Raw genomic sequence first — 55,707 nt, 5'->3', positions numbered from 1 at the left:
ATCGGTGGTCAGCGTCGCTGCCAGCGGCACCAGCGCGAACCAGAACGGCAGCGCCACATGGCGTGCGGTGAGCTGCCGCCGCCAGCGCCAGAGCGTCCACACGGCCAGCGGCCAGGCCGGCCAGGTGAACCAGAGCAGCAGCTTGGCCTGGCTGCGCAAATCCTTGATCACCGACACGTTGACGGCGCTGCCCGGCAGCACGATGTGCCAGCGCAGCAGCCCGAGCGAAATCGCGAGCACTGCGGTCAGCACCGTGATGGCGAGCATCGCGGCCAGCGCGTGCCGCGGATAGGCCGGGCCTTCGGCGTCGTCTTCCCCAGGGTCGATCGACCGGCGCCGGTGCCGCTCCCAGCCCAGGAACAGCACGCAGCCGCTGCTGAGAATCAGTGCCAGCGTGGGCGCGCCGCTGAGCGCCATGCCGAACGCGCCGAGCACCAGTGCGAACCACCCGCTGCCATGCCGGTGCGGCAGGGCGGCAATGCCGTAGAACAGGTTCGCGGCGAAGTACAGCTGCGCGAGCGCCGGCGTGGTTTCATGCCCGAGCTGTGCGAGCCCGAGGCAGGCCAGCAATGCCAGCAATGCCCCGTCGGCCATCGCGCGGGCGTAGTCGGTTGGCCTTGCCTCGCCGCCGAAGGCAAACGCCAGCGGCTGGGCGCGCGGCGTGCGCGCAAGGTGGTACACCGCGTACCACGTCGCCGTGAAGCTGCCCCAAAGCAACAGGGCAAATGCGATGCGCACGGCCAGGTCGGGGTTCACCCACGCCGGCGCGATCTTGATGGCCCAGGCACCGATCCAGTAGGGCAGCAGTGCCGGCGTCTCGGGCCGCAGGCCGAACAGCAGCGGATCGAACCAGCGGGCGATGCCTTCGGTGCTGCGCGCCAGCTCGGCCATGTAGCCGAAGGCCGTGATGTCGGCGCTCTTCCAGGGGCCGCGGCCGAGCAGGCCGGGCATCAGGTAGGCCGCGCACAGCAACAACAGGGCGACGCGCGGCAAGCGGCGCACGGCGGCTTGGGCAACGATGGCAGGCGTCGGCTGGCTCAACGGAGGACGGAAGAAGGGGCGTTGGGAATGAAAAAGGGCAGCGCGGTAAACCGGGCTGCCCTCGACCTGGAAGCGGCGAGCTTACTTGGAAGCGGCGCCGGTGGTCTTGCCGAAGCGGTTGCGGAACTTTTCCACACGGCCGCCCATGTTGTCGACCGACTTTTGCGTGCCGGTGTAGAACGGGTGCGATTCGCTCGTGGTGTCGAGCTTGAAGAGGGGCAGCTCGCGACCGTCGTCGGTCTTGCCCATTTCCTTGGTGTTCGCGCACGAACGGGTCACGAACTTGAAACCGTTCGACATGTCGACGAACAGGATTTCGCGGTAATTGGGGTGGATGCCTTCTTTTGCCATGGTTTTTCCTTTTTGCGCCCTGGAATCTGTGCGCGATCGATGCGAGAGCCACGTGCCCGGCGATCCTGCCCGGCCGCACTTTTCGCGGAGCCCATGATTATCGCATACTGCCCCGTTTCCGAGCAAACATCGCCATCCCATGACCTCCACAACGTTGCACGCCGGCCTCGTCGGCTACGGTTTTGCCGGCCAGACCTTTCATGCGCCGGTGTTATCTGCCGTGAACGGGCTCGAACTGGGCGCGATCATGACCTCGCAGGCCGACAAGGCGCAGGCCGACTGGCCGGGCGCGGCAGTCGTGCCCGACTTGGCCGCACTGCTGGCACGGCCCGACATCGACCTGGTCGTGGTCGCGGCGCCGAACGACGCTCACTTTCCGGTGGCCAAGGCCGCGCTCGAGGCCGGCAAGCACGTGGTGGTCGACAAGCCGTTCACGCTCGACGCGGCGCAGGCACGCGAACTCGCTGCCTTGGCGCTGCGCCAAGGGCGGCTGCTGTCGGTCTACCAGAACCGGCGTTTCGACGCGGATTTCCTCACGCTGCGCGATGTGCTTGCGAGCGGGCGGATCGGCCGGCCGGTGTACTTCGAATCGCATTTCGACCGTTTCCGTCCCCAGGTGCGCGAGCGCTGGCGCGAGCAGGCGGTGCCCGGCGCCGGCCTGTGGGTCGACCTCGGCGCGCACTTGGTCGACCAGGCGGTGCAGTTGTTCGGCCGGCCCGACACGCTGCAGCTCGACACGGCTGCGCTGCGCGACGGCGCACGGGTCGAAGACCATTTCCACGCGTTGCTGCGCTATGAGAGTGGCCCGCACGCGCCGCTGCGCGTGGTGCTGCACGCCAGCACGCTCGCGGCCCATGCGGCGCCGCGCTACATCCTGCACGGCACCAAGGGCAGCTACGTGAAGCACGGCACCGATCCGCAGGAAGACGCGCTGCGCGCGGGCGGGAAACCTGGCAGCGAAGGGTGGGGCGTCGACCCGCTGCCGGGTGAGTTGAAGGTGGCGGCAGTCGATGACTGGGTGCAAAGCAGCACATGGCCCAATCGTGCCGGCAACTATGTCGACTACTACGCCGCGGTGCGTGATGCGATCCTCGGCAGCGGCCCCAATCCGGTGCCGCCCGAGCAGGCCGTGGCGCTCATGGAACTGCTCGACCTCGGCGCCCGCAGCGCCCGCGAAGGCCGGGCGCTCCCCACTTAAAAAAAAGCCCGTCAAAGACGGGCTTTTGTTCGTGAACACCGCGGAACCGGCTTTGCCGGGCCGCTGGTGTTGCCCCCTGAAAGGGGGTTGGCGAAGCGACACGAAGTGCGCGAAGACTGGGGGTCAGCCACCTCTGCGCATCATGTCGAAGAACTCGACATTGGTCTTGGTCGCCTTCATGTTCTTGAGCATGAGCTCCATCGACTCGATCTCGTCCATGTTGTACATGAGCTGACGCAGGATGCGGGTCTTTTGCAGAATCTCGGGGGCGAGCAGCAGCTCTTCGCGGCGCGTGCCGCTGCGGTTCAGCTGAATCGACGGGAACACGCGCTTTTCGTACAGGCGGCGGTCCAGGTGGATTTCGGAGTTGCCGGTGCCTTTGAACTCTTCGAAGATCACTTCGTCCATGCGGCTGCCGGTGTCGATCAGCGCGGTGCCGATGATGGTCAGCGAGCCGCCTTCTTCCACGTTGCGCGCGGCACCGAGGAAGCGCTTGGGCCGCTGCAGCGCGTTGGAGTCGACACCGCCAGTGAGCACCTTGCCCGACGAGGGCACGACATTGTTGTAGGCGCGGGCGAGGCGGGTGATCGAGTCGAGCAGGATCACCACGTCCTTCTTGAGTTCGACCAGGCGCTTGGCGCGTTCGATCACCATTTCGGCGACGTGCACGTGGCGCGCAGCGGGCTCATCGAAGGTCGAAGCGATGACTTCGCCCTTCACGGTGCGCTGCATTTCGGTCACTTCTTCAGGGCGCTCGTCAACGAGCAGCACCATCATGTGGACGTCGGGGTAGTTGGCGCTGATCGCGTGGGCGATGTGCTGCATCATCACCGTCTTGCCGCTCTTGGGCGGCGCCACCAGCAGGGCGCGCTGGCCTTTGCCGATCGGCGCGATGATGTCGATGATCCGGCCGGTGATGTTCTCGTCGCTCTTGACGCCGTCGCGCTCCAGCTTCATCTGTTCCTTGGGGAACAGCGGCGTCAGGTTCTCGAACATCACCTTGTGCTTGTTGTTCTCGGGCAGGCCGTCGTTGACCTTGTCGAGCTTGGTCAGCGCGAAGTAGCGTTCGCCGTCCTTCGGCGTGCGCACTTCGCCTTCGACCATGTCGCCGGTGTGCAGGTTGAAGCGCCGCACCTGGCTCGGGCTGATGTAGATGTCGTCGGTGCTGGCCGTGAAGCTGGTATCGGGGCTGCGCAGAAAGCCGAAGCCGTCGGGCAGGATCTCGAGCACACCGTCGGCAAACACCTGTTCGCCCGCTTTCGCGCGCTTCTTGATGATGGCGAACATCAGCTCCTGCTTGCGCATGCGGCCGGTGTTTTCGATCTCAAGGGCTTCGGCCTGCTTGAGGACTTCAGACACGTGGAGTGCCTTGAGTTCGTTTAAGTGCATGGAATGACCCCTGGTGGGGTTTTTCGACTGGAAACTGGGGGGAGGTTTGATGTGAGGCGAGAGGTGCCTCACAAACCGGGGAACTCGAACCGGGGCGCTTGTGGCGAGCCGGTGATCTGCTGCGGATTATGCAGCAAATCTGGCGGGTGGCGCGTTGCGCGCCGCCCGCCGGGTGGAATCAGGCTGCAGGAGCGAGATGCTTGTCGATGAAAGCGGCGAGTTCGGTCTTGCGCTTGGCGCCGACTTCGGTGGCCACCAACTGCCCGTTGTTGAACAGCATGAGCGTCGGCATCGCACGGATGTTGAACATGCCGGGGATCTCGCGGTTCTCGTCGACGTCCATCTTCACGATCTGCACTTTGCCTTCGTAGGTGGCAGCGACTTCGTCGAGGGCGGGCGCCATCTGCACGCACGGGCCGCACCATTTGGCCCAGTAGTCCACAAGCACCGGCACGCTCGATTTGAGTACGTCGGCTTCGAAAGAGGAATCGGTCGTATGTTTGATGAGTTCGCTGGCCATGTTGGAATCCTTGAGCGCTGAGTGAAACCCGGGGTCGGGTGCAGCTAAAGTTCGGGTCATTGTGACAGAGATCAAGGTATCGCGTGCCATGGGCACAGGCTATCGGCGTCATAGTCAAAAGCCCCCTGCAGCCTCTCTGAAATGGCCTCGTTTTCCCTGATGAACCCCGTCGACGCCCACGCCCCCCACGCGCTCTGGTGCGACCCTGCCACCGGCGTGGTCGCGCGCATCGTCGCTGCCCTGCGCCAGCGCGACGCGCACCCGGCGCGTGCGGTGGTCCTGGTGCCGTATGCGCAACTCATGAACGTGGCGCGTGCGATGTGGGGGCGCTGCGGCCACGCCGGCTTCGTGCCGCGCTTTGAAACCACGCGCAACTGGGCCCGCAGCGCGGGCGGATTCCTGCCTGCCGGCTACGACATTGCCTTCGACATGGCGCGCGATCTGCTCACGGCCCAGTCGCTGCTGTCGCAGGCCGGCTTCGGTGCCGAGCGCCAGGCCTGGGCCGGGCGCGTGGTCGAGCTGGCCATGCAACTGGCGCCGCTGGCTGCGGCCGAGTTGCCTGACGCCCGCAGTGCCTGGGCGCAGCGGGCGACGCGCGCGGCCGAAGCCGGCAACGAGTCGCAGTGGTTCGACATCGAGCGCGCGCTGGTGCGCATCGCCGTGTTGTGGGCCGCGACCTCGGCCTATGCCACCGACGTGCTGTTGACCGACACCACGCGCGGCCAGGTCGACGCGTTGATCGTGCTCGACGGCTTCCAGACCGATCCGCTGACGCAGAAGCTGGCCGCGTTGTGGGGCGAGCGTGCGATGCATCTGCCACTGGTGGCCGCGGACGGGCCGGCAGGCGACGCCACCCTGCATGGCGCCACCGACCCCGAAGACGAAGCCGACCTCGCTGCCGCGTGCGTGCTGCGCCACCTGGCCGAAGGCCGCGCGCCGGTTGCGCTGGTCGCTACCGATCGCGCGTTGACGCGCCGGATCAGCGCGCAGCTTGTGGCGCAAGGCGTGGCGCCGCACGACGAAACCGGCTGGAAACTGTCGACCACGCGCGCCGCCGCCACGCTGATGGGTGCATTGCGTGCCTGTGCCCACGACGCGAGCAGCGACCAGGTGCTCGACTGGCTGAAAGGCACGAGCGCGCAGGCCTCGCTGGTGCTGTCGCTCGAAGCGCGCCTGCGCCGCGACGGCCAGCGCGACTGGCTGGCCTGGTGCTCGCACATCGCACGCAGCGAGCGGCCGCAAGACGCGGCGCTGCTGTTGTTCACCGAAGGCATCGAGGCGCGCCGTGCGCAGTTGATGCACGCACGGCCGCTGGCCGACTGGCTGCCCGCGCTGCGCGCGCTGCTGCAGGCCGACGGTTCGTGGGATGCCTTGGCCGCCGACCTGGCCGGCGCCAACGTGCTGGCCGCGCTCTGGCTCGACGCCGAAGGCGGCGAAATCACCGGAGGCCGCCACACCCTGGCGGAGTTCACCGCCTGGGCGCGCGATGTGCTCGAGGCGGCGAGCTTCGTGCCGCCGACCGGCGGACAGGCGCCGCAGGTGGTGGTGCTGCCGCTGCACCAGTTGCTGGGCCGCGCGTTCGGTGCCGTGGTGATTCCCGGCTGCGACGATCGCCGCTTGCCGGCCTCGCCGGAGCCCCCCGGCAACTGGAGCGCGGCGCAACGCCTCGAGCTCGGCCTGCCTGCGCGCGAACTGCTTGAATCGGCGCAGCGCGCCGCCTGGGCCACCGCGTTGCGCAACCCCTTCTGCGATCTGCTGTGGCGGCAGTCGGACGCCAGCGGCGAGCCGGTCCAACCCAGCCCGCTGGTGCAGGCACTGCAGTTCGACCATGCGCTGCACCCCGGCACCGAGCCGCGCAGCCTGCGCGAAGTGCCGCTGCAGCCCACGCTGCGGCCGCTGCCGAGCGGCGCGCTGCTGCCGCTGCAGAACGTTTCGGCCACGGTGTACGAAGACCTGCGACGCTGCCCGTACCGCTTCTTCGCGCTGCGCCAGTTGGCCCTGCGCAGCGCCGACGAGCTCGACGCCGAAGTCGACAAGCGCGATTTCGGCAACTGGCTGCATGCCGTGCTGGGGCACTTTCACGAGGCATTGCAAGAGGCGCCGACGCCCGATCTGCGGGCGCGGCTGGCGATGATTTCGACGGCAGAGCAGCGGGCCACGCGCGAGTTCGGATTGTCCGAAGCCGAGTTCCTGCCGTTCGCCGCCGCATGGCCTGCCGTGCGCGACGGCTACCTGGCGTGGCTCACCGACCACGAAGCCGACGGCACCACTTTCGTGGAAGCCGAGCCCTGGAAGGAGCAGCCGCTCGGTGCGCTCAAGCTGGTCGGTCGGCTCGACCGCATCGACCGCACGCCCGACGGCCGCGCCTTCGTGATCGACTACAAGACCGAATCCGCCGCGACCACGAAAGAGCGCATCAAGGAACCCACCGAAGACACGCAGCTCGCTTTCTATGCCGCGCTGGTGGCCGACGACACCTTGCGCGCTGCCTACGTCAATGTCGGCGAGAAGTCCTCGGGCACGCAGACCTTCGAGCAGGCCGAGGTGGTCGATGCGCGCGACGCGCTGGTGGCCGGGCTGATCGACGACTTCACGCGCATCGGCGAAGGCGCTGCGCTGCCGGCACTCGGCGAGGGCATGGTCTGCGAGCACTGCGCCGCGCGCGGCCTGTGCCGCAAGGACTTCTGGGAGCTGTCCGAATGAACGGCGCAGCCTACGAACACAACGGCGCCCACGTTGCGCGCGAAGCCTTCTACACGATCGCCTGCGACCCGCGGCGCTCTGTCGCGGTCGAGGCCTGCGCCGGCGCGGGCAAGACCTGGATGCTGGTGTCGCGCATCGTGCGGGCCTTGCTGGAGCAGGGCGACAACGCCTGCGAGCCGCACGAGATCCTGGCCATCACCTTCACCCGGAAGGCAGCCGGCGAGATGCGCGAGCGGCTCGACCAGTGGCTCGAGAACTTCGCAACGCGCGCGCCTGCAGACCTGGTGGGCGAGCTCACGATGCGCGGCCTTTCGCCGCAGGCCGCCAGCGAGGCCGCGCCGCGCCTGCAGGGCCTTTACCGGCGCCTGCTCGAGGGCGGGCGCCCGGTGCAGTTCCGCACCTTCCATGCCTGGTTTGCCGGCCTGCTGCGCAATGCGCCGCTGGCGGTGCTGCAGCAGCTCGGCCTGCCCGCCAACTACGAACTGCTCGAAGACGACGCCGAGGCGCGCGCGCGCACCTGGCGCCCGTTTTTCGAGGCATTGGCCGAGGACAAGGAGGCGCTGGCCGACTATTACGCCGTGGTCGCGACGCATGGCCGCTCGCAGACCACCAAGGCGCTCGGCGAGGCGCTCACGCGGCGTGTCGAGTTCTCGCTGGCAACGCCGGAGACGGCGGTGCAGCCGTTCGGCGTGCTCTACCCGGCGCTGGCCGGTCTGGACGAGCCGACGCACGGCCTGCGCGGCGAAAACGTACGGCAGCGCTGGCTGGCCCACGCGGCCGCGCTCGGTCGCGAGTCCAACAAGACGCCGCAGAAGGCGGCCGAAGCGGTCATCGATGTGTTCGGCACCGGCTCGCCCGATGACGATGCCTTGCCCGCAGCGCTCGCGCGCCTGCGCAAAGCCTTCTTCGTGGCCACCGAAGACCGCCTGAACAAGAACCTGCAGAAGTTTCCCGCCGCGCAGGAGGCCGAGGCCGAGCTGCAGATGCTTTGCGCCGCGCAGGCCCAGCACGGCGCATGGTGCTACCAGCAGCGCATGACGCGCCTCACGCGCCTGCTGCTCACTGCCTTTGCGCAGGTCAAGCGCGTGCACGGCTGGGTCGACATGAACGATGTCGAGCAGGCCGCGCAACTGCTGCTGGGCGAGTCCGCGCTGTCGGGCTGGGTGCAGGAGCGGCTCGATGCGCGCATTGCGCACCTGCTGATCGACGAGTTCCAGGACACCAATCCGCTGCAGTGGCAGGCGCTCTACGGCTGGCTCAGCGGCTACACGGGTGCCGGCGGCCGCGCGCCGCGCGTGTTCATCGTCGGCGACCCGAAGCAGAGCATCTACCGGTTTCGGCGTGCCGAGCCGCAGGTTTTCATCGCGGCCAAGGCCTTCGTGCGCGATGGGCTGGGCGGCGACGAGCTCAACTGCGACCACACCCACCGCAACGCGAAGGGCGTGATCGCCCTGGTCAACCAGGCCATGGGTGCCGCGCAGCAGGCCGGCGAATTCGAGGGCTACCGCGCCCACACCACCGAGCGCAAGGACGATGGCGAGGTGCTCAAGCTGCCGCCGATCTCCCGTGACGCAGTGGTGGGCGCGGGCGTGTCGGCCCCGGCGGACGACGGCATGCTGCACTGGCGCGACAGCCTCACGACGCCGCGCGTGCTGCCCGAGGAGCAACTGCTGCAAAAGGAATGCGAGCAGGCCGCGCGCTGGATCGCGCAGCGCATCGCCGACGGCACGCCGCCGTCGCAGATCATGGTGCTGGCACGCCGCCGCAGCCGCCTGGCCGCCATGCAGGACGCATTGCGCCAGCGCCACATCCCGACGCAGCAGCCCGAGAAGAACGACCTGCACGATGCGCCGGAGGTGCAGGACGTGGTCGCGCTGGTCGATGCGCTGGTGTCGCCCGCGCACGATCTCTCGCTGGCGCGGGCCCTCAAGTCGCCGCTGTTTGGCGTCGACGATGCCGCGCTGGTGCAGATCGCGCTGCGCCAGCGTGCGCAGCCCGGCGCAAGCTGGTTCGCGCTGCTGCAGGCAGACGACCTGCCCGAGTCCATCGCCTCGATTGGCGCGGTGTTGCGGCGCTGGCAGGGCTGGCTCGCCGCGCTGCCGCCGCACGATGCGCTCGACGCGATCTTTCACGACGGCGACGTGCTCGCGAAGTTCGGCGCGGCCGCGCCGGTCGCACTGCGCCAGAGCATGCTGGCCAACCTGCGCGGCCTGCTGGCGGCATCGCTCGAGATCGAGGGCGCGCGCTTTGCCACCCCCTACGGCCTGGTGCGCGCGCTGCGCGCCGGCGGCGTGCGGGCGCCGACGGTGACCGCGCCCGACGCAGTCCGCCTGCTGACCGTGCACGGGGCCAAGGGCCTGGAAGCCGACAACGTGCTGCTGTTGGATTGCGACGCGGCCGCACCGCGCTCGCAGACCATGGGCGTGCTGGTCGAATGGAAAGGCAGCGACCGCGCGCCGACGCGCTTCGTCTTCATGGCGAGCGAAAAGACGCCGCCTGCCTGCGCCGCCACGCTGCTCGAAGAAGAGCAGCGTGCGCGCCATCGCGAAGAGCTCAACGGTCTCTACGTCGCGACCACGCGGGCGCGCGAGCGGCTGGTGTTGTCGTCGGTGCAACCGGCCCGCGCCAACGAAGGCAGCTGGTGGGCGCGGCTCGAAGCCGCATGCGAGGCGACCGAGGCCGACCAACCGTTGGCGCCTGCTGCAGTACCCGGCACGGTCGCCAGTTTTCACATGAAAAAGCTGCCCGCAGCGCCCGTCCAACCGGCGCTGGAAGCGATCAAGACCCCGGCAGACACAACCCTCGATGCGCGCACCGCCGCGTTCGGCCAGGCAATGCACCGGCTGCTCGAATGGGCAGTGCCGGGCGAAGCGCTGCCGGCCGCGCACGTGCGCGCCGCAGCGCGCGAGTTCATGCTCGATGCCCGCCAGGCGCGGGGTGCCGCGCTGCTCGCCGAGCGCATCCGCGCGGGTGCGGGTGCCTGGGTGTGGGATGCGCGCATGATCGACTGGCACGGCAACGAGGTGACGCTGCTGCACGAAGGCGAGACGCTGCGCATCGACCGCCTGGTGCGCCATCGCGACAGCGGTGCCTGGTGGGTGCTCGACTACAAATCCGCGGCGCGGCCCGAACGCGACGCCGCGCTCATCGCACAGCTGCAGCGCTATCGCGCGGCCGTGCAAACCGCCCATCCCGGTGCCACGGTGCGCGCCGCGTTCCTGACCGGGCAGGGCGAACTGATTGACCTTGAATGACTGACAAGAAATCCGTCGCCGTGATCGGCGCCGGCCCGGCCGGCCTGATGGCCGCCGAAGTGCTCGGCAACGCCGGCGTGCAGGTGCACCTGTACGACGCCATGCCCTCCGTGGGCCGCAAGTTCCTGCTGGCCGGCCGCGGCGGCCTGAACCTCACGCACTCGGAACCGTTCGATGTCTTTGCCAGCCGCTTCGGCGAGCGCCGTGCGCAGATCGAGCCGATGCTTCGGCAGTTCGGGCCGCAGCAACTGCAGGAATGGGCGCACGGCCTCGGCATCGAAACCTTCGTCGGCACCTCGGGCCGGGTGTTTCCGAAAGACATGAAGGCCGCACCACTGCTGCGCGCATGGCTGCACCGGTTGCGGGCCGCGGGCGTCCAGTTCCACATGCGGCATCGCTGGCTCGGCTGGACCGACGATGGCGCCCTGCGTTTTGCCACGCCCGCAGGCGACGCTGTCGTGCAGGCCGATTCGGTGCTGCTCGCACTCGGCGGCGCGAGTTGGTCGCGCCTTGGTTCCGACGGTGCCTGGGTGCCCTGGCTGCAGGCGCGAAGTGTGGAGGTCGCGCCGCTGCTGCCAGCCAACTGCGGCTTCGACCTCGGCTGGAGCGCGCATTTTGCGGGTCGCTTTGCCGGCCAGCCGTTCAAGTCGGTCGCCATCTCGTTCACGGATTCAGCCGGCCGCAGCTTTGCGCGCAAGGGCGAGTTCGTTGCGACGGAAACGGGCATCGAAGGCAGCCTGGTCTACGCGGCTTCGGCCCTGCTGCGCGACGAGATCGCGGGGCAGGGCAGCGCGACACTGCTGCTGGATCTGCTGCCGGATCGCAGTGCCGAACAGGTGCTGGCAGCCGTGCGGCATCCACGCGGCGCCCGTTCGCTCAGCAGCCACCTGAAGAGCCGGTTGGGCATCGACGGCATCAAGGCGGGCGTGCTGCACGAGGTGCTGTCGCGCGAGCAGATGCAGACGCCAGAACTGCTCGCCGCCACGCTCAAGGCCGTGCCGCTGCGCCTGACCGCAACCCGGCCAGTCGACGAAGCCATCAGCACAGCGGGCGGCGTTCGCTTCGACGCATTGGATGACGGCCTCATGGCCACCGCACAGCCCGGCGTGTTCTGCGCCGGCGAAATGCTCGATTGGGAAGCGCCGACCGGTGGCTACCTTCTCACCGCGAGCATGGCCTCGGGCCTGGTGGCCGCGCAGGGTGTGCTGCGCAGGCTGGCGGCAGCGCGCTGAAACTCTGCGTCGCGCGAAATGCAGCCAAAAATAGAGATCAGGAAGATCCGCGAACGTTATTTCAACTATGGCGTGAGCTTTGCGCATGGAGACGAGTTGTATGCCCGTCAGGGGCTGCGCTCGATGGCAGAGTGCCTGCACGATGCGGCCACCGCGCGGGGCCGCAATTTCCTGCCGGCCGGGTAGATGATCCGCGCCAATCGGATCTAGAAGAGCAACTCGGTCGAAGCTACCCCGTAGCGCCGAAGCAGCGGAGTCAAGTAAAGTCGCTGCAAAACCCCTTCGAAGTAATCAATGTTTGTTCAAAGCGTTAAGATCGAAAACATAAACGGAGTCAAGTCTTTGCACTTGCCGCTCCAGCGGCATATGAATCTGATTTGCGGACCTAACGGTATTGGCAAGAGCACCGTATTAGATTCGATTGCTGCAACCTTTTCACATGGGGCCAAAGCTGAAATCAAGCGCTTTCTTGATTCCGGCCAAGGAAAGATCACCGTTGAAGCTGGGGGCAAGGAAGGAGGAAAATACCACCTTGATGTGAAAAACTTTCACCCGACGCAGGAGGTCTTGACGGGCACCCACGGCCTGAGCACTTACATATTTTCCTTAAAAACAAATCGAACATTTACTTATGAAGCCCTAGATTCAATTAGCAAAGATCCTACTGGAAATCCTAGTAGATTTTATCAAGCGGCTCAGGTGGGGATTTCTTTGAGGGATACCAAAAATTGGTTTGTGAATCGATTTTTATACTCTGCGCATCACGGCTCTCTCAATGAAGCGCAACTTGGAAATCTTGAACTTGCCAAGCGTTGTTTTTCGCTTCTAAACCCGGCTTTTACATTTGCAACTGTTCAGGCTAGTTCAAATGAGATCATGGTGGATACGCCGACAGGTCAGATTTACTATGAGTATCTGTCTTCCGGCTTTAAGTCGTGTCTATCGATCATGTTTGGCTTGATGAAAGAGATTGAGTACCGCTTTCCAAATGCCAAGGCTGAAGATTTTGAAGGCGTTGTCCTTGTTGACGAAATTGAACTGCATCTTCACCCGGAGTGGCAAGCTAAGATCGCCGGTGTTTTGCATCAGATTTTTCGTTCAATGCAATTTATCGCATCTACACATAGCCCTCATGTCATTCAGAATGCAGAACCTGACACCGTAATCGCACTTGAGTCTGTTGATGGCAATGTATCCAGGCGTGACTTGAGCCTGTATACCGGCACGTTTAAAGGGTGGACGGTTGAGGAAGTGCTTGAGGAAGTGATGGGAATGCCGGATACCAGGACGGCTCTATTTAATGAGTTGGCCTCGGAGTTTGGTGAGGCAATTGATAGAGAGGACGTGGAAAGCGCGTTACCCCTTTATGGCCGCCTAGATTCTCTACTGCATCCGCGAAATGCCTTTAGAAAAATCGCGCGCTTGCAATTAGCCTCGATTGGGGTGAAGCTTGATTAAGTTGGAGCGTTCCAATCCGCCAGCAGAATTGACTCCTGCTGTTGCTCAAAAATTGACCGCAACCTTCAAAGCCACGGGCGAATCAGTCTGGCAGATTGATTACATAAAAAGAGCATTGGCAGAGCAAAGTCACAACAAATGCTCATTTTGCGAATGCGAACTCGGCATCGAAAGTAAGTATCTTGAAGTAGAGCATTTTGCGTACAAAGGTAGCTACCCGGAAGAGGTTGTCGCTTGGGATAACTTGATCGCTGCATGCAGGCGGTGCAATGGAAAAAAGGGAGTTCATGACGTTCGTGTAGAGCCAATTGTGAACCCTTACGCGAACAATCCTCGTGACCACATCCGGATGCAGGCTTACAGGTTGCAGTCCCTTACTCCTGTTGGCGACCTCACGATTTCTGTGCTCGGCCTCAACGATATCCAACGTGCAATGACAGCGCGCTTTAAAATTGGGGCTCAGATTGGTGAGACCCTAGAACAACTGAAGGAAAAGATTGAATTTTATAAGGAAAAGCAATCGGCATTGAGAAGAGCAAAAGTCGCCAACTGTCTGGATGCTCTGCTGAACGAATGTCTCAAGCGCTCACCATATGCCGCGACTGCAGCCACCGTATTGCATAGGGAAAGCATTTATCCGGAGTTAAAGGAGCAGCTGATTGTTCTTCAGATTTGGACCGTTGAATTTCAGGAACTCCACGACAGTTCGTTGGCTCTTGTTCTGCAAAAACCGGCGCCTTGATAAGAACACCAACTGAGACAAAATAGGTGCAGCCCGAAGGCCACACTCCTCAGTATCGCCATGGTGACAGCCTTCCAAGCCTTCGCAAATTGGTCCGCATTCCCCACTGAGTAGGCAATATCGGTCATCACAGCTTGTTGGTTGGGCGTCATCTTGTTCCAGAGCCCGTCTGCTCTGCTTCAGCCCCCTACGGGCGGTCTCTTCGTACTTCGGCATTGCCCCCAGCAGGAGGCCGCGGGCCTGATCCTGCGCGAGTTGTGCTTTGCCTGCGATGACATCCTGCACGCGCTCCTCCGGGACACCAGCACGCACGAGGTCAGCCGGAGCATTCTTCGCATTGGCCTTCAGGTTGTAGCCCATGCCGATGTTGTTCCCTGCATCCTTCGCTGGGTCCGGGGGGGCTGCAGAACGGTGCCCCGCCCATCGTGATGAGCGAGCCCGCTAGAGAACTGCCCGCGCTTCCCACAGAGCCAACAGCCTGCGTCATGAAGCCGGATGCAGTCTGAGTCGTGAGCTTGTTATCGACCTTTGCACCACGCTGCGAGATGAACTGAAGTTGGCTGCTGTCCGCGGAGCCTAGAGCCATGATGGGGATGGCCTTTACTCGGGCCATCATTTCCGTGACCTTCATCTCGTTGAGTTTCGCTAGCTGGCTAGGAAGGAAGACCTTGACGCGCGTACCCAAGGCGATTCACCCGTAGAGTTCGAGCGACGTCATTTCCAACGGCTCAAAAGTGTCTAGGGAAGCCGGGGCGATTCAGTTGATGTACCAGCGCGAGCCTCTTTGATTCAAACCCGTGAGGGTGCCTGCCATGTCCTTCTCCAAGGTCAATGGCTGTGCGAGGTTTCACCGTCAAAGGCTCGCAATTCCTTGTCAGCCCGCAAGTTATTGAGAACTCAAGGCTTTTCGATGTGAGGTTGACGAGCCTTACCCCCGGCACTGGCTACGCAGTTAGGGCTGCTTGGTTCCCCACCTGACCCGGTTGGCCACTTCACCATGCGGGGAGGCCCGTCAACCGTCATTCTAAACCCCCGCGCCGGGCGCACTTCGTGTCGCTTTTGTTTCCCCTTCGCGCTGCCGGGGTGCAGTGGCCGGCCTTTTAGAATGGGGCGATGTCCTATCTCGTGCTCGCCCGCAAATACCGTCCCCGGAACTTCGAGGAAATGGTGGGCCAGGAGCACGTGGTGCAGGCTTTGTCGAACGCGCTCACCACCCAGCGGCTGCACCATGCGTATCTGTTCACCGGCACGCGGGGTGTCGGCAAGACGACCGTTTCGCGCATCCTCGCCAAGTCGCTGAACTGCCAGGGGCCGGATGGGCAGGGCGGCATCACGGCCACGCCGTGCGGTGTGTGCCAGGCCTGCAAGGACATCGATTCGGGCCGCTTCGTCGACTACACGGAGCTCGACGCGGCCTCGAACCGCGGTGTGGACGAGGTGCAGTCGCTGCTCGAGCAGGCGGTCTACAAGCCGGTGCAGGGGCGCTTCAAGGTCTTCATGATCGACGAAGTGCACATGCTGACCAACACCGCGTTCAACGCGATGCTCAAGACGCTCGAAGAGCCACCCGAATACCTCAAGTTCGTGCTCGCGACGACCGACCCGCAGAAGGTGCCGGTCACGGTTCTGTCGCGCTGCCTGCAGTTCAACCTGCGGCCGATGGCACCCGAAACGGTGCTCGAACACCTCACGCATGTGCTGCAGACCGAGCAGGTGCCGGCCGAGCCGTTGGCGCTCAAGTTGCTGGCGCGCGCCGCGCGCGGCTCGATGCGCGATGCGCTGTCGCTCACCGACCAGGCCATTGCGTTTGGCAACGGCACGCTGGTCGAAGGCGGCGTGCGCCAGATGCTCGGCACGGTTGACCGCGGCCATGTGTTCGGGCTGATCGAGGCCCTGGCAGCCGGCGACGGCAAGACCGTGGTCGAAACCTCCGAGGCGTTGCGGCGCGATGGTCTTTCGGCCGCATCCACGCTGGAAGAAATGACGAGCGTGCTGCAGGCCATGGCCGTGCTGCAGGCCGTGCCGTCGCGCGCCGAGGCCGTGCTCGACACCACCGACCCCGATGCGGCCGAAACCGCGCGGCTCGCCGTGCGCATGCCGGCCGACGAAACGCAACTGCTCTACAGCCTGTGCCTGCATGGCCGCGGCGAACTCGGCCTGGCGCCCGACGAGTACGCGGGGCTCACGATGGTGTTGCTCCGGCTGCTGGCGTTCAAGCCAAACCCGGAAAAAAAAACTCTGAATGAGCCGGTGCGGGCAGCCGCACCCGCCTTCGAACGACAGGCGCCGCCGGTTGCACCCGTGAGCCTGCCCGTGGTGGCCGTGAGTTCGCCCGTGTTGGCCGCAGTTGCTGCGCCGGTCGCACCGCCACCGGGCCATCGCCTCAGCGTCGTCGAGCCGCCCGCGCTCGCGGGCTCGGAGCCCAGAAGGCCAGTCGCACCTGTGGCGCCGGCCCAGGACGCTGCCAAGGTTGTCGCCATGCAGGTGCGCGTGCAGCCGCCGCCCGGCGCGCGTGACGCAGCCCGCAGCGACGAACCGAGTGCGCCCATCGTGCCCAGCGAAGACGGCGATTTCTGGTACGAAACCGTGACGCAACTGGTGCTGGCCGAGGCCATCAGCGCACTCACGCGCGAACTGGCGTTGCAGTCCCAGCTGGTGGCGCGCGATGTCGACCAGTGGCTGCTGCGGGTGGAGCGGGAGTCGCTCAATCAGACCGCCAGCCGCGAGAAGCTGCAGACGGCATTGGCCACGCTGGGCCATGGCGTGAAGCTCGCAATCGAAATCGGCAGCGTGGTCGACAGCCCGGCGCGCCGCAACAAGCTCGCGGCCGAGGCACGCCAGCGTGCCGCGGAGGAGGCGATCCACAACGACCCGCTGGTGCAGAGCATGATGCGCGACTTCGACGCGCGCATCGTGCCGGGCACCTTGCGGCCGGTTTAGCATTCGCCCATTCATTCTTCTTTCAACGATTTCAGGATCAATACGATGTTCAACAAAGGACAACTGGCCGGCCTCATGAAGCAGGCCCAGGCCATGCAGGACAACCTCAAGAAGGCGCAGGACGAACTGGCGACCATCGAAGTCGAGGGCGAGTCGGGTGCCGGCCTGGTCAAGGTGGTGATGACCTGCAAGCACGACGTGAAGCGCATCACGATCGACCCGAGCCTGCTGGCCGACGACAAGGACATGCTCGAAGACCTGGTGGCCGCCGCCTTCAACGCCGCCGTGCGCAAGGCCGAAGAAACCAGCGAGCAGAAGATGGGCAAGCTGACGGCCGGCATGCCGGGCCTGCCCCCCGGCATGAAGCTCCCCTTCTGATGCAAGTTCCTGCTTGGGCGGGAGCATCGGTTGGCTGATTCGAGCTCGCTCGACGCGCTGGTGGAGGCATTGCGGCGTTTGCCGGGTGTGGGCGTCAAGTCGGCGTCGCGCATGGCCTTTCATCTGCTGCAGCACGATCGCGAAGGCACCCAGTTGCTCGCGCGCGCGTTGCAGCAGGCGGCCAGCCAGGTGCGGCATTGCGACCGCTGCAACACCTTCACCGAAGGCGAGATCTGCAACGTGTGCAGCGATGCGCGGCGCGACGCAAGCAAGCTCTGCGTGGTCGAGACGCCGGCCGACCAGGCCGCGCTCGAGCGCACCGGTGCCTTTCGCGGCTATTACTTCGTGCTGATGGGCAAGCTCAGTCCGCTCGACGGCATCGGGCCCAAGGACATCGGGCTGCAAAAACTGTTCGACCGCGCACTCGACGGCAAAGTGGTCGAAGTGATCCTCGCCACCAACTTCACCGCCGAGGGCGAGGCCACCGCGCATGTGATCGGCGAGGCGCTGCGCCAGCGCGGCCTCACGGTGACGCGGCTGGCGCGCGGCGTGCCGGCCGGCAGCGAACTCGAATATGTCGACCTCGGCACCATCGCGCATGCGCTGGTCGACCGGCGCTGACCTGCCAAGGAACCCACATGACCTTTTTCTCGCTCACGCTGGCCTACTGGTGCGTGTTGTTCGCCGCCTTGCTGCCCTACGTTTGCGCGGTGTTTGCCAAGCGCGGCGCCTTCGCGCCGCGCGACAACGTGCAGCCGCGCGACTGGGACAGCCGCCAGACCGGCTGGCGCGCACGCGCCAACGGTGCCCAGGCCAACAGCTTCGAGGGCCTGCCGTTCTTCATCGGCGCGGTGGTCATTGCGCATCAGCTCGGCGCGCGCCAGGGCTGGATCGACCTGCTGGCGCTGGGCTACGTGCTGCTGCGGCTCGTCTACATCGTGCTCTACGTGCGCGGCCTCGGCAGCGCGCGCAGCACGGTGTGGACGCTGGCGTTTGTGCTCAACGTCGCGATCCTGTTCATTCCGCGATAGGCGGTCTTCATGCTTACGTGAAAACCCGCACGGGATGTTCCCGATGCAGTTGGAGGGGCGGCTCCCTAAGCTCGACCGAACTTCCAACATCAGAATCGATGGCCTCCGCGCCCGTTTTCATGCTCAACCGCCGCATCTTCACTTCCGCTGCCGCGCTGGGCGCCGCCGCCATCGCCGTTCCGCACATCCACGCACAACCCAAGCTCGAGAAGACCAAGATCTCCATCGCCGTCGGCGGCAAGGCCGCGTTCTATTACCTGCCGCTCACCATCAGCGAACAGCTCGGCTACTTCAAGGCCGAAGGGCTGGAAGTCGAGATCTCCGACTTCGCAGGCGGCTCGCGTGCGTTGCAGGCCGTGGTCGGTGGCTCGGCCGATGTCTGCTCGGGCGCGTTCGAGCACACCATCAACCTGCAGGCCAAGAACCAGTTCTTTCAGTGCTTCGTGCTGCAGGGCCGTGCGCCGCAGATCGCCGTGGGCGTGTCGACCAAGAACATGCCCAACTACAAGACCATTGCCGATCTCAAGGGCAAGAAGATCGGCGTGTCGGCACCGGGTTCGTCGACCAACATGGTGGCCAACCTCGTGCTGTCGCGCGGCGGGCTCAAGGCCAGCGACGTGAGCTTCATCGGCGTGGGCGTTGCTGCCGGCGCGCTGACCGCGCTGCGCGCCGGCCAGATCGACGCCATCAGCAACACCGACCCGGTGATGACCATGCTCGAGCAGAAGGGCGACGTGAAGATCATCAGCGACACGCGCACGCTCAAAGGCACGCAGGAGGTGTTCGGCGGCATGATGCCGGCCGCCTGCCTCTACACCTCGGCCGAGTTCGTGCAGAAGAACCCCAACACCTGCCAGGCGCTCGCCAACGCGATCGTCCATGGGCTCAAGTGGCTGCAGACCGCCGGGCCGGGCGACATCATCAAGACCGTGCCGGAAACCTATCTGCTCGGCGACCGCGCGCTGTATCTCGCATCCTTCGACAAGGTGCGCGAGTCGATCGCGATCGATGGCCTGGTGCCCGCCGAAGGCCCCAAGACCGCGCTGAACGCCATTGCCAGTTTCGACCCCACGGTCAAGGCCGACAAGATCGACCTGGCCAAGCTGTACACCAACGAGTTTGCAAAGCGCGCGAAGGACAGGTTCAAAGCCTGAATTTCAAGTGGATTGCGACCCGGCTTCGGCCGGGTTTTTTCTTTGGGCCTTGTCACAATCCCGCCATGTCCGAATACGCACTCGAACTCCTCGACATCACCTGCACCTTCCTGGCCAAGGACGATCCCAACCAGCGCTACACCGCCGTCGCCGACACCACGTTGCGCATCCGGGAGGGCGAGTTCGTGTCGGTAGTGGGGCCGACCGGGTGCGGCAAGTCCACACTGCTGAACGTCGGCGCCGGCCTGCTGGAGCCGTCGAGCGGCACGGTCAAGGTGTTCGGCCAGCCGCTGGCGGGCATCAACGCGCGTGCGGGCTACATGTTCCAGACCGAGGCGTTGATGCCCTGGCGCAGCACCCTCGACAACGTGATGGTCGGCCTGCAGTACCGCGGCGTGCCCGACGCCGATGCAAGGGCGCAAGGCGAGGCGTGGCTCGCGCGGGTCGGGCTTTCGGGCTTTGGCGACCGTTATCCGCACCAGCTCTCGGGCGGCATGCGCAAGCGCGCGGCACTGGCGCAGACGCTGGCGCTCGACCCCGACATCATTCTCATGGACGAGCCCTTCAGCGCGCTCGACGTGCAGACCCGTCAGCTCATGGAGAACGAGGTGCTCGACCTCTGGGCCGCGAAAAAGAAGGCCGTGCTGTTCATCACGCACGATCTCGACGAGGCCATTGCCATGAGCGACCGCGTGGTGGTGCTGTCGGCCGGGCCGGCCACGCATCCGATCGGTGAGTTTGTGATCGATCTGCCGCGCCCGCGCGATGTGGCCGAGGTGCGCACCGATGCGCGCTTCGTCGAGCTGCACACGCAAATCTGGAACGTGCTGCGCGACGAAGTCCTCAAGGGCTACGCGCAGCAACTGAAGAAGGCTGCGTGATGACCCTGAAGCCCAACGAGCAGAACGCCCGCTTCTGGCAGATCGCGCTGCTGGCCGTCATCCTGGTGGCCTGGCATGTGGCCTCGCGCAACCAGCAGTTCGCGTTCTTCGTCGGCGAGCCGATCCAGGTGGCAGGGCGCATCTGGAGCTGGTTCCTGCCGTTCGACGTGCCGGCCAATGTGTTGTTTCCCGAAGGCATCAAGGGCAACGCCGATGTCTACCTGCACCTGGGCACCACCCTGCTCGAAACCGTGCTGGCTTTCGGCATCGGCACCGTGCTCGGCCTGGCTTGCGGGCTCTGGCTGGCGCTGGCGCCGACCGCGAGCCTGATCCTGGACCCCTACATCAAGGCCGCAAACTCGATGCCGCGCGTGATCCTGGCGCCGATCTTCGGGCTGTGGTTCGGCCTTGGCATCTGGAGCAAGGTGGCGCTGGCGGTCACGCTGGTGTTCTTCATCGTGTTCTTCAATGTCTACCAGGGCGTGCGCGAGGTGAGCCCGGTGATCCTGGCTAACGCGAAGATGCTCGGCGCCAACCAGCGCCAGCTGCTGCGCACCGTGTACCTGCCGAGCGCGACCAGCTGGGTGTTCTCGAGCCTGCACACATCCGTTGGCCTGGCGTTCGTCGGCGCGGTGGTGGGCGAGTACCTCGGCTCGGCGCGCGGGGTGGGCTATCTCATCCTGCAGGCCGAGGGCACCTTCGATGTCAACACCGTCTTTGCCGGCATCGTGGTGCTGACGGCCTTTGCGCTGGTGCTCGACAACATCGTCGGCATGATCGAGCGGCGCCTGATGAAATGGCAGCCGCGCAGCGGCGAAACCGAGAAGCTCTGAAGAAGCTCAGCGCTTCTTCTTCGACGGCGTGCCACCGCGCTTTTCGCGCACCACCTGCTGCTTGCTCGAAGCGGGCGTCTTCGACACTTTGCCCTCTCTGCTCCTGCCGCCGGCACTCGTGACAACGGCGACCGGCTTGGTCGTGCCGCCACCGCGGTGGGCCGTGACGATCTGCACGCGGCCGCGCGCTGGCGCCTCGCCGGTGCCGACACTGGCCGTATGCGCGGCGCGCACCGGCAGGTAGACCACCACGCTGAAGCCGCGCGGGAACGCATGGTTGGGCTTCACGTCGTTCCACTCCGCCACGTTGGCAGTGCTCACGCTGTAGCGCCGCGCGATGCTGGCGACACTGTCGTTGCGGCCGGCCTTGACCGTGGTGCGGCGCGTCACGATCTCGGGCTGGAAGCTCAGGTGCCCGGTGTCGGCCACCAGCGCGGCCACGTCTTCCTGCACCTTGGCCGAGCGCGGCACGATCAGCGTGGAGCCGGCCTTGATCAGCATGCGCGGCGGCACGTTGTTGATGGCGCGCAGGTCGACTTCGCTCATGCCCGAGCGTTGCGCTGCGTCGGCCACGGTCATGGTGCTCGGCACCGTCCAGGCTGTCCAGCTCGCGTACTGGCCCTGGCTGTAGGCCTCGAAATTGCGCTCGAAAACGGCGGCGTTGTCCCAGGGCAGCAGGATCTGCGGCGTGCCGGCGGCCAGGATCACCGGCTTGTGCGCGGCCGGATTGAGCGCGCGAAAATCTTCGATGCGCACGTCGGCCAGCTTGGCGGCCAGTGCCACGTCGAGGTCGCGCGTCAGCGTCACGGTCTGGAAGTAGGGGTGGTTGGCGATCACCGGCAGTTCGGCGTTGAACGCCTGCGGATTGGCCACGATGTTCTTCACTGCCTGCAGCTTGGGCACGTAGAGCCGTGTTTCGGCCGGCATCGTGAGGTCGCTGTAGGTCGTGGGCAGGCCGGCGCGCTGGTTCTTTGCGATCGCGCGGCTCACGCTGCCTTCGCCCCAGTTGTAGGCGGCCAGAGCGAGCTGCCAGTCGCCGAACATGTTGTAGAGCTTCTGCAGGTAGTCGAGCGCGGCGCGCGTCGACTGCAGCACGTCGCGGCGGTCGTCGCGGAAGATGTTCTGCTTGAGGTCGTAGTCGGTGCCGGTGGCCGGCATGAACTGCCACATGCCGGCCGCGCGCGCGCTCGACACGGCCTGCGGGTTGAACGCGCTCTCGATGTAGGGCAGCAGTGCCAGCTCGGTCGGCATGTTGCGGCGCTCGAGCTCCTCCACGATGTGGAAGATGTACTTGTTCGAGCGCTCGGTCATGCGCTGGATGTAGTCGGGCCGGCTGGCGTACCACTGCTCGCGGTCGCGCACGAGGTCGCCCTCGAGGTTGGGCATCTTGAAGCCGCGCCGGATGCGGTCCCACATGTCGGTGGGCGGTGCGAGCTGCACCACGCTTTGCGACGTGGCGCGGCCCGAGGTGATGGGGGTCAGCGGGCCGTTCGGGTAGAGCGGCGCGGCGCCGCCGGTGGAGGCCGCCGGGGCAGGGGCATTGGGATTGGTGCCGGTCGCGCAGCCTGCGAGCAGCAAGGTGCCCGCAAGGCAGGCGGCAATCAGGAATTTCATCGGAAGTCGTTTTTCCATTGGCGCAGCGCGGCGAACACCTGGGTGTCGGTCGCCGAGGCCGAAAGCTCGGCATGGGCGCGCACTGCTCGAAGGACAGAGGCTTCGCGGCTGCGAAGAAAGGGGTTGATCCTGCGCTCGGTGGCCAGTTTCGAAGGCAAAGTGGGCTGGCCGAGCGCGCGCTGTGCCTCGCACTGCGCCGTATAGGGAGTCAGATCGGGGTTGCCGGGTTCCACGGCGCGGGCGAAACGAAGGTTCGAAAGTGTGTATTCATGGCCGCAGCACACGCGGGTGTCGCCCGGCAACGCGGCCAGCGCGTCGAGCGAGGCCAGCATCTGGGCCGGCGTGCCTTCGAACAACTTGCCGCAACCCGCCGAGAACAGGGTGTCGCCACAGAACAGCAGAGGTGCCGTGGCACCCTCGGCCGGCAGAAAGAAAGCGATGTGCCCGGCGGTGTGGCCCGGAATGTCGATTACCTCGAAGCGCAGGCCCAGCGCCTCGGCGTGGTCGCCCTGTGCCAACGGCGTGAACGGCTCGGGAATGCGCTCGCGCGCCGGGCCGAAAACCCTGGCGCCGGTGGCCGCATGCAATGCCGCCACTCCGCCGGTGTGATCGGCATGGTGGTGCGTGACTAGAATCGCGGCCAGTTGCAGCTGGCCGCGTTCGAGTGCTTCGAACACCGGCTTGGCATCGCCCGGGTCCACCACGATCGCATGGGGCCCGTGCTGCAGCATCCAGATGTAGTTGTCAGCAAAAGCAGGCAGCGGAACGAGGGTCATGAGCGGTCAAATTATAGGTTTGCAGGATTGGTTCCAGACCCCGCCCGGCCGCTACCTGCTGGCGTGGGAGCAGCGGCAGTTCGACCAGGCGGTGGCCGACATCTTCGGCTACCACGCGCTGCAGCTTGGGCTGCCGGCGGTTGATGCGCTGCGCGCCAACCGCATGCCGCATCGATGGCTGGCACTGCCGCGCCCCGAAGCAGCGGGCAAGCGCACGCCGCGCGTCGCGCTGCTGGCCGACTCCGTCGCCTTGCCATTTTTCGCCAACAGCCTCGATCTGGTGCTGTTGCCGCACACGCTGGAGCTCAGCGACGACCCGCACGCGACCTTGCGCGAAGTCGAGCGGGTGCTGGTGCCCGAAGGCCGCGTGGTGATCTGCGGCTTCAACCCGCACAGCCTGTGGGGCCTGCGCCAGCGCCGCGCGCGGCTGTGGCGCAGCCTGGGCTTCGGCGAGCTGTTCCTGCCCGATGCCGGCGAGTTCATCGCCTACCGCCGCATGCGCGACTGGCTGCGGCTGTTGAGCTTCGAGGTCGAATCCGGCCGCTTCGGCGCCTACCGTCCGGCGGTGCGCAGTGAAGCCTGGATCGAGCGCTACCGCTGGCTCGACCGTGCCGGCGAGCGCTGGTGGCCGATTTTTGGCGCCGTTTATTTTCTGGTGGCGGTCAAGCGCGTGCGCGGGCTGCGGTTGCTGAGCGCCGACTGGCGCCGCGCCGCATCGCTCGCAAGCGCGCCGATGCCGGTGACCGGCAAGGTGCACCGCCGGCCGGCGGGCGACAGCCGAACGGCCTGAACCGTGACCGGATCGCGTCATCGGCTGCTGCTGGTGCTGACCGAATTTCCGCCCGCCGTTGGCGGCATGCAGACCCATGCGCGCCACCTGGCAGCGCATCTGGCGCAGCGCGGCCACGTGGTGGAGGTGCTCACCTATCGCGTCACCGACGCGGTGCTCGCGGCCGAAGCGGCGCACTTCGATGCAGGGGCCAGCTACCCCGTGCGCCGCATCCTGTCGCGCCTGGGCTACTGGTTCAATGTGCAACGCATCCTTGCCCATATCCGGCAGTTCGGGCCCGATGCGGTCTACGCGTCCACCGTTTTCTATGGCCTGCTGAAGCAGCATGCCGGGGTGCCGGTGCTGTGCCGCTCGGTCGGCAACGACGTGTTGCGGCCGTGGCAGGGCTATCCGTTCGCGCTGTGGAGCACACTGGCCGCTTCGCCGCGGCTTCAGCATGCGATGCGTCGCTGGATCGAGCATGGCTGGCAGCCGGACTGGGTCGACCACCTGTTCCGCCGCCAGCGCGAACGCCTGATGCGACAGGCCGCTGTCGGCCACACGCGCATCTTCGCCAACAGCCGCTACACCGCGAACCTGCTGAGTGGCATCGGCGTGCTGCCCGAGCGCATCGAAATCGTCGCGGGCGGTGTGGACGCGCGCCACTTCGGTCGCACGCGCCGCCGCGGCGTCGAGGCCCGGGCCGAGCTGGGGTTGGCGGCACACGACGTCGTGGTGCTGACGGTCTGCCGGCTGGTCGCCAAGAAGGGCGTCGAAGTGCTGCTCGATGCGGTCGCGGCGCTGCGCGCCAGCGTGCCGGGACTCAAGCTGGTCGTGGTCGGCGACGGCCCGCGACGCAGGGCATACGAAGCGCGCGCCGCTGCACTGGGCCTGGGCCAGGCGGTCGTGTTTGCGGGCCGCGTGCCGCACGAGCGGGTGCGCGACTATTTCTGGGCCAGCAACATGTTCGTGCTGGCGAGCTACGAATCGCGCCATGCCGGCGGAGCGGCGCGCGACGTGGAAACCATGGGCCGCGTGTTGTGCGAGGCCAATGCCGCCGGCGTGCCGCTGATCGCAACCGACAGCGGCGGCGTGCCGAGCGTGATCCGCGACGGCGTCAATGGCCTGCTGGTACTGCCGGGCGACAGCGCCGCGCTGGCGCAGGCGATGGAGCGCCTCTGGCGTGAGCCGGCGTTCGGCGAACAGCTTGTGCGCGCCGGCCTGCGTCGCGCCCGCAACGAGTTCGACTGGTCTGTCATCATGCGCCGCCATGAACAGGCGATCGGCGAAGCGATCCGTCCGGCGCTGCAGTGCAGCGCCACCCAACGAGAGGAAAAGATAGTTTGAACGAAGTCGTGATCTACACCGATGGCGCCTGCAAGGGCAACCCAGGGCCGGGTGGCTGGGGCGCATGGCTCAAGTCGGGCACCACCGAAAAGGAGCTGTTCGGCGGCGAACTCAACACCACCAACAACCGCATGGAGCTGACGGCGGTGATCGAAGGCCTGGCCGCGCTCAAGCGGCCCTGCAAGGTGATCCTCTACCTCGACAGCCAGTACGTGCGCCAGGGCATCACCGAATGGATCCGCGGCTGGAAGGCCAAGGGCTGGATGACCGCGGCCAAGCAACCGGTGAAGAACGTCGAGCTCTGGAAGCAACTCGACAAGCTGGTGCAGGAGGGCGGCCACACCATCGACTGGCGCTGGGTCAAGGGCCATTCGGGCGACCCCGGCAACGAGCGCGCCGACATGCTCGCCAACAAGGGCGTCGAGCGCGCGCTGGGCCGCCTTTAGACGCGTGGCGGCGCGGTGAGCGCCTCGCCCATGCGGGCGCGGAACAGCAGTTGGTCGGTTTCCCGCAGGCGTCGGCTCAGTTCGCGTCCGATGTTCATCTGGATCACCGCGAACTCCGCCGCATCGCGCTCGAACAGGCGGTAGAGATTGGCGGAGCTGAGCTCGATCGCGCTGCAGTCCTCGTCGGCGCGCACCGATGCGCTGCGCGGAAACAGGTCGAGCAGCGCCATCTCGCCGAAGCAGTCGCCCTCGCCGAGCCGGCGCAGCAGCAGATCGTGGCCTTGCCAGGCCTTGGACACCGTGACCCGGCCGCGTTCCAGCACGAACATCGCGTGCGCCGGATCGCCCTCGCGGCAGAAAAAGCCCCCGGCCGGTACCTGCACCAGCGGGGCCGGTTCGAGCAGGAACTCGAGCGTCTCGGCCCCGATCGCGCCGAAAATCGGCATCTGTTGCAGCAGTTCGACGCGGGCGGCGAGCATGGTGGTGGCTACATCACGCCGTCGAACATCATCACATCGACCTCGTCGCCCGGCGCAACGCTGTCCTGCGCGTGGTGCAACACCACGAGGCCGTTGCCCTCGACCATCGAACTCAGCACGCCCGAGCCCTGGTTGCCGGCGATGCGCACCTCGGGCAACGCGCCGGGCACTGGCGTGACGCGGCCGCGCTGGTATTCGGTGCGGCCGGGCTTCTTGCGGATGGCGGCCACGCTGCGCGCGCGCAGCAGCGGTGGCGGCGCGGCGTTGGCGGCGTTGCAGCCCATCAACTGGAGCAGGGCAGGCCGCACGAAAGCCAGGAAGGTCACCATCACCGCGACCGGGTTGCCGGGCAGGCCGAACAGCACGGCCGGGCCGGCGTGCGGCGCGCGCGGGATCAGGCCGACCGCCATCGGACGCCCGGGCCGCATCGCCACGCGCCAGAACGCCATGTCGCCGAGTTGCTGCATCACGGCGCGGGTGTGGTCGGCCTCGCCGACGCTGACGCCGCCGCTGGTGATGATGGCGTCGGCGCGGCCCGCGGCGTCGTGCAGCGCTGCCGCCAGCGCGGTCGGGTTGTCGCGCACCATGCCGAGGTCGACCACCTCGCAGCCCAGCCGCGTGAGCAGGCCGAACACGGTGTAGCGGTTACTGTCGTACACGGCGCCTTCGCGCGGCGCATCGCCGAGGCTCAGGATCTCGTCGCCGGTGGAGAAATACGCCACGCGCAGGCGGCGCAGCACGGCCACGGCCGGCAGGCCCAGGCTCGCAAGCAGGCCGAGCGCGGCGGGCGAAATGCGTTCGCCCTGCAGCAGCGCCGGGCGGCCCTGTATCAGGTCTTCACCGGCGAAGCGGCGGTTGTCGCCGCGGCGCAGCGCGTTCGCAGGAAACCGCACGCAGTCGCCGTCGACGCTGCAGAACTCCTGCGGAACGACCGTGTCGAGGCCGGCCGGCATCACGGCGCCGGTCATGATCCTGAGCGCGTCGCCGGTGGCCAGCGTGCCGCGCCAGGCCGCACCGGCGAGTGCGGTGCCGGCCACCCGCAGCGTCAGCTCGGGCGGCGGCGTCTCGAGCAGCGCGCCGTCGAAGGCAAACCCGTCCATCGCCGAGTTGTCGTGCGGCGGCACGTTGAAGGGCGAGATCACATCCTCGGCCAGCACCCGGCCCAGCGCCTCGAACAGCGGAACGCTTTCGCGCTCGCGCACGACGGCTGGCGCCACCAGGCTGGCCAGGAAGGCCTGCACGCCGTCGACGCTCAGGGCCTTGGGGTCATAGCCGGCCAGGGCGGCGGCGATCTCGGCGATGCGGCTCATCGCGCACGGGCGCCTTCGAGTGTCTGCAACTCGGCCAGCGTGTTCGCGTTGAAGAATGCGTCGGGCGCATCGCTGGCGCGGTCGAAGGGAACGAGCACGGTGCGATGCTGTGCCGTCCAGGCGTCGATCTTGCGGCCGCCACCCTGCGTGAAGCGAATCAGGCTTTCGAGCAGCGTGGTCGGCAGCAGGCAGAACACGGGCTGGGCGCGCAGCACGGCGGGGCCGCCGTCGTCCTGCGGTTCGGGCGCGCTGACCATGGCGATCTCGGCATCGGCCTCGACCAGCGCAGCGGCGAGCCGCTCGGCCAGATCGAGCGGAAACATCGGCGTGTCGCAGGGCACGGTCAGCAGCCAGGGTGTTTCGCAGCGCTCGAGCCCGGTGAGGAAGCCAGCCAGCGGACCCGCGTAGTCGGCCAGGCCGTCCGGCCAGACCGGCACGCCGAACGACTCGTACGCCGACAGGTTGCGGTTGGCATTGACCATCATCTCGCCAACCTGCATGCCGAGCCGCAGCACCGCGTGCAGGGCCAGCGGCGTGCCGTTGAAGTTCTGGAGGCCCTTGTCGACGCCGCCCATGCGTGAACCGCGGCCGCCGGCCAGCACCAGGCCGGTGATTTCAGAGGCAGCGATCGAAGTACGGGTTGGCATCGTCATCCGCCGATGTAGCTCATCTCGACGCGGCGCGGCGCGCTGCCGTCGGCTGCGGCATCCGGTCCGCGCAGGGCGCGCAATTCGGAATACCGGTCGGCGCGGCCTTGCCAGATGTGGCCGATGGCCGAGCTCAGTTGCTCGTCGGCCGCATCGCCGCGCAACAGCGGCCGCAGGTCGTGGCCGCGGCTCGCGAACAGGCAGGTGTAGAGCTGGCCTTCGGTCGACAGGCGCGCGCGGCTGCAGTCGTGGCAGAAGGCCTGCGTCACGCTGCTGATGACGCCGATCTCGCCGCCGCCATCGACATAGGCCCAGCGCTGCGCGGTTTCGCCCGGCGCAGTGGGCTCCAGCGGCCGCAGCGGAAACTCGGTCGCGATGCACGCGATGACCTCGGCCGAAGGCATCACCTCGTCCATGCGCCAGCCGTTGGTGGCGCCCACGTCCATGTACTCGATGAAGCGCAGCACGACACCGGTGCCGCGGAAGTGGCGCGCCATGGGCAGGATCTCCTGCTCGTTGGTGCCGCGCTTGACCACCATGTTGACCTTGATCGGGCCGAGGCCCGCAGCGAGCGCGGCATCGATGCCCATCAGCACGTCGGCCACCGGAAAATCGACATCGTTCATCTGCCGGAACACAGTGTCGTCCAGGCCGTCGAGGCTGACCGTCACGCGCTGCAGGCCGGCCGCCTTGAGCGCGGCGGCCTTGCGCGCGAGCAGCGATCCGTTGGTGGTGAGCGTGAGGTCGAGCGGCTGGCCGTCCGTCGTGCGCAATGCCGCGAGTTGCCCGACCAGCACCTCGATGTTCTTGCGCAGCAGCGGCTCGCCGCCGGTGAGCCGGATCTTGCGCACACCGTGCGCGGCGAACAGGCGCGCCAGGCGCGTGATCTCCTCGAAGCTCAGCAGTGCGCTGTGCGGCAGGTAGGTGTAGTCCTTGTCGAACACTTCCTTCGGCATGCAGTAGCTGCAGCGGAAGTTGCAGCGGTCGGTCACGCTGATGCGCAGGTCGGTCAGCGGGCGGCCAAGCTGGTCGGCCAGGTGGCCGGTGGCCTCCAGCGGCAACTGCGCCACCGCGGCGGCATACGGCACGACGCGCTGATCGACAAGGGGAATCACACGGCTGGACATGCTGCAATTCTGCGCCACTTGCCTGCACCCGATCGAGGGGTGGACATTGGCCGCGGGCTGCCCCGGCTGCGGCGTCTCCTCAAACGCAGCGTGCGCCGTCGACCTCGATGCAGACGCCGCTGATGAACGACGCCTCGTCGCTCGCCAGGTAGAGCGCCGCGTTGGCCACGTCGAGCGCGGTCGAGAAACGGCCCAGCGGAATGGTGGCGCGGAACTTCGCCTTGCGCTCTTCGGTGACCGGACCGCCGGCGAACTCGGCGGCGAGGCCGGTGTCGGGGTTGAACACCGGGTTGATGCAGTTGACGCGGATGTTGTCCGGGCCAAGCTCGGCCGCGAGCGACTTGCTGGTCGTGATGACCGCGCCCTTCGAGCCGTTGTACCAGGTGAGGCCGGGCCGTGGCCGCACGCCCGCCGTCGACGCAATGTTGATGAACGAGCCGCCGCCGTTCGCGCGGAGGGCCGGCACGGCGTGGATCGTCGAGAGATAGATGCTCTTGACGTTGACCGCGTAGCAGCGGTCGAACTCGTCTTCGCCGACCTCGAGCGCAGGGCGGTTGCGGTGCGTCCAGCCCGCGTTGTTGACCATCGCATCGAGCTTGCCATGGCGCTCGATGGCGGCGTCGACCAGCGCCTTCATGTCGGCCGACTTCGTGACGTCGGCCGCGAAGAACGAGGCGCGCCCGCCATCGCGCAGGATCGCATCGACCACCAGCTGGCCGGCCGCCGGATTGATATCGTTGACGATGACCTGGGCGCCTTCGGCCGCCAGCCGCTTGGCGATGCCTTCGCCGATGCCGCCGCCGGAGCCGGTGACGATGATGGATTTGTCTTTGACGCGCATGGCGTTGTCTCCTGGGAAAAAAAGGGGTGGCTGCGGGCTCAGCCGTGCCGCACGGCCACGGTCTTGAGGGTCGTGAAGCCGTACAGCGCCTCGAAACCCTTCTCGCGCCCGTAGCCGGAAGACTTCACGCCGCCGAACGGCAGCTCGACGCCGCCACCGGCACCATAGTTGTTGATGAACACCTGGCCGCTGCGCACGCGCTTGGCCATGCGGAACTGGCGGGCACCGTTCTGCGTCCAGATACCGGCGACCAGGCCGAACTGGGTGGCGTTGGCCAGGGCGACGGCTTCGTCCTCGTCGGCGAACTGCATCGCGGCCAACACCGGGCCGAACACTTCTTCCTGCGCGAGCCGGTGCATCACGGGCACGTCGCGCAGCAGCGTCGGCGCCTGGTAGAAGCCGGTTTCGGGGGCTTCATCCACCACCACGCCCTGCGCCACCATCGGAATGCCGGCGTGCTGCGCATCGCTCAGGAAATCCCACACGCGCTGCTGCTGCGTCTGGCGGATCAACGGGCCGACATCGAGATCCATGGCCGCAGGGCCGACCCGCAGCGCCTCGAAGGCGTGGCCGAGCCGCTCGAGCACCGGTTCGTAGATCCCGCGCTCGATCAGCACGCGCGAGCCGGCCGAGCAGGTCTGGCCGGCGTTCTGCACGATGGCATTGATCAGCACGGGGATGGCGGCGCCGATGTCGGCGTCGGCAAAGATGATCTGCGGGCTCTTGCCGCCGAGCTCCAGCGTGACCGGGCAGTGCCGTTCGGCCGCAACCTGCTGGATCAGCGTGCCGATCTTGGGGCTTCCGGTGAAGCTGATGTGGTCGATGCCTTCATGCCGCGCCAGTGCGTCGCCGACCTCGTGGCCATAGCCTGTGACGATATTGAGCGCGCCCGCCGGAAAGCCGACTTCGGCTGCGAGCTGCGCCACGCGAAGGAGCGAGAGGCAGGCATCTTCGGCCGGCTTGACCACGCAGACGTTGCCGGCCGCCAGGGCGCCGCCGACGCTGCGCCCGAAGATCTGCATCGGGTAGTTCCAGGGGATGATGTGGCCGGTGACGCCGTGCGGCTCGCGCCAGGTGAAGACGCTGTAGCCGTCCTGGTACGGAATGGTCTCGCCGTGCAGCTTGTCGCAGGCGCCGGCGTAGAACTCGAAGTAGCGCACCAGCGCCAGCGCATCGGCGCGCGCCTGCTTGACAGGTTTGCCGCAGTCGCGCTGCTCGAGCAATGCGAGTTCGTCGGTGTGCTCGGCGATCTTCTGCGAAAGCTTGTAGAGCAGCCGGCCGCGATCGGCCGCGCTGACCTTGTGCCAGACCGACTCGAAGCAATCGCGCGCCGCGCTCACGGCCGCGTCGATGTCGTTGGCATCGCTGCGCTGCAGTTCGTCGAAGGGCTGGCCGTCCGAAGGGTCGAGAACGGGAATGGTGCGGCCGGAGGCGGAGGCAACGCTGGCGTTGCCGATGTAGTTCAGTTGCATGGGCGGCATTTTCACGCAAGGCGCGCTCGGCGCGCTGGCGCACCGAGCCGGCGCGGCCGGGCTCGCTTATCCTCGGGTCGATCCGCAAGCCATGGCCCAAACCTTCCAGTCCCTCTCGATGCTCCAGGTGATGGCTTGGGGCGTGCTGTTTTTCGGCGGCATCTACCTGGGTTTTGGTGCGCTGAACTGGTTGATCACGCGGCATCTGCTGCCGGCGCTCGGCATCGGCCGCGTGCTCGATCCGCGGCCAGTCGGGCCTGAGCAGCTGCGGCGCGAGCTGCTGCAATCGGGCGGCTCGGTGCTGATCTTCGGGCTCGGCATGGTGTTTCCCTGGGGGCTGCTGCAACTCGGCTGGGCGCGCCTGGCCGTGAACCCGGGCGGCTGGCAGATCGCCGTCGAGATCCTCGTGCTCGCGGTGTGGAACGACATCCACTTCTGGATCAACCACCGCCTGCTGCACACGCGCTGGCTGCGGCGCTTCCACGGGCCGCACCACCGGTCGGTGGTGAGCACGCCGTTTTCCACCTACAGCTTTCACCCGGTCGAGGCGCTGATGCTCGGCAACGTGATCCTGCCGCCGATGCTGGTGCACGATTTCAGCTTCTGGGCGCTGGCCGCGGTGCCCTTGTTCAGCCTGTTCTTCAACAATGTCGGGCACTCCAACTACGACTTTTTTCCACGCGTGTCGTACAGCCACTGGTTCGCGGCCAGCCGGCGGCACCATCTGCATCACGCGGCACATGGCGGCAACTACGGCTTTCAATTTACCTTCATGGATCGGCTGTTCGGCACCCGGCTGCCGGCCGACGCGGCCGATGTGCAGCTCGACGCGTTCCGAAAGAAGCAGAAGGTCGCGCATGAAGCATCGGCTTGACGGTCTGCCGCGCCTGCGCCACCGGCGCGACTGGCAGAGTCTTGCTTACCTGGCCGCTTTCCCGGCGCTGGCGGCCTGGCAATGGGTTCACGGTTTCTGGTGGCCGCTCTATGCGCTGATGCTGTTCCTCACGCTCGGCATCGGCGTGATCCACCACAACCACACCCACCAGCGCATGTGGCGGGGGCGCCGGGCCAACCGGCTCACCGACTTCGGCATCACGCTGCTGCAGGGGCATCCGACTTTCGTGTTCTGGCCGGCGCATGTGGCGAACCACCACCGGCACCGGCATGGGCCCGACGACCTGGCGCGCACCTACCGCTTCGGTGGCGATACCAATCATCTGGCCGGCTACCTGCTGCACCCGCTGCAGGCCGCCTGGGTGCTGTACCCGCTGTTCGTCGAATGGCTGGGCCAGTTGCGGCGCAACGGCTCGGGCGCGTTCCGCTATTGCGTCGCACAGTACGCGGTATGGCTGGGCTCGTGGGCGCTGCTGCTCGCGCTCGACTGGCGCCGCGCGCTGCTGTTCGTCATCGCGCCGCAACTGCACGGCCTGCACTGGCTGCTGGCGACCAACTACCTGCAACACGCCCATGCCGATGGCCGCCCGGCTGCAGCCAAAGGGGCGCCGGGCGATACCCAGGAGGGCGCGCTGAACTACGCGCGCAACTTCGAAGGCTTGCTCAATCCGCTGTTGTTCAACATCGGGTTTCACACCGCACACCACGAGAATCCGCATGCGCACTGGTCTGAGCTTGCAAGTCTGCACCATGCGCATTACCGCAACCGGGTCGATCCGGCGCTGAACGAACGGGGGATCGTGGCCTACATGTTGCGTGTGTTCGTGCTCGGTGCCCTGGTGCCGCGCTTTCGCAGCCGCTCGCTGATGCCGGCGGGTTCGCTGCCAAAACCTTGAGTCTTGCGATGCCTGTTTCTTTCGACCGTGTCTATCTCCAGAGCGCCGGCTACTTCATGCCGGGCGCGCCGGTGAGCAATGAGCAGATGGACGCGTACATCGCGCCGCTGAACCGCATGTCGTCGCGCATCCAGCGCCGCATCCTGGCCGAGAACGGCATTCGCGAGCGCTACTACGCGATCGACACCGAGGGCGCCACGGTGTTCAGCAACGCACAGCTCGCCGCCCATGCGATTCGAGACTGCCTGCAGCGCGGTGGCAGCGATCTTGGCCGCGTCTCGCTGCTGGCCAGCGGCAGCTCGGGCGGCGACACGCTGATGCCGGGCTTCGCCAACATGATCCAGGGCGAACTCGCGGCGCCGCCGATGGAGACGATCTCGGTACACGGCATCTGCGCCGCAGGCGTTTCGGCGATCCAGGCGGCGGCGCAGGGCATCGAGCTCGGTGCGCACCGCGCTGCCCTCGCGGTCGCGGCCGAGATGCCGTCACGCCTGTTCAAGCGCTCGCGCTTCGCGGCACGCGGCTACGAGACCGATTTCGACTCGCACTTCCTGCGCTGGATGCTGTCGGACGGGGCAGGGGCGCTGCTGCTGTCCGACGATGCCGTGCTGCCCGGCGCGCCCGGCCTGCGCCTGAAGCTCAAGTGGATTCATCAGCGTGCGTTCTCGGGCGACTACCCGGTCTGCATGCAGCTCGGCCTGACCGAAGACCGGCAGCGCGGCCATCTGGATTTCGGCTCCTGGGGCGAGGCCGAGGCTGCCGGCGCGCTGTCGCTGCGGCAGGACATCCGGCTGCTGCCGCACCTGTTCGACATCGGCATCCACGAGTACGCGCGGCTGGTGCACGACGGCTGGGTCGACCCGCGCAAGATCGACCATTTTCTTTGCCACTACTCGTCTGAGAAGTTCATCCCGGTGGTCGAGGGCCTGATGGACAAGGCCGGCCTCGCGATCCCGCGCGACCGCTGGTACAGCAACCTGGCCTGGCGCGGCAACACCGGCGCGGCGTCGATCCTCATCATGCTGGCGGAGTTTCTGCAGACGCGCACCGTGAAGCCCGGCGAGCAGATCTTCTGCTACGTGCCCGAGTCGGGGCGCTTCATGGCGGCGTACATGCTGCTCGAAGTGGAGGAGGCCGGCAAAGCGCCAGCGGCCTCCGGCGCCCGTGCGCCGGGCGCGAGCGTCAAAGTCGATCCTGCGGTTGCCGAAGATGTGATTGCACCGCCGCACGATCCGGCCGACGCGCCTGCGGCGTTGCGCGACCTCCTCACCGAGCTCGCCTCGATCTGGCACGACTACCGCTCGCAGGTCTGGCGCACGCCGCTGGTTCGGCAGATTCGTGAGCGCCGCTTTGCCTTGCCCGACTACCTGAACTGGATGGAAAACTGGATTCCCCAGGTGCGCGAGGGCAGTCTCTGGATGCGCGAAGGTGCCGCCTCGCTGAGCGGCCCGTTCCAGTCGCTCGCCGCGCTGATCGGCGTGCATGCGGGCGAGGAGCAGAACGACTTCAAGATCCTGTTCGACGACTACCGCAAGGCCGGCGGGCCCGTGGCCGACATCGACCAGTTGCGCCGCAACCCCGGCGGCGAGGCTCTCAACGCCTACCTGCACCGGCTGGCCGCGACGCGCGACCCGTTCGGACTGCTGGGCGCGATCTACATCATCGAAGGCACCGGGCAGCGCATCGTGCCGGCGCTGCTGCCGCTGCTCAAGAGTGCGCTGCAACTGCCGCCTGACGTGTTTCGTTTTCTGGAGTACCACGGCCACAACGACGAGAACCATCTGGCGCGCTGGCTCACTGCGGTCGAGATGGTGATGGCGTTCGACACCGACGGCCGCGCTGCGCAGCAGATCCTCGGCACGGCCCGCCACACCGCGGCGCTGTACCTGATGCAGTTCCAGCACGTGACGGTAGCATGACCCGGCCCGAGTCTTCGGCCGCGCCCGACTTCCTGTCCCGCCCCTGGGACGAGCGCGACCCCAGCCCCTGGCTCGCGCTGTATCTCGACCAGAGCACGCCGCTGCCGGACGAGGTCAAGAGCGCCTGGCTCACCGATTCGAGTTCGGCCTCGCGCCAGTACCTGCTGCCGTTCCTGCGGCCGCTGGCGCGCCTGTTCATCATCCTGTTCCAGGTCTGCAAGGTGTTCGTGCCGCGCAACTGGGCCCACTCGGGGCTGCTGCACCAGTTTCTGGCCTGGGGTCTCAAGCGCTTCGTGTCGCCCGAGGCGAACTGGCTGATCCTGCGGCATTTCCATCTGGGATCGCAGGTGCTGACCTTCATCGGCCGCAACTCGCCGGCGCCGGTGGACACGAACCCGCTGGAGCCGGCCGACATCGACGCGCTGAAGGACCACATGTTCCTGAAGCACGACCTGAACCTTTTCAACTTCGTGATCCGGCTGAACAAGGCGCTGCGCGAGCAGGGGTTGGCGCTGCGCAAGCCCGAGCACATCGACTTTTCGATGATCCGTGAGCCGGGCCTTAAGCTCGAAGACATGCCGCAGGGCCGGCTCAACTTTCTGGATCTGCAGAGCGCGATCGAACTCTTCACGCCGCTCTACCAGCTGATGCTGACCGACAACGACTTCTGGCGTGCCGCCAACTCGCTGCAGCTCGACGAGACCATCGGCATCTATGCGGCCACGCTGCTGGCCGCGCCGGAGCATCTGGTGCTGGTCAACAACAAGCATCCGCTGGTACCGCTGTCGACCTTGCGGGCCGGGCACCGGCTCGTGATCCACGGCCTCTCGACTGAAATGCTTCACAGCCTGTTGCAACGCTTTCAGCTGGCACAGGCGCAAGGGGTGGCCGTCGACACCACGAGCGGGCCGACCGAGGCATGATGGGGGCATGAACAGATCCGTTATTGCCTCGCTCGCTTTGGCCGCCTGCTGTGCGGCCGCGTCCGCGCAGGAAGTCAAGGTGCCAGTTCAGACCAGCGACAAGGGAACCGTGTACGTCGCCCCGAACGTGACTTCGACCGAAGATTCGGCCAATACCAAAGGCGCCGTGATGGGTGTGGAGCGGCCTGACGGAAGTGGCGTCTATGGCGGTGTCGACACTTCGGGCCCCCGGCCTGCGTACTCGGCCGGCGCCAGCACGGGCGGCAATGTGTCGTTCTCGGCCGGCGTCAAGTCGGACGGAAAGAACAGCGCCGGCGCAAAGGCCGGCGTCACGATCAAATACTAGGACGAGGCGCACTAGGCGCCGACGGGCAGGTACTGGTCGCGGTGGGCCGCCAGCCAGCGTGCCGACAAATCGCTGTCGTGCTGCGCCGGGTGAAAGTCTTCACGCAGGTAGTCGCGCCAGGCGCCGATGTTCTGCCGTACCAGACCCTGCCGCCCGAACAAAAGCCGTGCTGCGCTGCGCCAGGTGCCGAAACGCCACAACGTGCCATCGCGCCTCAGGTTGGCCAGCGTCTGGCGTGCCACGTCGAGCAGAAATGAGGTCGTGATGCGCCGGAACCAGCGCACCCGCCAGGCATGGTTGCCGTCGAGCGCGCGGTAGAGGTCGAAGGCGGCGGCCTTGTGCTCGGTTTCTTCGGCGCTGTGCCAGAGCCAGAGCGTCTGCAGCCGCGGCTCGGCGCCGGCCAGCGCCTCGGGGTGGGCCAGCAGCCATTCGCCCATCATCGCGGTGAAGTGCTCGGTGGCGGCGGTGACCGCGATCGCATGGCGCGGGTCGGTGCCCGCGAGCAGCTTCTGCTGCTCGAGCATGCGTGGCGTCCATTGGTCGACCAGGCCTTGCCGCGCCAGATGCTCGTTGAAGCGCACATGGATGCGCCGGTGCGCCGCCTCCTGGCCGATGAAGCCCTTGATCGCCTCGCGCCAGCTTTCTTGCCGGTCGGCCGGAAGGGCCTGCACCCCGGCGCGCACCGCGTCGATGAAGAACTGCTCGCCGGCCGGAAAGCTCATCGACAGCGCGTTGAGCAGCGCGGTCCGGAAGGCGTCGCCGCCGCACCAGTGGCGCGCCACCGGCGCCTCCAGGTCGATCAGCAGGCGGCGGACGGCGAGGGTGGCCACCTTATTTCTTGTTCTGGGGCAACTCCCTGACCGCGGCCAGCATCTTCTCGACATGCTTGAACGGGTTCAGGCTCTGGTAGTACGACGCCACGGCGCCGTTGGGCGCAATCACGTACGAGATACGGTTGGCATAGTCGGGCCGGGTCTGCATGATCGCGTCGAACGACTTGCTGATGTTCTTGGTTTCGTCCGAGGCGACCGGAAACTTGCCCTGGCAGGCCTGGTTCGAGAATTTCGACAGCGTGTCCATGTCATCGGTAGAAACACCGATAACCGTGGTGTTCAGTGCTGCGAACTGATCAATGGCGTCGGCGAAGGCATGGGCTTCGATCGAGCAACCCACCGAAAACGCAGCCGGGAAGAAATACACCACGACCGGGCCCTTGGCCAGCGCCTGGGAGAGCGAATAGGTGAAGGGCTTTCCCGCCAATGCCGCCGGCGCCGTGAAGGGAGCCACCTTTTCGCCGACATCGAGTGCTGCCAAAGCTGGCGTGGCAGCGCCGAAACAGAGCATCATCGGCACCCACGCAAGCAACTGATTGAACCGTATCGTCATGGCCAATTCCTTCGAACAGATAGGCGCTATCTTATGCCTGCCCCGGCTTCGGCGTGGCCTGCGGGCCATGCTCGCGCTGGGCCTGGCGGCGCTGCTCGGCGCCTGCGGCACCTTGCCCCCGCGCACCGTCATGAACGAGACCGCCGCGCTCGCGCCCGACCCCGCCACGGCCCTCGCGAAGATCGTTGCCGCCTCGACGCCGCCGGGCGAGCATTCGGGCTTTCGCCTGATGCCGCTGGGCGTCTATTCGCTCGACGCGCGCATCGAGCTCGCCCGCCGGGCCCAGCGCTCGCTCGACGTGCAGTACTACGTGATCGAGAACGACGGCGCCGGCGGATTGCTGCTGCGAACGCTGAAGGAGGCTGCGTTGCGAGGCGTGCGGGTGCGGCTGCTGGTCGACGACCTGTACACCGCCCACACCGACCAGCTGCTGCTGGCGCTGGCCGCCACGCCCAACATCGAGGTGCGCCTGTTCAACCCGTTCTGCTGCGCGCGCGACCAGCTCGCCGGCCGCTTCATTGCCTCCGCCTTCGACATCCGGCGGCTCAACCACCGTATGCACAACAAGCTGTTCATCGCCGACGGCGTGATGGCCGTGGCCGGCGGGCGCAATATCGCGGACGAGTATTTCCTGCTCAACAGCGCGCAGAACTTCGTCGACATGGACGCCGTGGTGGTCGGCAAGGTCGTGCCGCAGCTGGCGGACATCTTCGACACCTACTGGAACAGCGAAGAGGTCTATCCGATCGCCAACATCGTCAAACCCCACACCGGCCGCGCCGCGATGACCGAGGAGTTCGACGAGCGCGTCGGCATGGCCGGCCCGCCGCCCAAGGTGGTGCTGCCGCCGACCGACGTGCTCGGCTACGGCCCGATCGGCGAAGAACTCGACGCCGGCCGCATGGGCCTGCTCTGGGGCCCGGCCAATGCGGTGGCCGACCCGCCGACCAAGCTGCGCTACATGACCGCCGACGAGGCGCTGGCCACCAGCGTCACCATGCGCTTCTGGACGCAGTTGCTCACCGCCGAGAGCGACGTTCTGCTGACCTCGCCCTACCTGGTGCCCGGCGAGCGCGGCATGGAGGCCTTCGAGGCGCTGCGCAAGCGCGACGTGAGCGTGACCATGCTGACCAACTCGCTCGCCGCCAACGACGAGCCGCTGGTGCACAGCGGCTATGCACGCTACCGGGAGCGGCTGCTGATAGCGGGCGTCGAGCTGTACGAGCTGAGCCCGGCGCGCACCACGCGCAACCAGCGGCTCGGCATGTTCGGCAAATCGCTGGGGCGGCTGCATGCCAAGACGGCGGTGGTCGACAAGCGCAAGCTGTTCATCGGCTCGGTCAACCTCGACCCGCGCTCGGCCACGCAGAACACCGAGCTCGGCATCGTGGTCGACAGCCCGCAGCTCGCGCGCGAACTGCTGCGCATCATCAACATCAGCAAGCTCGAGAGCGCCTACCGCCTGCGGCTGCTCGCCAACAAGAGCACGATCGAATGGCTGACGATGGACGACGACAAGGAAATGATCCTCACCACGGAGCCCGAGTCGACCTGGCTGCAGCGCTTCAAGAACACCGTGCTGGGGCCGCTGGTGCCGGAAGACCTGCTGTAGCGGAGCGGCGCGCCATCTGCGCCGGGTCGTAGAAAACGCTTCCTCGGCGGCGCTCGCCCTCCCAGCCGCTTTCGACAGCGGCCGGGCTCGGCATGCTCAGGTCTTGACTTTCACTTCGACGCGGCGTGCCTCGGCCGCCGGCCCGTCGGCCTGGGTCTGCGCCGGCTTGGCCAGCTCGATCTTGTCGGCCGGCGCGCCCGCCGCCTTGAGTGCTTCGCCGACGGCCTCGGCGCGCTGCTTGGCCAGTTCGGCGTTTTTCGCCGGATCGCCGCTGGCATCGTGGTAGCCGCTCACCAGCACCGTGCTGCCGCTCTGCACCGCCTTGATCACGTCGGCCAGCGCTTCCTTGGCATTGGGTGCCACCTCTGCCTTGCCGGTCGCGAAGTAGAACTTCACGATGCCGTTCTCGACCTTGACCATCGCGGCCTCGGCCGGGGCCATCGCCGCAGGCGCCGCCGGCGCTGCAGCGGCGGGTGCGCTCACTGCAGGCGCAGGCGCGGTTGGCACCGCCGCGGCCTTGCCGCCATGGAACTGCACCACCAGTGGCACGATCAGCAGCGCCACGATGTTGATGATCTTGATCAGCGGATTCACCGCCGGGCCGGCAGTATCTTTGTAGGGGTCGCCCACGGTGTCGCCGGTGACGGCGGCCTTGTGCGCCTCGGAGCCCTTGCCGCCGTGGTGGCCGTCCTCGATGTACTTCTTGGCGTTGTCCCAGGCACCACCGCCGGTGCACATCGAGATGGCAACGAACAGGCCGGTGACGATGGTGCCCATCAGCAGGCCGCCGAGCGCCTTGGGGCCGAGCAGCAGGCCGACCAGGATCGGCACCACAACGGGCAGCAGCGACGGGATCATCATTTCCTTGATCGCCGCGCCGGTCAGCATGCCCACGGCCTTGCCGTACTCGGGCTTGGCCGTGCCTTCCATGATGCCGGGGATGTCGCGGAACTGCCTGCGCACTTCCTCGACCACGGCACCGGCGGCACGGCCGACGGCCTCCATCGCCATCGCGCCGAACAGGTAGGGGATCAGACCGCCGATGAACAGGCCGACGATCACCATCGGGTCGCTCAGGTTGAAGTCGATCGACAGGCCGTAGCCCTCGAGCTTGTGCGTGTAATCGGCGAACAGCACCAGGGATGCCAGGCCGGCCGAGCCGATCGCGTAGCCCTTGGTCACGGCCTTGGTGGTGTTGCCGACCGCGTCGAGCGGGTCGGTCACGGCGCGCACGCTGGCCGGCAGATCGCTCATCTCGGCAATGCCGCCGGCGTTGTCGGTGATCGGGCCGTAGGCGTCGAGCGCGACCACGATGCCGGCCATGCTCAGCATCGCCGTGGCGGCCACCGCAATGCCGAACAGGCCGGCCAGCGTGTAAGAGGCCAGGATCGCGATGCAGACGAAGATCACCGGCCAGGCGGTGGAACGCATCGACACGCCGAGGCCCGCGATGATGTTGGTGCCGTGGCCGGTGGTGGAGGCTTGCGCGATGTGCTGCACCGGCTTGTACTGCGTGCCGGTGTAGTACTCGGTGATCCACACCAGGGCGGCGGTCAGCACCAGGCCGACGGCACAGGCGCCGAACAGCTTCATCACGCTGCCGCTGGGAGCGATCGCGTTGTCGGGAATCAGCCAGGCGGTGACGAAGTAGAACGCGATCAGCGAAAGGATGCCCGCGACGGCCAGGCCCTTGTAGAGCGCCGGCATCACGTTGACCATGCCGGGCGAGGCCTTGACGAAGAAGCAGCCGATGATCGACGCGATGATCGACACGCCGCCCAGCGCCAGCGGATAGAGCACTGCGTTCACGGGTGCTGCGGTCACCATCAGTGCACCGAGCACCATCGTGGCGATCAGCGTCACTGCGTAGGTTTCGAACAGGTCGGCCGCCATGCCGGCGCAGTCGCCGACGTTGTCGCCCACGTTGTCGGCGATCACGGCCGGGTTGCGCGGGTCGTCTTCCGGAATGCCGGCCTCGACCTTGCCCACCAGGTCGGCGCCGACGTCGGCACCCTTGGTGAAGATGCCGCCGCCGAGCCGCGCGAAGATCGAGATCAGCGACGAGCCGAAGGCAAAACCGATCAGCGGGTTGAGCAGCGTTGCCAGGCTCTTGTCCGGCGTCAGCGCGCCATTGCCTGCCAGGAACCAGTAGAAAACCGACACGCCGAGCAGGCCCAGCCCGACCACCAGCATGCCGGTGATGGCGCCGCCGCGGAACGCCACGTCGAGCGCGGGGCCGATGCCTTGCGTCGCGGCCTGCGCGGTGCGCACGTTGGCGCGCACCGACACGTTCATGCCGATGAAGCCGCAGGCGCCCGAAAGTACCGCTCCGATGATGAAGCCGACCGCGGTCGTGATGTCGAGGAAGAAGGCGATCAGCACGGCCAGCACCAGGCCGACGACGGCGATGGTGGTGTATTGCTTGGCCAGATAGGCCGACGCGCCTTGCTGGATCGCGGCGGCGATCTCCTGCATTCGCGCGTTGCCGGGGTCTTTGGCCAGGATCCAGCTGCGGGCCCAGAAGCCATAGCCAACGGCCACGAGGCCGCAGGCGATGGCGAGTATCAGGGGGGTGTTGCCGATCATGCTTTGCATCTCCAGTAGTTCGTTGCGACTTGTGGAGACGAAAGCCCTGGCCCTGCGTGCAACGCATACGGGGTCTGAGCTTCCGTCGCGTTGCTTCCTCGAAGCCCACCGCCATCAAAGACAGGGAACCGATTGGCCAACGGCGGCAATTTACAGGCAAAAGTCGGGTTTGGTGCGACCGGTCTGTGACACGGGTCTTAAACTTCGGGTTTGTCCGAATCCGGCGCCTTCCTTTCAATCAACTCCTAAAAGACATGTCCTTCGACAAAGTTTCCCCCGGCAAGAACATCCCCGATGCATTCAATGTGGTGATCGAGATTCCGATGAACTCGGACCCGATCAAGTACGAAGTCGACAAGGAATCGGGCGCGCTGTTTGTCGACCGTTTCATGACGACGGCCATGTACTACCCGGCCAACTACGGCTACGTGCCGCAAACCCTGAGCGGCGACGGCGATCCGGTCGACGTGCTGGTGATTGCGCCGTACCCGCTGCTGCCCGGCGTCGTGGTGCCGTGCCGCCCGCTCGGCATTTTGATGATGGAAGACGAAGCCGGCGTCGACGGCAAGGTGCTGGCCGTGCCCACCACCAAGGTGCTGCCGATCTACAGCCACTGGAAGTCGATCGACGACGTGAACCCGATGCGCCTGAAGGCCATCAGCCACTTCTTCGAGCACTACAAGGATCTGGAAGAGGGCAAATGGGTCAAGGTGCTCGGCTGGGAAGGCATCGACGCCGCCAAGAAGGAAGTCGTGGACGGCATCGCCGCGTACAAGCCGGCCGGCAAGGCCTGAGCTCCTGAGCGTTCCGGGCCCGTCTATTCGGCCACGATGCCGGCGCGATGGGCCAATGCACGGTAGCGTGCAATTTCGCTCTCCATCTGCGCCCGGAACGGCTGCGGGCCGATCACGACCGGCTCCATGCCCTGGGTGCGCAGCTGCGCCTGCAGGCCCGCATCGGCCATCACTGCGCTGACTTCGCGCAGCAGCACCTGTACCACCGGGGCCGGCGTTCTCGCCGGTGCCGCCAGCGCGTACCAGGCGTCGAAGGTGGCCTCCGGCAGCTTCAGTTCCGCGAGCGTCGGCACATCGGGCAGCAGGCTCGAACGCGTCGCGCCGACGATGCCCAGCGCACGCAGCTTGCCGGCGCGCACCTGGGGCGCAACGCTGGCCACGGTGTCGACCCCCATCTCGATTTCCCCGCCGATCAGCGCCACCGTGCTCTGGGCGCTGCCCTTGTACGGGATCTCCTGCAACTGCACGCCTCCCGCCAGTGCGAACAGCTCGGCGGCCAACTGCGGGCCCGAGCCGGCACCGAAGCTCGCGTAGCGGACGCTTTTCGGCTTGGCTTTCGCTGCAGCGATCAACTCGTTCACCGTGCGCCATGGCGCATTGCCGCTCACCACCAGCGCCAGCGGGGCGCGCGCCACGATGGCGATCGGCGCCAGATCTTTCACCGGGTCGTAGGGCAGCTTCGCGCGCAGCGCGGGGTTCACGCTGTAGCTGGTCGAGCCCGACAGCAGCAGCGTATAGCCATCGGGCGCAGCCTTGGCCACGGCATCGGTGCCGATGATGGTCGAGGCACCGGGCCGGTTGTCGATGACCACCGGCTGCTTGAGCCGTTCCGACAGCTTCTGGCCCATGGCACGGGCCACCAGGTCGGTACCGCCGCCGGGCGGAAACGGCACCACCAGCTTGACGGGCTTGGCCGGCCAGGCGTCCTGGGCCAGCGCAGGGGTTGCGGCGAAGACGGCGAACAGGGACAGCAAAAGAAGATGGCGGGTTTTCATGCAACGGACTCGGTAGGAAGGGAAGAGGAAGAGCGATCAAGCGCACCGGCCTGCCAGGGCGCCTGCCCGGGCTCGCCGAGATCCCAGTACAGGCCGGCCATGATCTGCAGCCCTTCGCGCGCGACCGGCGCCAGCAGGTGCTCGTTCGGCGCGTGCTGGGCGCAGGCCGGGTAGGAGTGCGGCACCCACAGCGTGGGCAGGCCGAGCAGGTCGGCAAACACGTCGTTGGGCAGCGAACCGGCCAGGTTCGGCAGCACATCGGGGCGCTGGCCGCTGCTCGTCTCGATCGAGCGGTCGGCCCAGGCCACCCAGGGGTTGTCCAGTTCGAGGCGCGTCGCGGCGCCGCTCAGCGTGATCGACACCTCGATGCGCCCGAAGCCGCGCGCGTCGAGGTGCGCCCGCACGATGTCCTGGAGCTGCCGCCATGGCGTGCCGACCACGAAGCGCAACTGGCAGTGCGCCACGGCCTCTGCGGGAATCGCGTTCACGGGCCGCTGCGGCGCGCCGGCGCCGAGCGCCAGCACCTCGATCGTGTTCCAGCCCATCAGCCGTTCGGCTGCGCTCAGGCCGGGTTCGCCCCATCCGTCATCGAGCGCCGGGTCGTCGGCGCCGGTGCCGATCGCGATGTCGGCCAGCGCGCGGCGCACCGCGTCGCTGACCGGCGGCGGACGCAAGGCGTCGACCAGGATGCGTCCCCGGGCGTCGGCCAGCGACGCGACGGCGTGACTCAGCACCGTGGCCGGGTTCTCCAGCACACCGCCCCAGTTGCCCGAGTGGTAGCCGCGCGGCCGGCTCCTGAGCCGCAGCGTGAAGTTGACGGCGCCGCGCGAGCCCAGGAACAGCGTGGGCCGCTGTGCGCTCACGCGCGGGCCATCGCAGGCGATCAGCAGGTCGGCACGCAGCTTGTCGCGTTGCTGTTCGCACACCGCATGCAGGCCGGGCGAAGCGGCTTCCTCGCCCATCTCGATCAGCCAGGTGACGTTGTAGCCAAGGCGCCCCTCGCGCACGTCCAGCACCGCCGCCAGCGCCGCGAGGTTGATGCTGTGCTGGCCCTTGTTGTCGGCGGTGCCGCGGCCATACCAGCGCATGCCCTCGGCAGTCAGGGTCCAGGGCGAGAGGCCCTCGCGCCAGTGCGCGTCCTGTCCGCTGACCACGTCGCCGTGGCCGTAGCCCAGAACGGTGGGCAGGGCAGGGTCTTCGATGCGCCGCGCAATCAGGAACGGGCCGCCGCTGGCCACCGGGTTGTCGATCTGTTCGCAGACGAAGCCCAGCGCGGCGAGCGCCGGTGCGAGTTCTTCGCCAAGGTAGGCGCCGAGCGCGGGCGTGGCGGCGCCGGTGTCGCTTTCGGTGCGGAAGGCAATGCGCCGCTGCAGGTCGGCGAAGAAGCGGCCGTCGTCGAACGGGGCGACGGCGGCGGCGAGGGCTCGGGTGCGTGACATGGTGCGTGATCCTTGTGCGTTTGGCAGCATGCAAGTTGAAAGCCTGAAGCGCGTTGCTTCCAGTACCGATTTGGCAAGCTACCATTGCCTTTAGAGCAATACATTCCATTCCATGACCACGCCGCTGCTCAGCATCCCGATGCGCTACTTCCTCGAAGTGGCGCGCAGCGGCTCGGTCAACCAGGCGGCGGCGCGGCTCTTTGTGGCTTCGTCGGCCGTCAGCCGCCAGATCACCAAGCTCGAAGAGAGCCTTGGCACGCCGCTGTTCGAGCGCCGCGCCCGCGGCATGGCGCTCACCGCCGCCGGCGAGCGGCTGGCCGCGCACCTGCGCAATGCGGTGCTCGACGCCGGGCAGGTGATCGACCAGGTGCGCAACCTCGGTGACGAGCGCGCTGGCCGCATCCGCGCGGCCTGCACCGAAGGCTTTGCCGGCAGCCTGATGCCGGTCGTGATGCGCACGTTCGAGCTGACCCATGCGCGCAGCCAGTTCGAACTGCACGTCGGCGCACCCGACGAGGTGAGCGCGCTGCTGGTGCGTGGCGAGGCCGACATCGGCCTCAAGTACGTGGTGGCGCCCGAGCCGGGCCTGCGCATCGAGCACTCGGCCGTCGCGCCGGTGTTCGCCGTGATGTGCCCCGACCATCCGCTGGCGCGCCAGCGCGTGGTGACGGTGGCCGAGGTGGTGCGCTATCCGCTTGCGGTCGGCAGCCGCGGCGGCACGACCACGCGCCAGTTGTTCGACCTGGCTTGCAGCGAGCAGGGCCTGCAGTACCGCGCCAACTTCGTGAGCAACTATTCCGCCGCGCTGCTGCCGTTGATGCGCAGCCCCGACATCGTGCTGGCGGGGCATCACACGGTGCTGCACCTGATCGATGCCGGCACGCTGGTGGCGCGCCCGTTCGCCGACGCGCAGTTGCAGCAGCGCCGGCTCCAGGTGCTGTCGCTCGAGGGCCGAACGCTGCCGCCGCTGGCGCAGGCTTTCGTGCAGCACCTGGTGGGCGCGATCGCGTCGACCGGGCGTCGCAAGCTGGGCCGCGCGCAGGCAGCGCGGCCCGGGCCGGCTCAGATGCCGAGGTAGCGCCCCGGCCGGTGGTTGATGGCCAGCACCAGATTCAGCGCCACCGCCCCCAGGATCGAACAGGCCACGCGCCAGGGCTCAATGGTCAGCAGCGCCAGCAGCACGACCATGCAGTCGAGACCCATCTGGACATGGCCGGCCCGCCAGCCGAAACGATCCTGCAGCCAGAGCGCGAGCACGCCGAACCCGCCCAGGCTGCACTTGTGGCGAAACAGGATGAGGAAACCGGTCCCGGTGATCAGCCCGCCGGCCACGGCCGCGTACACCGGCTGCAGGCTGCCGAACTGCAGGAAATGCGGCTGTAGTTCGGTCAACACCGAAACCAGCGCGACGGCCACGAAGGTTTTCAGCGTGAAGGCCACGCCCATCTTGCGCAGCGCCAGCCAGTAGAAGGGCAGGTTCAGCAGGAAGAAGACCTTGCCGAAGCCCCACCCGGTGGCGTAGCGGGTCAGAAAGGCAAGGCCGGCCGTGCCACCGGTGATGAGGCCGGCCGTGGTGAAGAAGGCCACGCCGACCGAGATCAGCAGCGTGCCGCTGGCGATGGCGAGCGCGTCTTCGAAGCGCGTGTGCTGTTGTTGCGGCGGCGTGGCTTCGGGTTCGCTCATCGCGTGGGGTCGGCCGGGGTTGTCGTCTTGAACGGACTGCGCTCGTCCAGGTGTTCCATGTAGTTGGTGATGCCTTCGCCTTCGCGTTCCAGAAAACGTTCGATCGCGTCGGCGAAGGCCGGGTGCGCAAGCCAGTGGGCACTGGTGGTCTTGACCGGCATCAGCGCTCGCGCCATCTTGTGCTCGCCCTGTGCGCCGCCTTCGAAGCGCTGCACGCCGTGTTCGATGCACCACTGCAGCGGTTGGTAATAGCAGGCCTCGAAGTGCAGGCAGTCGACCCGCTCCAGCGCGCCCCAGTAGCGGCCGTAGGCCACTTCGGGGCTCGAGGTGCCGCCGGCACCGGGCACATCGGCGGAGAGCGCGATCAAGCTCGTCGCGATCGGATGGCCGTTGCGTTCGGCCACGAACAGCAGCCAGGCTTCAGGCATGGTGTCGGCCATGCGATGAAAGAAGTCGCGCTTCAGGTAGGGTGGGTTGCCGTGCTCGCGGTAGGTGCGGGCGTAGCAGCGGTAGAAAAAGTCCCAGTCGTCGACGCTGATGTCGGCGCCCCGCGCCCAGCGGAAGGTGACGCCCGCCTCGGCCACCTTGCGGCGCTCCTGGCGGATCTTCTTGCGCTTGTCGTGGGCCAGGCTGGCGAGGAATGCGTCGAAGCTGGCGTAGCCCGCATTCGTCCAGTGGAACTGCACCGTGTGGCGCAGCATCAGGCCTGCATCGGCGCAGGCACTGATGTCCTCGTCGGCGCCGAACAGCAGGTGCAGCGACGACAGCCCGGTCTGCTTGCACCACTGCACGAGCCCCTGTACCAGCAGCGCGCGGCTGGCGGTGTCGCGTGCCAGCAGGCGCGTGCCGGGCACCGGGGTGAACGGCACGGCCGCCACCGCCTTGGGGTAGTAGGCGAGGCCATGCTGTTCGTAGGCATTGGCCCAGGCCCAGTCGAACACGTATTCGCCGTACGAGTGATCCTTGACGTAGAGCGGGCAGGCGCCAGTCAGCTGTTCGCCTTGCCAGAGTGTGGCGATCGACGCCGTCCAGCCGCTGGCGGGCGTGGCGCTGCCGCTTTCATGCAGCGCGTCGAGGTACTCGTGGCGCATGAACGGGCTGGGCGCCGCCTGCTGCGCGAGCAGCGCGTTCCAGGCCGCCGCGTCGATCTCCGCCGGCGCCTGGTGAATGCGGAGGATGGTTTCGTCAGCCACAGGGTGCTTTTTCACGGTTTGCGTGCACCCAGGTACTCAGCAATCCATATGCCACCCAGCACGAGCGCCAGCGCCACCGCGTGGTAGGCCGACAGCGGCTCGCCGAGCACGAGCACCGCCAGCAAAGGGCCGAAGATCGGCACCAGGTTCAGGTACACGCCGGCACGGGCCGGGCCGATCAGCGTCACGGCGCGGATGAAGGTGAGCTGCGACACGTAGGAAGGCAGCAGGCCGATGAAGACGATCAGCAGCACGCCCTTCAGCGTTGGCACGATGAAGTTGCCCATCGCGATTTCGGCCGCCAGCAACGGCAGCGAGACGATGCTGGCCACCGCTGCAGTTGCGGCGAAGAACACGATGGCCGGCACGGCCGGACGCCGCCGCAGGCCGAGCGCGTAGAAGGTGTAGAGCAGGCACGCAATAACCATCCAGACATCGCCGATGTTGAAAGCGAACCGGGCCAGCTGCGCGAACTGGCCTTGCGACGCGACCACCGCGATGCCGGCCAGCGTGACCGCCACGCCGACCACCTGCAGTGCCGTGATGCGGGTGCGGTAGGCCCACACGCTGCCGAGCAGCACCAGCACCGGGATCGTGCCCTGGATGATGGCGATGTTGATCGCGGTGGTGTGGTGCGCGGCCGTGTAGAACAGCGCGTTGAATCCCGTGAAGCCCAGCGTGCCCATCAGGGCCACGAAGCGCCAGTGCGGCAGCAGCGCGCGCCAGTGGGTGGCGATCTCCCGGCGCGAGGTCAGGCCCAGCGCGACGCAGCAGACCAGCCATCGAGCCGTGGTCACGAGCATCGGCGATGCCTCGCCGACTGCCAGCCGTGCCGCCACCGCGTTGGCGCCCCAGATCAGCGTGGTGAACACCAGCAGCAGCCAGGCCCGGCTGTTGAACCATCGCGCCAGCGGCGCGAACAAGGAAATTGCAGGGGGGCTGGCGCTCATCGGGCTTCGAGCCTAACAGCGCGTGAATGACATAATCGTTCGAGCCCTTTTCCCGCCTTGTATGACACTCAAAATCGCGATCGCGCAATGCAATTTCGTGGTCGGCGACACCGCCGGCAACGCCCGCAAAATCATCGAGGCGGCGCGCGGCGCATACGACGAAGGCGCCCGGCTGCTGCTGACCCCCGAACTCTCGATTTGCGGCTACGCGGCCGAAGACCTGTTCCTGCGCCCGGCTTTCATCGAAGCCTGCGACGGGGCCGTGAAGACGGTGGCGAGCGAACTTGCCGGCCTTGCCGGAATGACGGTGGTGGTCGGCCATCCGAGCGGCGGCAGCCTGCGCAGCCGTTCGGTGGCGGTGCAGTTGCGGCACAACGCGGCCAGCGTGATCCGCGAGGGCCGCATCCTCGACACCTATGCCAAGCGCGAACTTCCGAACTACCAGGTGTTCGACGAGCGCCGCTACTTCACGCCGGGGCAGGGCGTGTGCGTGTTCGAGGCCGATGGCGTGCGCGTCGGCCTCCTGATCTGCGAAGACGCCTGGTTCGATGCGCCGGCCCAGCTCGCGAAGGACGCCGGCGCCGAGTTGCTGGCGGTGATCAACGCCTCGCCCTACCACGTGGGCAAGGAGGGTGAACGCATCGCACGCATGGCGGATCGGGCGCGGCACGTGGATTTGCCGCTGGTCTATGCGCACCTAGTGGGCGGGCAGGACGAGGTGGTGTTCGACGGCGCCTCGTTCGCGCTGCAGGCCGACGGCACGCTCGCGATGCAGGCCGAAAGTTTCAGGGAGAAAGTGGCTTTTGCGCAGATTGAGCGGGTGCAAGGCGCCATCAGATTCACGGCAGAACCGTCTGCCATCGCTGCGCCGCGCGAGGCCGAGGCCCAGCTGTGGGATGCACTCGTGGTTGGCGTGCGCGACTACATCGGCAAGAACGGCTTTCCCGGCGTGCTGCTGGGGCTGTCGGGCGGCATCGACTCGGCGCTGGTACTGGCCGTGGCGGTCGACGCGCTCGGCAAGGACAAGGTGCGCGCGGTGATGATGCCGTCGCCCTACACGGCCGACATCAGCTGGATCGACGCCCGCGACATGGCGGCGCGGCTTGGCGTGCGCTACGACGAGATCTCCATCAAGCACACCTTCGAGTCGTTCAAGTCGGCACTCGCGGACGAGTTCAGGGGCCGCGCCGAAGACACGACCGAAGAGAACCTGCAGGCCCGCATCCGCGGCACGCTGCTGATGGCGCTGTCGAACAAGTTCGGCAGCATCGTGCTGACCACCGGCAACAAGAGCGAGATGGCCACCGGCTATTGCACGCTCTACGGCGACATGGCGGGCGGTTTCGCCGTCATCAAGGATCTGCTGAAGACCACGGTGTTCGCGCTCGCGCGCTGGCGCAATGCGCACGACCCGTACTGCACCGGTGCGGCGCCGATTCCCGAGCGCATCATCACGCGCCCGCCGAGCGCCGAATTGCGCCCCGACCAGACCGACCAGGACAGCCTGCCGCCCTACGACATCCTGGACGGCATCCTGGCGCGCTACATGCAGGACGACGAGAGCGTGGCCGAGATCGTGGCGGCCGGCTACGAGCGCGCCGTGGTCGAGCGCGTGGCGCGGCTCATCAAGATCAACGAGTACAAGCGGCGCCAGGCGCCCGTGGGCATCAGGGTCACCCATCGCAGCTTCGGCAAGGATTGGCGTTACCCTATCACCAGCAAGTTCAACGAAACCGCCGGGAGCACCACCGCATGAAGCAGATCACCGCCATCGTCAAACCCTTCAAGCTCGAAGACGTGCGCGAGGCGCTGGCCGTCGTCGGCGTGACCGGACTCACCGTCACCGAGGTCAAGGGCTTCGGGCGCCAGAAGGGCCACACCGAGCTCTACCGCGGCGCGGAGTACGTGGTCGACTTCCTGCCGAAGATCAAGGTCGAGGTCGTGGTCAACACCGCCGATGTCGAGCGCTGCATCGAAGCCATCATCGGGGCCGCGCGTACCGGGAAGATCGGCGACGGCAAGATTTTCGTCACCGCCGTCGAGCGCATCGTGCGCATTCGCACCGGCGAGGAGGACGAGGCGGCGATCTAAAGCACCTCGGCCAGCTTGTCGCTGCCTGGATGGCGGCGTGCTTCGTCGAGCAACTCCGCCAGCAACACCACCGGCTCGGTGCCGCTGCGGATCAAGCCCATCTGCCAGTCGCCCATGAAGCCTTCGCGCACGCTGTGGGCCAGGAATGACAGCAGGCCGTCGTAATAGCCGGCGGTATTGAGAATGCCGATGGCCTTGTCGTGGTAGCCGAGCTGCCGCCAGGTCCAGATCTCGAACAGTTCCTCGAAGGTGCCGATGCCGCCGGCCAGCGCCACGAAGGCGTCGGCGCGCTCGCCCATCATGGCTTTGCGCTCATGCATCGTGTCGACGATGTGCAGCTCGTCGCACAACGGGTTGGCCAGTTCCTTGTCGACCAGGGCCTTGGGAATGATGCCGACCACGCGGCCGCCGGCCGCGCGGGTGGCCTCGGCCACCGTGCCCATCAGGCCGGTGCGGCCGCCGCCGTAGACCAGCTGGCCGCCGTGCTCGCCGATCCATTGGCCCACGGCCCGGGCCGCTGCAATGTGTTCGGGTTGCTCGCCGGGGCGCGAGCCGCAATACACGCAAATGGAAAAATCAGGGTTCATGACCCCGATCATGCCGCGTTCAGGTGACGAATCTCTGCCAGAGCGCGGTGAGCCAGATGCCACCGGAAAGGACGAGGGCAAGCAGCACCGCAGCGCTGCCCATGTCCTTGGCGCGCTTCGACAGGTCGTGCCATTCGGGGCCGATGCGGTCGATTGCGGCTTCCACGGCCGTGTTGAGCAGCTCGACGATCATCACCAGCAGCACGCTGCCAGCCAGCAGCGCGGTTTCGACCCAGCTGCGGCCCAGCCAGAAGGCGAAGGGCACCAGCACGATCGCGGCGATCGCCTCCTGCCGGAATGCCGGCTCGCCCCAGCCGGCGCGCAGCCCGTTGAGCGAAATCAGCGTGGCGTGGAAAACCCGCGTGAAGCCGCTGCGGCCCTTTTGCGGGTTGACGACAGGATCCGGGGCGCTCATCGACGGCTCAGGGGCTTCGAGGCGATCAGCCGGGTGCCGGCCCAGGCGTCGTGCCAGAACTGGCGTTGCGGGTGAAAGCGCGCGAGCAGAGCCCAGACCACCACCCAGCCCGCAATCAGCAGCGCCGATTCGCCCCCTGACAAGCTGAACGGCGCAATGGCCGCCAGCGGCGGCAGAAACCAGACCCAACTCAGCAGGTAGCGCAGCAGGGCGCGGCCTTGCCGGAGCGGTCGACCGGCGCGGTCGACGATGCGCAAGCCCCAGGTTTTCATGGCCAGGGTCTGCCCATGAATCCAGAACCAGACGAAATAGACGCCGAAAACGACGAAAAGAAAGGCCTGCAGCAAGTGCCGGCGTTCGTCCATGGCATCGCGCATCTGGCCCAGGGTGCTGAACAACCAGCCGGCGACGAACACCACTGCGAACAGCAGCATGCCTTCGTAGACCCAGCAGGCCATGCGGCGCCACAGGCCCGGGGCAGTCAGGTCGGGCAGGTTGGTGGCGGGGGAAGCAGTGTCGGGAGGGGCGGAGGCGCCAGCTTGCATGGATCCGGCGCCTCGGGGCGCGGAGAAGGGTTACTCGGTCGGGCGGGCCGCAGGAACGGCGGCCGGCGCCGGCACCTGCGATTCGGCCGGCACCGGCGGCATGGTAACGGGTGCCACCGCAGGCGCGCCTGGCGCGGGCGTGCTGGTCACGACCGGGGTCGTCGCCGGTACGGGCGCCGCCGCAACCGGTGCCACCGGCGCTACAGGTGGCGCCAACTGGATGCGGGGCGTGTGCTCTCCCTTGGCCGAAGCAGTCGGAATGGCGGGGACGGGCGCCAGTTTGCGAGCCGGCACCGGTCGGATGGGCAGTGCCGCGCTCGCTGGCCGGACGCTGGCGCTTGCGGCCAGCTTGCGTCTTTCTTCTTCGCTCAGGGCCTGATAGGCCTCCCACTTGGCCTTGCGCTCATCGACCGGTAGGCGTTTGACCTCGGCAAAGTTCAGTCGCGCCAGTGCGCGCTCCTGCGCGCTCAGCCCGGCCCATTCGGTCATCCGGCTGTGCAGCGTCACCTGGTCTTCGGGCTTCATGCTGTCGTAGTTGCGCGACAGCGCAAGCCATTTGCGCTTGTGAGGCTCGGAAATGCTGTTCCAGTGCGGCGCCAGCGGTTTCAGCGCGGCTTGCTGCTCAGCCGTCAGCGTGGCCCAAAGTGGCTTGGAAACCGTCACTTTGGCGGTCGGGGGCGCGGAGGCTGGGGTCGAGGGAGGCGTGGCCGCGCCTGGCTGCGCCGCGGCCGGCAAGGCCTGCAGGCAGAAAATTGCCGCGATCAAGAGCCCGGCGGCTCCGGACAGTGGGCGAGCGGGCATGCGTATCAATGCGCGGTGCTGCCGTCGGTCTTGAGGAACTGCGCGAAGCCGGGGTCGGTGAACGCGGCCGGCGGCAGGTCGTCGGTCAGCAACGCGGCATCGACTTCGGCGAGGTCGTTGGCACGGTTTTCGTCCTGCAGCGCGCTGATGGTGACCAGGCCGACCACCAGCGCGACCAGCGGCACCAGCGCGCCGACGCGTGTCCACCAGCCGCCGCCGAGCAGCGCAGCACCACCACCCGACGAGACCACCACGGAGGCGGAACTGCGGGCCGGCGCCAGCTTGCGGCGGGCCAAGGCTTGCTGCCGTGCAACCCGCAGGCGCTCGCCGATGTCGTGCGGCAGCTCGGCGCTGCCAGCCGACAGACGAGTGGCCAGACGGCGGGCAAACTGTTCTTCGAGGGCGGCGGAAGTTTGAGAAAGTGTTGCGTTCATAGCGAAATACCTTTGGCCTTGAGCGCTTTGCTCAACGCATGCACGGCACGCGAACAGTGGGTTTTGACGCTGCCTTCGGAGCAGCCCATTGCTGCGGCCGTTTCGGCGACGTCCATTTCCTCCCAGTAACGCATCAGAAACGCCTCCCGTTGACGACCAGGCAGCGCGGCGATCTCTTCTTCGATCTCGTGGAAGATCTGGGCGCGCCGGGTGGTGTCCTCGGCGCTCTCGGTTTCGCGCGAATCGGTCGGCGCGTTGAAATTCTCCAGCAGATCGAAATCCCCGTCATCGTCGGCGGGCTCGAAGTCGCTCAGGTTCGAAAAAAGAGCACGCCGTGTCTTCTGCCGGCGGAACCAGTCGAGCGTGCAGTTCGACAGGATCCGCTGGAACAGCATCGGCAGCTCGTTGGGCGGCTTGTCTCCGTAGTGTTCGGCCAGTTTCATCATGCTGTCCTGCACGATGTCGAGTGCCGCCTCCTCGTCTCGCACGTGGTAGACCGACCGCTTGAAGGCGCGGCGCTCGACACTTTTGAGGAAGTCGGAAAGTTCTTTGTCAGTGGCCAAGCGAAGTCGGCGCGGTCAAGCGCTTCGTGGGTGTTTTTGTCTCTCGAAAGAGTTCTGTTTTGGACGGCGCGGATTATCGCATCGGCTTTCGCAAGGGGTCGGGCGCTTCAAGGCGGCTCGCCGCAATGTCATAATGCGCCCTGCAAGTCAAAAGGCAAACGGGTCACTGTCCGGCGGAGCATCAAGTCCGCCCATGGCTTTGGCCTCAAGTCCCGACGCGGCCTCACAAGGGTTGGCAAGGGGCACCCAAGGTTTTTCGTTCCCGAAAAAACACAAAGGTTCATCATGGAAATCTCGAAGGCGGAACTCACTTCCGCAGCAGCCGCATCCTCCGGGATGGGCAATCCAACTCAAGAGCTCATGGGCGCTGAAGTGCTGGTCAAGGCACTGCAGGCCGAAGGCGTGCAATACATCTGGGGCTACCCCGGTGGCGCCGTGCTCTATATCTACGACGCGCTGTACAAGCAGGACACCATGCAGCACGTGCTGGTGCGGCACGAGCAGGCGGCGGTGCACGCGGCCGACGGCTATGCCCGCGCGACCGGCGAAGTCGGCGTGGCGCTGGTCACCTCGGGCCCTGGCCTGACCAATGCGGTTACCGGCATCGCGACGGCGTACATGGACTCGATCCCGATGGTGATCATCTCGGGCCAGGTGCCGACCGCTGCGATCGGCCTCGATGCGTTCCAGGAATGCGACACGGTCGGCATCACGCGCCCCAT

General features: G+C 66.8%; 54 protein-coding genes and 1 other RNA gene (2 of these 55 only partly in view). 28 read left to right on the top strand and 27 right to left on the bottom strand.

The window, feature by feature from the left end; translation table 11 throughout:
- Together QTI05_RS20930 and QTI05_RS20925 are read right to left on the bottom strand one after the other, a co-directional pair.
- Positions 1-1,041, bottom strand: the 5' portion of a protein-coding gene (locus tag QTI05_RS20930) for a hypothetical protein (RefSeq protein ID WP_286544887.1). Its footprint begins 699 nt before the window's first position; the window shows 1,041 of its 1,740 coding nt (coding positions 1-1,041); it begins with the start codon at positions 1,039-1,041; its stop codon lies beyond the left edge, outside the window.
- Positions 1,042-1,122: 81 nt separating this feature from the next.
- Positions 1,123-1,392: a type B 50S ribosomal protein L31 gene (locus QTI05_RS20925; protein WP_007836661.1), complete on the bottom strand. Its 270-nt coding sequence runs from the start codon at positions 1,390-1,392 to the stop codon at positions 1,123-1,125.
- 139 nt (positions 1,393-1,531) lie between these two features.
- On the opposite strand from QTI05_RS20925, the gene QTI05_RS20920 reads away from it, so the two are divergent.
- Positions 1,532-2,590, top strand: coding sequence for an oxidoreductase (locus QTI05_RS20920; RefSeq protein ID WP_286620683.1), 1,059 nt, complete (start codon positions 1,532-1,534; stop codon positions 2,588-2,590).
- A gap of 123 nt (positions 2,591-2,713) precedes the next feature.
- Here the strand turns inward: QTI05_RS20920 and rho are convergent, their stop codons facing one another.
- Positions 2,714-3,979 carry a transcription termination factor Rho gene (gene rho, locus QTI05_RS20915; protein WP_286544882.1) on the bottom strand — a complete coding sequence of 422 codons (1,266 nt, stop codon included), beginning with the start codon at positions 3,977-3,979 and terminating at the stop codon, positions 2,714-2,716.
- A 178-nt stretch (positions 3,980-4,157) separates the two neighbouring features.
- Positions 4,158-4,499, bottom strand: a complete 342-nt coding sequence (gene trxA / locus QTI05_RS20910) for a thioredoxin (protein WP_286620682.1) — start codon at positions 4,497-4,499, stop codon at positions 4,158-4,160.
- Between the two features lie 141 nt (positions 4,500-4,640).
- On the opposite strand from trxA, the gene QTI05_RS20905 reads away from it, so the two are divergent.
- The 6 genes from QTI05_RS20905 (at position 4,641) to QTI05_RS20880 (ending at position 13,888) form a co-directional block, all read left to right on the top strand.
- A complete protein-coding gene (locus QTI05_RS20905; RefSeq protein ID WP_286620681.1) occupies positions 4,641-7,202 on the top strand; it encodes a PD-(D/E)XK nuclease family protein in 2,562 nt (853 codons plus the stop codon).
- Positions 7,199-10,456: a UvrD-helicase domain-containing protein gene (locus QTI05_RS20900; protein WP_286620680.1), complete on the top strand. Its 3,258-nt coding sequence runs from the start codon at positions 7,199-7,201 to the stop codon at positions 10,454-10,456. The genes QTI05_RS20905 and QTI05_RS20900 overlap by 4 nt, the downstream gene beginning before the upstream one ends.
- Positions 10,453-11,688, top strand: coding sequence for a TIGR03862 family flavoprotein (locus tag QTI05_RS20895; RefSeq protein WP_286620679.1), 1,236 nt, complete (start codon positions 10,453-10,455; stop codon positions 11,686-11,688). The genes QTI05_RS20900 and QTI05_RS20895 overlap by 4 nt, the downstream gene beginning before the upstream one ends.
- An 18-nt stretch (positions 11,689-11,706) precedes the next feature.
- Positions 11,707-11,874, top strand: a complete 168-nt coding sequence (locus tag QTI05_RS20890) for a hypothetical protein (protein ID WP_286620678.1) — start codon at positions 11,707-11,709, stop codon at positions 11,872-11,874.
- A gap of 108 nt (positions 11,875-11,982) precedes the next feature.
- Positions 11,983-13,146, top strand: a complete 1,164-nt coding sequence (locus QTI05_RS20885) for an AAA family ATPase (RefSeq protein WP_286620677.1) — start codon at positions 11,983-11,985, stop codon at positions 13,144-13,146.
- A 1-nt stretch (position 13,147) separates the two neighbouring features.
- Positions 13,148-13,888 carry an HNH endonuclease family protein gene (locus QTI05_RS20880; protein ID WP_286620676.1) on the top strand — a complete coding sequence of 247 codons (741 nt, stop codon included), beginning with the start codon at positions 13,148-13,150 and terminating at the stop codon, positions 13,886-13,888.
- A gap of 917 nt (positions 13,889-14,805) precedes the next feature.
- Here QTI05_RS20880 and ffs read toward each other — a convergent pair.
- Positions 14,806-14,902, bottom strand: an RNA gene (gene ffs / locus QTI05_RS20875) — signal recognition particle sRNA small type.
- Between the two features lie 99 nt (positions 14,903-15,001).
- Here ffs and dnaX point away from each other — a divergent pair.
- From dnaX to QTI05_RS20840, 7 genes are all read left to right on the top strand, one after another.
- A complete protein-coding gene (dnaX, locus tag QTI05_RS20870) occupies positions 15,002-16,828 on the top strand; it encodes a DNA polymerase III subunit gamma/tau (protein WP_286620675.1) in 1,827 nt (608 codons plus the stop codon).
- 45 nt (positions 16,829-16,873) lie between these two features.
- A complete protein-coding gene (locus tag QTI05_RS20865) occupies positions 16,874-17,206 on the top strand; it encodes a YbaB/EbfC family nucleoid-associated protein (RefSeq protein WP_286544871.1) in 333 nt (110 codons plus the stop codon).
- A 30-nt stretch (positions 17,207-17,236) separates the two neighbouring features.
- Positions 17,237-17,827, top strand: coding sequence for a recombination mediator RecR (recR, locus tag QTI05_RS20860; RefSeq protein ID WP_286544870.1), 591 nt, complete (start codon positions 17,237-17,239; stop codon positions 17,825-17,827).
- A gap of 17 nt (positions 17,828-17,844) precedes the next feature.
- A complete protein-coding gene (locus QTI05_RS20855) occupies positions 17,845-18,237 on the top strand; it encodes an MAPEG family protein (RefSeq protein WP_286544868.1) in 393 nt (130 codons plus the stop codon).
- A gap of 119 nt (positions 18,238-18,356) precedes the next feature.
- Positions 18,357-19,391, top strand: coding sequence for an ABC transporter substrate-binding protein (locus QTI05_RS20850; protein ID WP_286545440.1), 1,035 nt, complete (start codon positions 18,357-18,359; stop codon positions 19,389-19,391).
- 65 nt (positions 19,392-19,456) lie between these two features.
- Positions 19,457-20,272, top strand: coding sequence for an ABC transporter ATP-binding protein (locus QTI05_RS20845; RefSeq protein ID WP_286544866.1), 816 nt, complete (start codon positions 19,457-19,459; stop codon positions 20,270-20,272).
- Positions 20,272-21,105 (top strand): ABC transporter permease, encoded by an 834-nt coding sequence (locus QTI05_RS20840; protein ID WP_286544862.1) that lies wholly within the window; start codon positions 20,272-20,274, stop codon positions 21,103-21,105. The genes QTI05_RS20845 and QTI05_RS20840 overlap by 1 nt, the downstream gene beginning before the upstream one ends.
- A gap of 6 nt (positions 21,106-21,111) precedes the next feature.
- Here QTI05_RS20840 and QTI05_RS20835 read toward each other — a convergent pair whose 3' ends face one another.
- Both QTI05_RS20835 and gloB read right to left on the bottom strand, forming a co-directional pair.
- Entirely contained in the window at positions 21,112-22,719 is a 1,608-nt protein-coding gene (locus QTI05_RS20835; RefSeq protein WP_286620674.1) for a transglycosylase SLT domain-containing protein, read from the bottom strand.
- Complete coding sequence (gene gloB, locus QTI05_RS20830; RefSeq protein ID WP_286544853.1) at positions 22,716-23,495, bottom strand: hydroxyacylglutathione hydrolase; 780 nt, start codon at positions 23,493-23,495, stop codon at positions 22,716-22,718. Before gloB ends, QTI05_RS20835 begins: the two co-directional genes overlap by 4 nt.
- Here gloB and QTI05_RS20825 point away from each other — a divergent pair.
- The 3 genes from QTI05_RS20825 to rnhA are packed head-to-tail and all read left to right on the top strand — an operon-like array spanning position 23,494 to position 26,057.
- Positions 23,494-24,285: a class I SAM-dependent methyltransferase gene (locus QTI05_RS20825; protein WP_286620673.1), complete on the top strand. Its 792-nt coding sequence runs from the start codon at positions 23,494-23,496 to the stop codon at positions 24,283-24,285. The genes gloB and QTI05_RS20825 overlap by 2 nt on opposite strands.
- 3 nt (positions 24,286-24,288) lie before the next feature.
- Positions 24,289-25,611 (top strand): glycosyltransferase family 4 protein, encoded by a 1,323-nt coding sequence (locus QTI05_RS20820; protein WP_286620672.1) that lies wholly within the window; start codon positions 24,289-24,291, stop codon positions 25,609-25,611.
- On the top strand, positions 25,608-26,057 hold the full coding sequence (rnhA, locus tag QTI05_RS20815) for a ribonuclease HI (RefSeq protein WP_286620671.1): 450 nt from the start codon (positions 25,608-25,610) through the stop codon (positions 26,055-26,057). The genes QTI05_RS20820 and rnhA overlap by 4 nt, the downstream gene beginning before the upstream one ends.
- Here rnhA and QTI05_RS20810 read toward each other — a convergent pair.
- The 6 genes from QTI05_RS20810 to QTI05_RS20785 all read right to left on the bottom strand — a co-directional run bounded on the left by QTI05_RS20810 (position 26,054) and on the right by QTI05_RS20785 (position 31,933).
- Positions 26,054-26,536, bottom strand: coding sequence for a Crp/Fnr family transcriptional regulator (locus QTI05_RS20810; RefSeq protein WP_286544844.1), 483 nt, complete (start codon positions 26,534-26,536; stop codon positions 26,054-26,056). The two genes, rnhA and QTI05_RS20810, sit on opposite strands and share 4 nt — an antisense overlap.
- Positions 26,537-26,544: 8 nt before the next feature.
- Positions 26,545-27,846: a molybdopterin molybdotransferase MoeA gene (gene moeA, locus QTI05_RS20805; RefSeq protein ID WP_286620670.1), complete on the bottom strand. Its 1,302-nt coding sequence runs from the start codon at positions 27,844-27,846 to the stop codon at positions 26,545-26,547.
- The gene (gene mobA / locus QTI05_RS20800) at positions 27,843-28,499 is read right to left on the bottom strand and encodes a molybdenum cofactor guanylyltransferase MobA (RefSeq protein ID WP_286620669.1); all 657 of its coding nucleotides are present in this window, start codon (positions 28,497-28,499) and stop codon (positions 27,843-27,845) included. The genes moeA and mobA overlap by 4 nt, the downstream gene beginning before the upstream one ends.
- A complete protein-coding gene (gene moaA / locus QTI05_RS20795; RefSeq protein ID WP_286620667.1) occupies positions 28,496-29,620 on the bottom strand; it encodes a GTP 3',8-cyclase MoaA in 1,125 nt (374 codons plus the stop codon). Before moaA ends, mobA begins: the two co-directional genes overlap by 4 nt.
- Before the next feature lie 79 nt (positions 29,621-29,699).
- Positions 29,700-30,461 carry an SDR family oxidoreductase gene (locus QTI05_RS20790; RefSeq protein WP_286620665.1) on the bottom strand — a complete coding sequence of 254 codons (762 nt, stop codon included), beginning with the start codon at positions 30,459-30,461 and terminating at the stop codon, positions 29,700-29,702.
- A gap of 38 nt (positions 30,462-30,499) precedes the next feature.
- Entirely contained in the window at positions 30,500-31,933 is a 1,434-nt protein-coding gene (locus QTI05_RS20785) for an aldehyde dehydrogenase family protein (protein WP_286544836.1), read from the bottom strand.
- Positions 31,934-32,024: 91 nt separating this feature from the next.
- Between QTI05_RS20785 and QTI05_RS20780 the strand changes: the two genes are divergently transcribed.
- The 5 genes from QTI05_RS20780 to QTI05_RS20760 are packed head-to-tail and all read left to right on the top strand — an operon-like array spanning position 32,025 to position 36,911.
- The gene (locus QTI05_RS20780; protein ID WP_286544834.1) at positions 32,025-32,807 is read left to right on the top strand and encodes a sterol desaturase family protein; all 783 of its coding nucleotides are present in this window, start codon (positions 32,025-32,027) and stop codon (positions 32,805-32,807) included.
- Positions 32,791-33,723: a fatty acid desaturase family protein gene (locus tag QTI05_RS20775; RefSeq protein WP_286620664.1), complete on the top strand. Its 933-nt coding sequence runs from the start codon at positions 32,791-32,793 to the stop codon at positions 33,721-33,723. Before QTI05_RS20780 ends, QTI05_RS20775 begins: the two co-directional genes overlap by 17 nt.
- An 8-nt stretch (positions 33,724-33,731) precedes the next feature.
- Positions 33,732-35,642, top strand: coding sequence for an iron-containing redox enzyme family protein (locus QTI05_RS20770; RefSeq protein WP_286620662.1), 1,911 nt, complete (start codon positions 33,732-33,734; stop codon positions 35,640-35,642).
- Positions 35,639-36,565 (top strand): DUF6999 family protein, encoded by a 927-nt coding sequence (locus QTI05_RS20765; RefSeq protein WP_286620660.1) that lies wholly within the window; start codon positions 35,639-35,641, stop codon positions 36,563-36,565. Before QTI05_RS20770 ends, QTI05_RS20765 begins: the two co-directional genes overlap by 4 nt.
- Positions 36,566-36,572: 7 nt before the next feature.
- Complete coding sequence (locus QTI05_RS20760; protein ID WP_286544826.1) at positions 36,573-36,911, top strand: hypothetical protein; 339 nt, start codon at positions 36,573-36,575, stop codon at positions 36,909-36,911.
- Between the two features lie 11 nt (positions 36,912-36,922).
- On the opposite strand, the gene QTI05_RS20755 is transcribed toward QTI05_RS20760, so the two are convergent.
- Together QTI05_RS20755 and QTI05_RS20750 are read right to left on the bottom strand one after the other, a co-directional pair.
- Entirely contained in the window at positions 36,923-37,741 is an 819-nt protein-coding gene (locus QTI05_RS20755; protein ID WP_286620658.1) for a metal-dependent hydrolase, read from the bottom strand.
- 1 nt (position 37,742) lies between these two features.
- On the bottom strand, positions 37,743-38,297 hold the full coding sequence (locus QTI05_RS20750; RefSeq protein WP_286545439.1) for a peroxiredoxin: 555 nt from the start codon (positions 38,295-38,297) through the stop codon (positions 37,743-37,745).
- A 67-nt stretch (positions 38,298-38,364) separates the two neighbouring features.
- On the opposite strand from QTI05_RS20750, the gene QTI05_RS20745 reads away from it, so the two are divergent.
- On the top strand, positions 38,365-39,909 hold the full coding sequence (locus QTI05_RS20745; protein WP_286544820.1) for a phospholipase D family protein: 1,545 nt from the start codon (positions 38,365-38,367) through the stop codon (positions 39,907-39,909).
- A gap of 96 nt (positions 39,910-40,005) precedes the next feature.
- On the opposite strand, the gene QTI05_RS20740 is transcribed toward QTI05_RS20745, so the two are convergent.
- Positions 40,006-42,495, bottom strand: a complete 2,490-nt coding sequence (locus QTI05_RS20740) for a sodium-translocating pyrophosphatase (RefSeq protein ID WP_286620656.1) — start codon at positions 42,493-42,495, stop codon at positions 40,006-40,008.
- Positions 42,496-42,749: 254 nt separating this feature from the next.
- Between QTI05_RS20740 and ppa the strand changes: the two genes are divergently transcribed.
- Positions 42,750-43,289, top strand: a complete 540-nt coding sequence (ppa, locus tag QTI05_RS20735; RefSeq protein ID WP_286544818.1) for an inorganic diphosphatase — start codon at positions 42,750-42,752, stop codon at positions 43,287-43,289.
- 23 nt (positions 43,290-43,312) lie between these two features.
- On the opposite strand, the gene QTI05_RS20730 is transcribed toward ppa, so the two are convergent.
- Complete coding sequence (locus tag QTI05_RS20730; RefSeq protein WP_286620655.1) at positions 43,313-44,284, bottom strand: Bug family tripartite tricarboxylate transporter substrate binding protein; 972 nt, start codon at positions 44,282-44,284, stop codon at positions 43,313-43,315.
- On the bottom strand, positions 44,281-45,723 hold the full coding sequence (locus tag QTI05_RS20725) for a M20 family metallopeptidase (protein ID WP_286620653.1): 1,443 nt from the start codon (positions 45,721-45,723) through the stop codon (positions 44,281-44,283). Before QTI05_RS20725 ends, QTI05_RS20730 begins: the two co-directional genes overlap by 4 nt.
- A gap of 112 nt (positions 45,724-45,835) precedes the next feature.
- Between QTI05_RS20725 and QTI05_RS20720 the strand changes: the two genes are divergently transcribed.
- A complete protein-coding gene (locus tag QTI05_RS20720; RefSeq protein WP_286620651.1) occupies positions 45,836-46,801 on the top strand; it encodes a LysR family transcriptional regulator in 966 nt (321 codons plus the stop codon).
- Here the strand turns inward: QTI05_RS20720 and QTI05_RS20715 are convergent.
- The 3 genes from QTI05_RS20715 to QTI05_RS20705 are packed head-to-tail and all read right to left on the bottom strand — an operon-like array spanning position 46,786 to position 49,549.
- The gene (locus tag QTI05_RS20715; protein ID WP_286544806.1) at positions 46,786-47,406 is read right to left on the bottom strand and encodes a YitT family protein; all 621 of its coding nucleotides are present in this window, start codon (positions 47,404-47,406) and stop codon (positions 46,786-46,788) included. The genes QTI05_RS20720 and QTI05_RS20715 overlap by 16 nt on opposite strands.
- Positions 47,403-48,599: a GNAT family N-acetyltransferase gene (locus tag QTI05_RS20710; RefSeq protein ID WP_444812950.1), complete on the bottom strand. Its 1,197-nt coding sequence runs from the start codon at positions 48,597-48,599 to the stop codon at positions 47,403-47,405. Before QTI05_RS20710 ends, QTI05_RS20715 begins: the two co-directional genes overlap by 4 nt.
- An 11-nt stretch (positions 48,600-48,610) precedes the next feature.
- Complete coding sequence (locus QTI05_RS20705) at positions 48,611-49,549, bottom strand: DMT family transporter (RefSeq protein WP_286620648.1); 939 nt, start codon at positions 49,547-49,549, stop codon at positions 48,611-48,613.
- 61 nt (positions 49,550-49,610) lie between these two features.
- Between QTI05_RS20705 and QTI05_RS20700 the strand changes: the two genes are divergently transcribed.
- Entirely contained in the window at positions 49,611-51,305 is a 1,695-nt protein-coding gene (locus QTI05_RS20700; RefSeq protein ID WP_286620647.1) for an NAD+ synthase, read from the top strand.
- Positions 51,302-51,640, top strand: coding sequence for a P-II family nitrogen regulator (locus QTI05_RS20695; protein WP_286544795.1), 339 nt, complete (start codon positions 51,302-51,304; stop codon positions 51,638-51,640). Before QTI05_RS20700 ends, QTI05_RS20695 begins: the two co-directional genes overlap by 4 nt.
- Here QTI05_RS20695 and QTI05_RS20690 read toward each other — a convergent pair.
- The 6 genes from QTI05_RS20690 to QTI05_RS20665 all read right to left on the bottom strand — a co-directional run bounded on the left by QTI05_RS20690 (position 51,637) and on the right by QTI05_RS20665 (position 54,985).
- Positions 51,637-52,227 carry an LOG family protein gene (locus QTI05_RS20690; protein WP_286620646.1) on the bottom strand — a complete coding sequence of 197 codons (591 nt, stop codon included), beginning with the start codon at positions 52,225-52,227 and terminating at the stop codon, positions 51,637-51,639. The two genes, QTI05_RS20695 and QTI05_RS20690, sit on opposite strands and share 4 nt — an antisense overlap.
- 19 nt (positions 52,228-52,246) lie before the next feature.
- Positions 52,247-52,642, bottom strand: coding sequence for a diacylglycerol kinase (locus QTI05_RS20685; protein ID WP_286544793.1), 396 nt, complete (start codon positions 52,640-52,642; stop codon positions 52,247-52,249).
- Positions 52,639-53,100, bottom strand: coding sequence for an RDD family protein (locus QTI05_RS20680; RefSeq protein ID WP_444812949.1), 462 nt, complete (start codon positions 53,098-53,100; stop codon positions 52,639-52,641). The genes QTI05_RS20685 and QTI05_RS20680 overlap by 4 nt, the downstream gene beginning before the upstream one ends.
- Positions 53,101-53,217: 117 nt before the next feature.
- Complete coding sequence (locus QTI05_RS20675; protein WP_286620644.1) at positions 53,218-53,988, bottom strand: DUF3106 domain-containing protein; 771 nt, start codon at positions 53,986-53,988, stop codon at positions 53,218-53,220.
- A 5-nt stretch (positions 53,989-53,993) separates the two neighbouring features.
- Positions 53,994-54,422 (bottom strand): DUF3619 family protein, encoded by a 429-nt coding sequence (locus tag QTI05_RS20670; RefSeq protein WP_286544789.1) that lies wholly within the window; start codon positions 54,420-54,422, stop codon positions 53,994-53,996.
- Positions 54,419-54,985, bottom strand: coding sequence for an RNA polymerase sigma factor (locus tag QTI05_RS20665; RefSeq protein ID WP_286544786.1), 567 nt, complete (start codon positions 54,983-54,985; stop codon positions 54,419-54,421). The genes QTI05_RS20670 and QTI05_RS20665 overlap by 4 nt, the downstream gene beginning before the upstream one ends.
- Before the next feature lie 285 nt (positions 54,986-55,270).
- On the opposite strand from QTI05_RS20665, the gene QTI05_RS20660 reads away from it, so the two are divergent.
- Positions 55,271-55,707 carry the 5' end (the start) of an acetolactate synthase 3 catalytic subunit gene (locus QTI05_RS20660; protein WP_286544785.1) on the top strand. Its footprint extends 1,348 nt past the window's final position, so 437 of the gene's 1,785 nt are visible here — the first part of the coding sequence; its start codon is at positions 55,271-55,273; its stop codon lies beyond the right edge, outside the window.

Origin of the sequence: Variovorax fucosicus (assembly GCF_030316825.1) — a bacterium.
Taxonomy (GTDB): Bacteria; Pseudomonadota; Gammaproteobacteria; order Burkholderiales; family Burkholderiaceae_C; genus Variovorax; species Variovorax fucosicus.
The sequence above is the reverse complement of the archived record's forward strand: the minus strand, read 5'-3'. Positions and strand labels throughout refer to the sequence as shown.

Coding starts and splice junctions, on each gene's coding strand:
- QTI05_RS20925 (WP_007836661.1), bottom strand. CDS start 1,392: ATGGCAAAAGAAGGCATCCACCCCAATTACCGCGAAATCCTGTTCGTC.
- QTI05_RS20920 (WP_286620683.1), top strand. CDS start 1,532: ATGACCTCCACAACGTTGCACGCCGGCCTCGTCGGCTACGGTTTTGCC.
- rho (WP_286544882.1), bottom strand. CDS start 3,979: ATGCACTTAAACGAACTCAAGGCACTCCACGTGTCTGAAGTCCTCAAG.
- trxA (WP_286620682.1), bottom strand. CDS start 4,499: ATGGCCAGCGAACTCATCAAACATACGACCGATTCCTCTTTCGAAGCC.
- QTI05_RS20905 (WP_286620681.1), top strand. CDS start 4,641: ATGGCCTCGTTTTCCCTGATGAACCCCGTCGACGCCCACGCCCCCCAC.
- QTI05_RS20900 (WP_286620680.1), top strand. CDS start 7,199: ATGAACGGCGCAGCCTACGAACACAACGGCGCCCACGTTGCGCGCGAA.
- QTI05_RS20895 (WP_286620679.1), top strand. CDS start 10,453: ATGACTGACAAGAAATCCGTCGCCGTGATCGGCGCCGGCCCGGCCGGC.
- QTI05_RS20890 (WP_286620678.1), top strand. CDS start 11,707: ATGCAGCCAAAAATAGAGATCAGGAAGATCCGCGAACGTTATTTCAAC.
- QTI05_RS20885 (WP_286620677.1), top strand. CDS start 11,983: ATGTTTGTTCAAAGCGTTAAGATCGAAAACATAAACGGAGTCAAGTCT.
- dnaX (WP_286620675.1), top strand. CDS start 15,002: ATGTCCTATCTCGTGCTCGCCCGCAAATACCGTCCCCGGAACTTCGAG.
- QTI05_RS20865 (WP_286544871.1), top strand. CDS start 16,874: ATGTTCAACAAAGGACAACTGGCCGGCCTCATGAAGCAGGCCCAGGCC.
- QTI05_RS20855 (WP_286544868.1), top strand. CDS start 17,845: ATGACCTTTTTCTCGCTCACGCTGGCCTACTGGTGCGTGTTGTTCGCC.
- QTI05_RS20850 (WP_286545440.1), top strand. CDS start 18,357: ATGCTCAACCGCCGCATCTTCACTTCCGCTGCCGCGCTGGGCGCCGCC.
- QTI05_RS20845 (WP_286544866.1), top strand. CDS start 19,457: ATGTCCGAATACGCACTCGAACTCCTCGACATCACCTGCACCTTCCTG.
- QTI05_RS20840 (WP_286544862.1), top strand. CDS start 20,272: ATGACCCTGAAGCCCAACGAGCAGAACGCCCGCTTCTGGCAGATCGCG.
- QTI05_RS20835 (WP_286620674.1), bottom strand. CDS start 22,719: ATGAAATTCCTGATTGCCGCCTGCCTTGCGGGCACCTTGCTGCTCGCA.
- QTI05_RS20825 (WP_286620673.1), top strand. CDS start 23,494: ATGAGCGGTCAAATTATAGGTTTGCAGGATTGGTTCCAGACCCCGCCC.
- gloB (WP_286544853.1), bottom strand. CDS start 23,495: ATGACCCTCGTTCCGCTGCCTGCTTTTGCTGACAACTACATCTGGATG.
- QTI05_RS20810 (WP_286544844.1), bottom strand. CDS start 26,536: ATGCTCGCCGCCCGCGTCGAACTGCTGCAACAGATGCCGATTTTCGGC.
- moeA (WP_286620670.1), bottom strand. CDS start 27,846: ATGAGCCGCATCGCCGAGATCGCCGCCGCCCTGGCCGGCTATGACCCC.
- mobA (WP_286620669.1), bottom strand. CDS start 28,499: ATGACGATGCCAACCCGTACTTCGATCGCTGCCTCTGAAATCACCGGC.
- moaA (WP_286620667.1), bottom strand. CDS start 29,620: ATGTCCAGCCGTGTGATTCCCCTTGTCGATCAGCGCGTCGTGCCGTAT.
- QTI05_RS20790 (WP_286620665.1), bottom strand. CDS start 30,461: ATGCGCGTCAAAGACAAATCCATCATCGTCACCGGCTCCGGCGGCGGC.
- QTI05_RS20785 (WP_286544836.1), bottom strand. CDS start 31,933: ATGCAACTGAACTACATCGGCAACGCCAGCGTTGCCTCCGCCTCCGGC.
- QTI05_RS20780 (WP_286544834.1), top strand. CDS start 32,025: ATGGCCCAAACCTTCCAGTCCCTCTCGATGCTCCAGGTGATGGCTTGG.
- QTI05_RS20775 (WP_286620664.1), top strand. CDS start 32,791: ATGAAGCATCGGCTTGACGGTCTGCCGCGCCTGCGCCACCGGCGCGAC.
- QTI05_RS20770 (WP_286620662.1), top strand. CDS start 33,732: ATGCCTGTTTCTTTCGACCGTGTCTATCTCCAGAGCGCCGGCTACTTC.
- QTI05_RS20765 (WP_286620660.1), top strand. CDS start 35,639: ATGACCCGGCCCGAGTCTTCGGCCGCGCCCGACTTCCTGTCCCGCCCC.
- QTI05_RS20760 (WP_286544826.1), top strand. CDS start 36,573: ATGAACAGATCCGTTATTGCCTCGCTCGCTTTGGCCGCCTGCTGTGCG.
- QTI05_RS20750 (WP_286545439.1), bottom strand. CDS start 38,297: ATGACGATACGGTTCAATCAGTTGCTTGCGTGGGTGCCGATGATGCTC.
- QTI05_RS20745 (WP_286544820.1), top strand. CDS start 38,365: ATGCTCGCGCTGGGCCTGGCGGCGCTGCTCGGCGCCTGCGGCACCTTG.
- QTI05_RS20740 (WP_286620656.1), bottom strand. CDS start 42,495: ATGATCGGCAACACCCCCCTGATACTCGCCATCGCCTGCGGCCTCGTG.
- ppa (WP_286544818.1), top strand. CDS start 42,750: ATGTCCTTCGACAAAGTTTCCCCCGGCAAGAACATCCCCGATGCATTC.
- QTI05_RS20730 (WP_286620655.1), bottom strand. CDS start 44,284: ATGAAAACCCGCCATCTTCTTTTGCTGTCCCTGTTCGCCGTCTTCGCC.
- QTI05_RS20725 (WP_286620653.1), bottom strand. CDS start 45,723: ATGTCACGCACCCGAGCCCTCGCCGCCGCCGTCGCCCCGTTCGACGAC.
- QTI05_RS20720 (WP_286620651.1), top strand. CDS start 45,836: ATGACCACGCCGCTGCTCAGCATCCCGATGCGCTACTTCCTCGAAGTG.
- QTI05_RS20715 (WP_286544806.1), bottom strand. CDS start 47,406: ATGAGCGAACCCGAAGCCACGCCGCCGCAACAACAGCACACGCGCTTC.
- QTI05_RS20705 (WP_286620648.1), bottom strand. CDS start 49,549: ATGAGCGCCAGCCCCCCTGCAATTTCCTTGTTCGCGCCGCTGGCGCGA.
- QTI05_RS20700 (WP_286620647.1), top strand. CDS start 49,611: ATGACACTCAAAATCGCGATCGCGCAATGCAATTTCGTGGTCGGCGAC.
- QTI05_RS20695 (WP_286544795.1), top strand. CDS start 51,302: ATGAAGCAGATCACCGCCATCGTCAAACCCTTCAAGCTCGAAGACGTG.
- QTI05_RS20690 (WP_286620646.1), bottom strand. CDS start 52,227: ATGAACCCTGATTTTTCCATTTGCGTGTATTGCGGCTCGCGCCCCGGC.
- QTI05_RS20685 (WP_286544793.1), bottom strand. CDS start 52,642: ATGAGCGCCCCGGATCCTGTCGTCAACCCGCAAAAGGGCCGCAGCGGC.
- QTI05_RS20680 (WP_444812949.1), bottom strand. CDS start 53,100: ATGGCCTGCTGGGTCTACGAAGGCATGCTGCTGTTCGCAGTGGTGTTC.
- QTI05_RS20675 (WP_286620644.1), bottom strand. CDS start 53,988: ATGCCCGCTCGCCCACTGTCCGGAGCCGCCGGGCTCTTGATCGCGGCA.
- QTI05_RS20670 (WP_286544789.1), bottom strand. CDS start 54,422: ATGAACGCAACACTTTCTCAAACTTCCGCCGCCCTCGAAGAACAGTTT.